This window comes from Bacillus cereus group sp. MYBK245-2 (genome assembly GCF_051916145.1).
Lineage (GTDB): Bacteria > Bacillota > Bacilli > Bacillales > Bacillaceae_G > Bacillus_A > Bacillus_A pacificus.
Map to the genome: position 1 here is coordinate 57672 of NZ_JBQAGB010000011.1, position 55290 is coordinate 112961.

Genomic DNA, 55290 nt, shown 5'->3' on the forward strand with positions numbered 1-55290 from the left:
TCGATCCTAACTCTCAGCAAGAATTAGAACATATTTTACTCTCATTAAAACAACAAGGTATATCCGTGTTATTTACATGTCACGAAAAACAACTATTAGAAAACTTCGCTGATAGAATTGTGACGTTAGCAAATCATACAATCACAGAAAATATCTCTGCACAAAAAGGAGCAGAACAAGTCTATATTGAAGCAATTGTTCACGAAACATTTTCAGCGATAGAACTACAAAAACAATCCGGTTTTATACACGTTGCACACAATTCAAATCAAAACCTTATTCAATTACAAATCGAAAAAGAATATACAAACGAAATGCTTCAGTTTTTATTGCATAAAAAAGCATCTATCACACTGCTACAACCTAACTTTTAAATCGAAAGAAGGTTTATTATGTTTGCTCTTATTCGTTATCACTTTCTCGACTACACAAAATCGTATAAGTACGTCCCTCCTATTGCGATGTACTTCATGAGCTTACTTTTTGTATATGCATATAAACCGACTCCTATTGTACCGACATATTTAGAAACAGCTCTCGCGCTTTATTTATTATCTGCCTGGATTACAGTCACAATTTTCCATACGGAAGACCCTGTACAAGAGCAAATCACTATTTCACATACAAATAACATTTCCGCATTATACGTTGGTAAATATATTACGGCTCTTCTCATTTGTACTGTATTATCTTTTATATCCGTAATCTATCCCATTATTTTGCAAATGTTTAATGAAAAAATGACAGTTTCTTTATTTTTAGTCGGATTTCTCGCTCATATGTCTTTCTCTATACTAGGAATTTCAATCGCAACATTATTTACTAGAAATACGATTCAAAAAGCAGGCACTGCTTGGCTTAGCCTTACATTTATATTGCTTATAACGATTGCATCTATCCGGTTTAAAAAAGAGTTACTATGGTTTTTACCACCTGTCGAAAGCTTTCTCATGCTTGGACAATACAAATATAATATACTGACTCACACGCTATGGCTCACAGCTTGGGCTATCGTATATTCATTTTTATTATTTACCTTATTTCTGTTTATCGTTCGCAAAAAACGTTTTTAATTACATATTAAAGGAGACAAAACAATGATCGGAATACTAGCAGGAATGGGACCAAAATCAACTGGGCCATTCGTCGATACAGTTGTAGCAAAGTGCCAAACAATATACGGAGCAAAGCATGATATGGACTTTCCTCATATGATGATTTACTCGTGCCCAACCCCGTTTTACATGGATCGCCCTATTGATCACGAAGCGATGAAAAAAGCGATTATTAAAGGCGCACAAAAACTTGAAAGTACTGGCGTAGACTTTATCACTATGCCGTGTAATACAGCGCATCTTTATTTTGAAGAATTACAGCGATCTCTTTCTATTCCTATTTTGAATATAGTTGATGAAACGTTACAAGCAATTCCTAAAAACGTAAAAAGAGTCGCTCTTCTTGCAACAGAAGCAACTGTTCAAGCTGGGATTTACCAAGATGGGATTACAAAACGCGATATAGAGTACATTCATCATGAAACATGGCAGGAAATGATTAATCAAATCATTACTTATATTAAATCTGGAGAGGTTGAAGAAGCTCGCGAATTGTGGAATGCGCTCGTTTTACAATTGAGAGAGGAAGTTGATACGGCAATTATCGCATGTACCGATTTGAATGTGGTGGCGAGTGAGGATTTTGTTGATTCTTCTCAATGTCTTGCGAAAGCGGTTGTTAGGATGTATGTAGGAAATTGTTCGAACCCAAACCCTTAACCTAAATGAAAAAAACAATGCAAAAAAGGCGGTTTCCTTATAAATTAAAATTTATTGAAGACAAAACTTTTTGAGATACCCGTCTCATTTTGATACAAATCTAATATTTTGTCTATCGATTTCCTATATTCATTATGATAAATTGAAAAGCATGCGATAGTATAATTACGCTTCTCTCAATACGCTCTCAAAAATATTGAGATATTATACTTCGGCTCCCAGGAAACTGGGAGTTTTTTATATTCATACGTTTCATTGAAACCCTTCCACTACTCCATATTCAAATTTAAAGTCCTCTTCAATTAACTTTTTCACTCTCTTTTGTCTAATGTTATATTACTGTTATAGGATTTCTTTTATTGAATACTTAATATGTGACTGAACACATAGATTCCTATACTCTAATTACATTGCATGAAGTTATCAGTTCTATACACCATATTTTAAATCTTTATGCAGGAAAAAGAATTCTAAATCTTGATTTATTAAGACATACTAAAAAAATAAGAATTAGCCAATTAAAACCAGTATAATTTAAAGCGGTACTACGCTTCAAATATAAGGAGGATAAATCACTTGGGTAATCTCACTAGCTCACGTACACAAGTTTTAATAAAAAATACATTCATGGATTTATTAAGAGAAAAACCATTCTCATCCATTACAATAAATAACATTTGCGAAAAGGCAATGATTCACAGAAGTACCTTCTATCGTTATTATGATGACAAGTATGAACTGTTTAGTGATGCAGCAAATACTATCGCAAGAAACCTCTTTGAACAAACAAAGCAAGGTTTAGAGTTAGAACACACATTATTTGAGGAAGTAATCAAATATATAGATGTTAATCGTGCTTTATTTTTTAACGTTACGATTAAAAATAATAGCCGTGAATTATACGACAACTTAATTCAACTTGGCTCGGAAATTTTATATGAAAATTCAATAAAATATAATGACCTACTTTCCATGCAAATTCGAAACTCTGTTTACCCAAAAATAATATGTGATTTCTACTGTAGTGGATTTTTTGAAATTATAAAAAAATGGGTAAATAATGAATATCCATTTTCAAAAGAAGAACTAATTTATATAATTAATAATTTTCTGATAAATGAACCAAAATAAGATAAACGTCTTATTTTAAGACACATATTCATTTTTGTTCATCGATTTCCTCCAAAACCAATGCTAGATTAAGGAACATAGCAAAGGAGGAACTAAAACATGAATAAGATTTTTGATAAGATTGGACATTTTATTATCAAGTACGCAAAGATTAATATTGCATTTATATTATGTCTAACAATCTTTTTCTCATTTGGTATAACAAAACTTGAGATGAAGATGGGAAACGATGTATTTATAAGTAATACATCAGATGTTTATAAAGATACTACGACGTACCAAAAACATTTTGGTGGAGATGGTATATATGTGGTGCTTAGTGGAGATAGCGATAAATTACTTTCACAAGAAACAAACAAAGCAGTTGTAGAATTTACAAACAAAGCAGAAGGTATTAACGATATTACGGGATCCACTCACTATGTCGGTTTATTAAATGAAATGTTATCTTCTCCTTCACTTTCAGCATTCAATACAGGAGAAACAAATACAAAATTAGAAACATCTTTGAAAAATTCTATTTCAAGCGAAAAAATGAATGAAATTAATAATAGCGTAAAAAGTAGCCTAACTGATGAGCAACGTGAAAAAATGGGTGCATTCATTCAACAGCAACTTACTCCTGAACAAATGCAAGAAATACAAAAACAAATGCTTGCGTTTGGTCATACTCCTACAGGTGACGAACAAGAGCAAATCACGCAAGCTGTTTTAACTGAAAAACAAAACGATGAAGTCAAAAAGTATATACAAGGCATCTTAACACAGCAACAAAAAGACAATATGCAAAGAGATATTATTAAGGCTCTACCAAATGTTCAGAATATGAATAATGAATTACTTCATGAAATTATTTTTTCTGATAAAGGCAAAGTACCAGAACAATTCAAACAACTTATCCCTGAAAATGGGAAATATGTTATCATTCAGCTTCGTACATCCGATAATACAGAAATGACTACCTATGTACGTATAAATAAAGAGCTAAATGAACTGATCGAGAAGACAAATTTCGGTTCGGGTGTAACAGTCAAAGTAGCTGGAATGCCAGCTATCCTTGGTGATATACAAGAAGAAGTTATCACGACTTTAGGGATTATGCTTGGTTTAGCAATTATATTAATGATTGTTGTATTATTCTTTGTCTTCCCTGTTAGACGACGTATTATTTCATTAGGCTTCGTATTAATTGGGCTAATATGGACATTTGGTTTCATGGGATGGGCTGGAATCCCAATTACACTCGCAACCATGGCAACATTACCAATTATTATTGGTCTCGGTACTGACTTTGGTGTTCAATTCCATAATAGATACGAAGAGGAATTTGGAGATAGTCAATTTCAAGCGAAACTTGCAACACTAAATGCAGTCCGCCACATTGGACCTGGTGTTGGGATTGCGGTTGTTATCATGGCCTTAAGTTTTTTAACAATGTTCTTATCTAAAGCGCCAATGATGCAACAATTTGGATTAACTCTAGCTATTGGTGTTTTATTCTGTTATGTTGTTGAATTAGTATTGATGTTCTCAACATTCTACTTATTAGATCGTAAAAAAGCAGCACCTAAACTTAAAAGCAATACAGATAAAAGCACAATGTTATCACGCTTCTTAAATAAATATGCTAATCTGGCAATGAAACTGGCAATTCCTATTTTAATTGTTTCAGTTATCTTATCTGGCCTTGGGTTTATGGCAGAAAAGTCTATACCGACGGAAACAGATTTAACCAAAATGATTCCACAGAACATGGAAACTTTAAAAAATACAAAGCATTTACAAAAGATAGTTGGATCTACAACGTATATTACGTATTTAGTAGAAGCGAAGGATGTCACGGAACCGAACGTGATGACTTGGGTGCAAGAGGAAAGTAAAAAGGTTGAAAATAAATATAAAGATGTGAGTGACGTTATCTCGCTTCCTAGTGTTATTTTACAAATCAATGGGAAAGATACATTACCAGATTCGCCTTCGCAAGTAAAAAATGAACTTGAAAACGTACCAAGTTCATTAAAAGAAACTGTTATGAGTGAGAATAAAAAATATGCAACCATTCAATTTCAAGTGAATCCAGACCTTTCTTCTGCTGAGCAATTGAAATTGATGCATAACATATCGAAAGATATGAAAGCGATAGATGGTGTGAAAATCAAGCCTGCGGGTGCACAAGTTATGATGCTTTATGGTATTGATAATATCGGTGCCAATAAGGAGCTTATGATAGGTGCGGGACTTTCAATTATTTTTCTATCTTTATTAATTGTGTATCGTCGCGTAAAGCATGCGTTATATCCGTTGATACCAATTATTTTAGTATTAGGTTTCTCACCTGGCGCTTTAAAATTACTCGATATTTCATATAATCCACTTACAACTGCTCTTAGCTGTCTTGTACTTGGAATTGGAACGGAGTTTACTATTCTTATTATGGAAAGATTCCATGAAGAAGAAGAAAAAGGGTTACCTGCTCAAGAAGCAATTCGTGTTTCTCTTTCAAAGGTGGGGCAAGCTATTACTGCTTCTGGATTGACAGTAATTGTTGGATTTTCAACACTAATTTTTGTTAACTTCCCAGTTTTACGTGAATTTGGTATTACAACCGTTATAGACACAACACTTTCTTTATTCTGTGCCTTAACAATATTACCAGCTTTAATTGTTTTATTTAGAAAGCGTAAATAGGTTCCATTTATAATCTAAAAAAAGAAAAGAGATATCATTCTTAATATTACAAGAAAGATATCTCTTTTCTTTTTTTTATAATAAAAATTAGATATAGAGTAAATTCCCACTTAAACAGGTTCATATCTTCTAACGATTATACAAGTTAATACAAATTTAGAACTTCCCTGATTTAAATATAGAATATAACAACCAAAGAAACATCAAGATTGCTACTCCAAATCCAATTTCAATGGCTGGTAGGTTCCAAAGAAGTGTGGATTTCCTACTCAATGACGAACCAATAATAAGCCCAACCATGATGATGCTAAAAGAAAGTAATACAATACTAAATGAAAGCCGATTACTGATACGATCTAATTTAGTTAAAAACAGGTTCAATTCTGGGATCGTTATGGCTATACGCATATTCCCCTTTTGCATAACGGCAGTTAATTCTTTGAGTTGTTTTGGTAGTTGAATCAAAATTTCTCCATTTTCTATTACATAGTCTAGTACATCCTCTGTAACTTTCCTTGGATGATAACGTTCCTTTAATAATTGACGACCAAAAGGTTCAGCTACTTTAAGGATACTAAGTTCGGGATCTAACTTTTCCACCAGCCCCTCAATAGTAAGTAGAGTTTTTCCTAATAAAGTTATATCCGACGGAATTTGAATATGATGTTTATATGCAATATTAAACAGTTCCTGAACAGCTTTACCAAGACTAAGTTGGCTTAAAGGGACATCATAATAGTTTTGCTTTAGATACTCCACATCCGCTGTCAGTTGTTTCATATTTACATCATCAGGTACCAAACCCATCTGTGTAATTGCTTTGATAACCCCTCTTGTATTTTGGCGCATCATAGAAATAACTAACGACGCTAAATGCTGTTTTAATTCAGGACTAAGACTTCCAACCATACCAAAGTCCATAAAAACAATAACTTCACCCGGTAAAAAAATGATATTACCAGGGTGGGGATCACCATGAAAAAAGCCTTCAATTAGAATTTGGTGAAGGATAGATTGAACTACCCGTTCAGCTAGTACCTTGCGATTTAGTCCTTGGTTATCCATTTTTTTTAATTCATTTAATTTTATTCCTTCTATGTATTCCATAGTCAGTACTTTTGAAGTTGTATAATCCCAATATACTTTCGGAACACAAATATTAGGATTATACTTAAATTGGTGAGCTACCTTTTCTGCATTTTGCCCCTCTATTGTGTAGTTTAATTCAGCTCGAAGGGATTTAGAGAGTTCTTCAATTATATCGCGTAGCTGATATCTAGCAGCCCACTCTAATCGAATTTCAGCTAGTTCCGCTAAATGCTGTAAAATTTCTAAATCGGTTTCAATGATTTTTTCAATATTAGGACGTTGAATTTTAATTGCTACTCGTTCACCAGATTTCAATAGCCCATAATGGACTTGTCCGATAGAAGCTGCAGCTAAAGGATTTTCTTGAAATTCTTCAAATATATCTTCTATCGCACAATCTAATTCCTCTTCAATAATCTGTTTTACTTCCTGGTAAGAAAAAGAAGATACTTTATCTTGAAGTTGCTCTAACTCATGAATGATATTGGCCGGAATTAAATCCGGTCGAGTGCTAGCAATTTGTCCTATTTTTATAAAGGTGGGACCCAATTCCTCCAAGAACGATCGAATTCGCTCAGCTTTTGTTTTCAAATGAATTTCTTGTTGTTCTACCTTATTAAATCGTTTAGGAAATGAAAGTAAGTCTTGAAGTCCCAATTCCTTAACAATCAACCCAAATCCATTACGAGAAAAGGCCATGGCAATATCACGATAACGTTGAATGTGTCGTATTCTTATTTTCAAGAATCATACATCCTCCTCATAACACACTTACTCCAATTTATTTTTCTGATTCTCTATGTTTGCAATACGCTGTTCTAATCGTTGAATATCTTCTTTAGTTGCTAGATTTAATTCCCCTAATACTTCTTTTGTTTTTGTATTGATTAGCTGTTCCAGCTCTAATTTGGTTTCTTTTCCTTTTTCGTACATCTCTTTAACAAACTCTTTAGATTCCTCTTGACTTAGTTCTCCTCGTTTCACCAATTCATCCGCTATTTTTTTAGCTTGTTCCTGTGTAGTAGCTATCATTCCTAACCCTAATGCCAATCCTTTTTTTATTATGTTTGTCATTAAAGCCAACTCCTCATCATCTATTTCGATTTTACTTATTCAGTAATGAAACTACTTCCATGATTTTTCGTTCAGCCTCTTGTTCTCCAGCTTCTATACACTCTTTAATCTTTGTAATATCAAATGCTTGAAATTGCCCTACTCTTGGACGAAGAATTACATCTGCAAACTGAAGGTTTTTCCTTCTCATTTCAACCATCATAAGAGATAAGGAGCGATTTAATACATCAATTATACTTCTTGGCTCTCTTTCCTCATGCTCCCTCTCCACATCTACAGCAAGTACAATTTCTACTCCTGCTTTTCGCGGGATATCCGTTGGCAAATTATTAAGTATCCCTCCGTCCACTAATACTTTCTCTTCGTGCTTTACAGGTATAAAAAGTCCCGGAACGGATGTCGTTGCTCGAATAGCTAAACTTAAATTTCCTTGTTCAAAAATGAAAGCTTTTCCCTTTTTTAAATCTACGGAAACTACACGAAATGGAATAGGCAGTTGCTCAATTTGAATATTAGCTAATCCCTTTTGCTCTAAAAATTGAAGTAGCATTCCATATAATTTATTTCCTGCCACGAGTCCCCTTTTTCCAATCCCAAAATCAACCATGCGATACGATGGTGTAGTAGTAAGAATAAAATCTTCAATTTCTTCGACATCAATGCCAGCAGCAATTAATCCACCAATGGCTCCTCCCATACTTGTTCCTGCAATAAAATCAATTGGAATGTTATGCTTTTTTAATACTTTTAATACACCAATATGTGCTAACCCCCGTACAGCGCCACCGCCTAAGGCTAAACCTAGTTTCATTATTTTTCCCTTTCCTAAATCTACTCTTTTTATCAATGAGAAGATCTCAAAAACAAAATAATTGTTTTTACAATATCCGTAAAGGATTCCGCTACAATCTATAGAATGTATTTTTATTTATTGGTTTCACTTAATTTATTTTTCCCTCTAAAAAATATAAAATACATAATAGATTTAATAAATAGAACAAAAAAAGCAGTTATTAAGGTCGTCTGAAAGCAAACATTACTTATTATATGTCTCATCAATAAAATCCCTAAAAACTTTTAACTTTCTTCACAATTCTTTCAAAGTAATCACACTTAATCTCGCTATATTAAATAAGTAGTTATTCATATAGGGAAGGTTAGGGGAACTGAAAGTATGAAAGTAAATCGTTCGCTTCATTACATTTTTTGGCGTTGGCATTTTTATGCTGGGCTTTTTATTACACCGCTTCTTATTACGTTGTCACTGAGCGGAATTGGGTATTTATTTCGGGAAGAGGTTGAGGATTTCATCTATAAAGATTTATATTTTGGGAAGAGTGCTCAAACAGAATCTATTTCGATGGCTGATTCTATTTCCTTAACAGAGAAAAAATATCCACATTATAGTGTGACGAAAATTAGTGAGTTTAATGGGGATTATAATACGAGACTTACGATTGCAAATGAATATACGGGACAACAAAAGTATGTGTATTTAGATAGCAATAATCAAATTGTTGGGGATCAAAATGCAAGTGAAACGTTTGCGAATATAATGCGTGAATTACATAGTTCTCTTTTAGTTGGTGGCACTGTCGTCAACTATACTGTAGAACTTGCGGCATGTTGGACAATCTTCTTAATTGCTACTGGGCTCTATATGAGTATACGCCAATTCAAAAACACACTGGCATCCAATAAGCGAGAAAAAGCAAAACGACGTCATTCTATTATCGGTATTATATTTACAATTCCTCTCGTTCTGCTAGTCGCATCTGGATTGCCATGGTCAGGATTTATGGGCAACCAAATTTATAAAATCGCATCGTCGAATGAATCGATCGGATATCCAAAGTTGTATATGGCACCGCCTGAATCAAAGGTAAAAGAATTGCCGTGGGCAACTAGAAAAGAAGCTCCTCCTGAATCGAATTCGAATGAGCCAAAAGCAATTTCAGTTGATACATTACAAAAAGGAATTGAAATAAAGAAGCCATACGTTATTTCACTACCAACTGATCCGAAAGGTGTATTCACCGTTTCGAAATCAAGCGGTTCTGGTATTACGGGCATGGATGTGGCACCAAATGAAGAAATAACAGCTTACTTTGATCAATATAGCGGAAAACTCATTTCAAAAACGGACTATCGTGATTATGGCTTATTTGCACAATGGTTCACTTATGGTATCCCGCTTCATGAAGGTCATTTATTCGGATGGCCAAATAAAATATTATGCTTACTAACGACATTATCTTTATTACTTCTCATTTATTACGGAATAAAAATGTGGTTAGCAAGAAAACCGAAAGGAAAATTAGCAGCACCGCCAAAGCAAAGAGATAAGAAAAGCATAATCGTTTTCTTTATCATGATGGTTATACTAGGCGCTGTCATGCCTTTATTTGGACTATCTGTGTTAGTTATTTTTGCGATTGAACTTCTTATATATGTATTTTCAAAAATACGCTCATAGTGAAAAAGCATTTGTACTACCGTGTACAAATGCTTTTTATTTACTATTTTCTTTTTTTCTACCACTTATTAAAAAGACAATATCTACTATAATAATTGTGCCAATTATTACTTGTGGCACATAATCCATCATAGTAGGACCACTTGGCCTATTCATCATCATATACATTCCAGTTACAAATGAAACGGAAAGTAGCACGAGTAACGTTATTTCAATATGGTCATATAGCTTTTGAAATAATTGCTTCATTTCGCCACCACCTTTACCATATTATAACAAAAAACCACTCTACATGAGTGGTTTTCTTCATCACTGCGCTGTTTTCTTTCGGTACATCTTCCCGTTCCAATAGAAGAATCGTGAAGTGAGACCCCCGTATTTTACAATGCGCCGTGCCATTTTGTGCATATTCTTTTGTGCTGATACTTTTTGATCTGATAAATAAATACCAAGTAATCCTCGGCTTATAAGGCGATGAAACTTCGCATGAGGCAAGTCACCAATGCTCTTCTCTGCTTCTTCTACAAAATGTTTCATACGATCTAATATCACTTGCTCGTTTTCGTAATAACTACAGAAATTTAAATCTCCACCTATACGGTCTTCTTCTTGATCAATGAAATAATCAAGTAAAATATGAAGTCCTTGTACGTAAGGGAAGTACCCTTGTCTAATTTTCGCAATATCTTCATCATGTAATTCATCATGGAAGGCATATGCGACAAGACAGAAGATTCCAAGTGTAGAACCAGCACATGCTGAAAATTCAAACCAACTCATCTCCGGTAAGTTTTCTTTATGCGCTTCAAACCATGTTTGTAATCGTGGTTCTCTTTCTTCTAATTTTACATGTTTATGAATTTGCAAATCACAATAATAACAAGCAAGTTCATGAAGAATAGGAGCAATTTTGTCATAGTGCTTCGTTTTCTTTAAAACATCTTGGCATGTTTCAACAAGTTCGTCTAAATAACCACCATCATCTTGATCATCACGATAGCGATAATAATTACCGCCACCTTCTACTTCAGGTGATAATGCCATTAACATAGATTCATGCAACGCGGCAAAATCATTTGGATCAAGTGATGTACTGCGATCACATAAATTATCTAAATAGTCGCTGATCGTTTGATACGCTACGATAAAACGAATACATTCCTCTCGGTGTTCATTTGCTAATAGCGCTAAAATACCACCGCCTTCGCAATGAAACGTTTTATGCTCAATACTTGCGATTGCCTGACTATGAAGCTCATCATTCGGAATATGGTAGGCACGCTCTTTCCACATCGCTAGCTCATGGTGTACAACCGGAAACACATCACGGTATACTTTCGCCATGAGCGTTATGGGATTACTCGGTACGTTCACTTCTTCCTTCATCTCCTCTATTCAATGTACAAATAATTTACTTATTTGTTTCTATTATGTTATTGATGCGTATTTCAGTAAATGCCTGAATATAATTCAAAATTTCATCACGCTCATACTCATTTAATAACTCATGATAACAATTCGGCCATTCTTTAAAAGCCTTATCACTTATTTTAACATTATCAAACCAAGTGCGGACACGTGTTTTATCTACAAGTTTATCCTCACATGCTTGCATTAGCAAGAGTGGAACGTCTGGAAAATCATCTATTTTCTTATGAGCAATTTCGATAGACTTAATCAATTCACTATACCAACGTACTGATACTTTGCGCAAGAACAATGAATCATTCTCCATCGCGTCTCTCACTTCATGATTACGAGTTGACATTTCCACTGTAAGATTCGTTGCGAATTGCAATTTTGGAGCGATAATATTTAATATTTTTGAGGCAGCTTGCAGCGGTGCAGAAGGTCCAGCTAATACGCCTAAACATGGCGAACTTAAAATAATACCGTCTACATCTTCTCTCTTCGTTTCTTGCATCATACGAATGACGATAAGACCACCCATACTATGACCGAATATAAAAATAGGTAACCTATACTTTCTTGCCTCTTTCACCCATAATTTAACTTCCTCTATGTATTCATCAAATGAATCAATATGTCCTCTATTTCTTGAAGTCGTTCCATGTGACGGAAGGTCTCCCATCACGACGTGGTAGCCGTTATGATTCCACATTTCCGCAACGGCTTCATAACGTCCGTGATATTCCATCGCGCCGTGCACAATAACGATTACAGCCTTTGCTTCCTCCGCTTCGTAATTCCACATACGAACCTCCTCCATTTCACTCTTTTTCATAATTTGATACACTGAAACTAGTCTCTAGGAAAGGAAGGCTTTACATGATATATCCTTATAAAGAAAAAAATCCGAAAATTGCGAGTAGTGCTTTTATCGCTGACTACGTTACCATTACAGGTGATGTTTCCGTTGGCGAAGAATCAAGTATTTGGTTTAATACAGTCATACGCGGCGATGTTTCACCAACAATCATCGGAGACCGGGTAAATGTACAAGATCAATGTACACTCCACCAAAGCCCACAGTATCCTCTTATTTTAGAAGATGACGTTACAGTTGGGCATCAAGTTATTTTACATAGCTGTCATATTAAAAAAGATGCTTTAATTGGAATGGGATCTATTATATTAGATGGTGCTGAAATTGGCGAAGGAGCCTTTATCGGTGCTGGCAGCCTCGTTTCACAAGGAAAGAAAATCCCGCCAAACACGTTAGCTTTCGGTCGTCCAGCGAAAGTCATTCGTGAATTAACAGAGGAAGACCGTAAAGACATGGAGCGAATTCGCACGCAATACGTTGAAAAAGGTCAATATTATAAATCACTACAAAAATGATTTTACTGCTGCCATAACACTGGCAGCTTTTTTATATAAAATCTAACTTTTTCTTTACAAAACATTATTACTCCCTCAACAAAATCTTATTAAAATAAAAGCTAATATCTCCATATATATGTAAACGAGGGAGGAGAATTTTCATGAAGGTCAGTGGACTGTATAAAATAGAATGTTACATTTTCAAAGGAATTAACCGATACTTTGATCAAAAAACGTTAAACGTCTTTTTCAGCAATATTACTCATATCGGTGGCGCGACTTTCTCCATCGCACTCACACTGTTCTTTTTAATTTTCGCAGATGGAACTTTGCACCAAGCTGCAATTGCAACTGCTATTTCGTTAGCAATTAGCCATGTCCCTGTGCAAATATTAAAAAGATGGTATCCACGAAAACGTCCTTATTTAACAATTCAAGATGCAAAATATCCAGTCCATCCATTACAAGACCACTCTTTCCCGTCTGGTCACACAACAGCTGTTTTCTCTGTCTTTATTCCATTTATTTGCTATGATCCAAGCTTACTTATTTTCCTATTACCGTTAGCATTATGCGTTGGTATTTCGCGCATTTATTTAGGGCTTCACTATCCGTCTGATGTATTCGTCGGTATGTGCCTCGGCACTTGCTCTGGCATCATCTCTTTTTATCAATTCATCCCACTTTTCACATAAAGGAGTGATATGATGAGAGTCGCCATTTTTACCGATACTTTTACCCCACAAGTGAACGGGGTTGCGAAAACGTTAGAGCGGTTAACACGATATTTTCAGAAAGAAAAAATCGCCTATTCTGTTTTCGCTCCTCAGCATACAGCTGAAGATAATTTCGTAGCGAATGTGAACAAGATGAGAAGTATCCCGTTAACAATATTATATCCAGAATGTCGCTTTTCTTTTCCTACTCCGCGCATTAAACGAGAACTTCTTTCCTTTAAACCTGACATGATTCACATTGCTACACCTTTCAACATGGGACTTTGTGGATTGTATTATGCAAAAAAGTTAAACATACCAGTTGTCGGTTCTTATCATACTGATTTCGATGCTTATTTACGCTATTACAAAATCGAATTTCTCTCCAATATGCTTTGGAACTATTTAAAATGGTTTCATAGTCATATGCAAAAAAATTTCGTTCCATCCCCTGAAACATTACATCAATTAAAACATAAAGGCTTTCAGGCCCTCTCCATATGGGGACGTGGTGTGGATTGCAATCTTTTTCATCCAGCTTATAATACAGACCTATTCCGAAAAAAATATAATATTACAGCGAAGTACGTCCTTTCCTATATTGGACGGATTGCTCCTGAGAAAGATATTGATACGTTGCAAAATCTTATCGTTAAATCAACGCATGCTCGAAACGATATTCATTGGCTCATCGCAGGAGACGGTCCTCTAGCAACAAGTCTTCGTGAAGATGTTTCGAAAACAAATGTCACTTTTACTGGCTATTTACAAGGCGTGGATTTAGCTGAAGCATATGCTTGTTCTAACTTGATGGTATTTCCATCAACTACTGAAACATTTGGAAATGTCGTACTTGAATCGCTTGCATGCGGCACACCTGTCATCGGTGCAAATAGTGGTGGAGTTAAAAATATTATTACAGATGGAAAAACGGGAGTTCTTTGTCCGCCCAAAAATGAGGACGCATTTCTATCATCCATTTATTCTTTATTACAAAGTGAAGAAAAACTGGAGCAGATGGGAATAGCAGCTTCATCTTATGCGAAATCAAAAAGCTGGGATGAGATCTTTCGTGGCTTGCTTAACCAATATGAAGAAGTCCTTCAACATAACGCATCAGAGTTACTTGCTTAAATAGAAAAACTCCCTTCAAAAAACGAAGGGAGTTTATTACACAGTTGTAAACTTTACTTAAATAAAGTGAAACTTTAATCAGTGGGGGTTTTCTTCATCCCCCACTGATTATTAGTTGAACCAATCGGACTTTTATGGGCAGTTGATCCCCCACCTAACTTCTTTGCTTTTCCTGAATTTTGAGGTGGGGGTCTTACTGCCCATTAAAGTCGGATAAATAATACACAAGGTGAAATATCACTTTATTCCTATATTCATTATAACAAAAATAAACATAACTAAATAGACTTGTAATAAAAACCCATAAAAATTAAAATATGGTTATATAGTATTTTAACTGTATAGTGATTTTAAGAAATTCCCCTTAAAATCAACTTACTCACATACCTTTATACAGTAATTGTTCCCCAATTTCTGTATACCAAAAAACCTTTCATTCATTTGAAAGGTCTTTTTGAGCCTGCACATATTCTTCTTTCGTATTCACATTTATAAACCAATCCGCATTTGCTTGTACATCTTCACCAGCAATATATTTCACATTACATTGTGATAAAAGCTGGTCCATACTTCTTTTTTCTTCCTGAAGCAAAGCATAAATCTTTTCTTTCACGCGGTTATGATACGCCGCAAGTAACGGTTGTTTCCTTCCATTAATAATAGGTACAACCGCATCGTATTCCTTGCTCGTTTGCTCGAGCAAAATGGTAAACCATTCTTGCGAAACATTTGGCGCATCGCAAGGCATAATAGCGTACCAATCTGCTTCTATATATTCCATTCCTGATACAATTCCAGCAAGTGGTCCGTCCCCTTTATAATGCGGAATATCTTCGATAACAGGAACTTGTACGAATTCCTCTACTCGCTCTTTTATATGAGAATGACTAATGACTACAACTTCTTGGAGCGCACTTGTCATCACTTTCAAAATATGCTCAATAAACGTACTCCCTTGCCAGCTTGCTAATGCTTTCGGCTCACCGAATCTACTCGACATACCGCCCGCTAATACAATTCCAGCCCACTTACTCATTGGCGATGCAACTCAAATGTAATATGACCTAATTCTGGTAAAATTAATTTATTCATCGCAAGACGAACTGCGCCGCTAGATCCTGGCATCGAGAAGACTACTTTGTGCCCAATTGTACCACCAATCGCTCTACTTAACATTGCGCTGCTTCCGATATCTTCTAAATAACTAATCATGCGGAACAACTCACCAAATCCAACAATTTCTTTATGTAATAACGCTGATACTGCTTCAATCGTCACATCGCGTTTCGTAATGCCAGTACCGCCATTTGTTAATACAACATCTACATCTTCTCTATGATAACCATCTAAAACTGCTTGCTGAATACTTTCTTTATCATCTTTTACAATTTCATAAGATGTCACTGTATGGCCTGCTTCTTTTAACAATTCATGTAATAGTTGTCCGCTCTTATCTGTCTCTTCTGTACGTGTATCGGAAATCGTCACGATCTTACAACGCACTTCTTTTGGCGCTTGTTTTTTATGTTCGGTTACGCTCATTTTTTATCTTTCCTTTCATTTCATTGTAAAATTATGTATGAATCAAAGAATTCAACATGATACAATATAAGTATATTTATCCATATAAAGGAACTTTTCATGATTCAAAATATAAAACGATACGTACCCATTATACCATTCTTAACTATATTATCCCTTTTTCAATGCATCGCTTACGGGTTCGATATTAACTTTTTAAAATTGTATGCTATTATGCCTGATGGTGGTATTACTCACTCTACAGGAATAGTTTCCACATATGTATCAGATAGATGACACTATATACTTCTTAAAAAGGAGATTCATTATGGAACTATACAAAAAATTAACAACAACATTCATCCTCTTATTCATCGCTTCCATCACTGTCGGCTTTTCCTTAAAAGGAGCAATCCCATACGCGACATTGGTGAGCATTATATTTGCAACACTATTTTTACTAAGCAGTGCTTTTTGCGCGGGCAAAGCACGTCAAATGAAAGGCTGATTATATATAATCCTTTGTAAATCATGCGGGAAAGAAATACAAACGTATGAAAAAGCGTGGATTCATATGCCATTTCCGCCAAGTGGTATGACTAATATAAGAAAGTATATTGAACTAGAAGGACACATTTATTGTAGCTCGTGTATTGAAATAATGAACAAAAACTAGTAAATACAAAAGGTGGGCTTATATTGTTTGAATCAAACCGTATCCAGTTACGAAAGTTTTCCGAAGATGATATTCTAACGTATTATAAATGGCATAATGATATAGACGTTATGAGTTCAACTACACTTAACCTTGATAAATATTCCTTTCAAGATACAGAAAAACTTTGCCAGCAATTTATTCATTCTCCAAACGCTAAGAGCTATATCATTGAAGAAAAAGCTACGAACCTTCCAATTGGCATTACTTCTTTAATTCATATTGATTCGTATAATCGAAACGCTGAATGCATTATTGATATTGGTAAAAAGGATTACTGGGGGCAAGGTTATGGGAAGGAAGCTTTCACCTTATTATTGAATTATGCATTTTTAGAATTAAATTTACATCGCCTTTCTTTACGAGTATTTTCTTTTAACGATAGAGCAATTAAATTATATAAATCACTCGGTTTTCAACATGAAGGAACTTGTAAAGAAGCTATATTCCGCAACGGCACTTGGCATGACATTGAACTCTTCGCTTTATTCCAACGTAATTATAAATAAAAAAAGCTTTGCGCTCACCGCGCAAAGCTTTTTTTCATATATTATAGACCAGCTTGCTCTTTTAAAGCTGCAGCTTTGTCTGTACGTTCCCATGATAGATCTACATCAGTACGTCCGAAGTGGCCGTAAGCTGCTGTTTGTTTGTAAATTGGGCGACGTAAGTCTAGCATTTTAATAATACCAGCTGGGCGAAGATCGAAGTTGTTACGAACTAGTTCTACTAGTACGTCTTCAGATACTTTACCAGTGCCGAATGTATCAACTGAAATTGATACTGGTTGCGCTACACCGATTGCGTATGCAAGTTGTACTTCTGCTTTTTCAGCAAGACCAGCTGCTACGATGTTTTTCGCAACATAACGAGCTGCATATGCTGCAGAACGGTCAACTTTTGTTGCATCTTTACCAGAGAATGCACCGCCACCGTGGCGAGCGTATCCACCGTAAGTATCAACGATGATTTTACGTCCTGTTAAACCAGCATCACCTTGTGGTCCACCAATTACGAAGCGGCCAGTTGGGTTAATGAAGAATTTTGTTTCTCCATCGATTAATTCTGCTGGTACTACAGCTTTAATTACGTGCTCTTTTAAGTCGCGATCGATTTCTTCCCATGTAACATCTGGGTGATGTTGTGTAGAAATTACGATAGTATCAACACGTACTGGTTTACCATTTTCATCATACTCAACTGTAACTTGCGTTTTTCCATCCGGACGTAGGTATGATAATGTATCATCTTTACGTACTTCAGTTAAACGGCGAGCTAATTTGTGAGCAAGCGAGATTGGAAGTGGCATTAACTCTTGTGTTTCATTACATGCGAAACCAAACATTAAACCTTGGTCTCCTGCACCAATTGCCTCAATCTCAGCGTCAGTCATTTGACCTTCGCGTGCTTCTAGCGCTTGGTCAACACCCATAGCGATGTCAGCAGATTGCTCATCGATAGATGTTAAAACTGCACAAGTTTCTGCATCGAATCCGTATTTTGCGCGTGTGTAACCAATGCCTTGAATTGTTTCACGAACGATTTTTGGAATATCTACGTAAGTAGAAGTCGTAATTTCCCCCGCTACCAATACTAAACCAGTTGTTACAGTTGTTTCACAAGCTACACGTGCATTTGCGTCTTTTGATAAGATCGCATCTAAAATTGAATCAGAAATTTGGTCACAAATTTTATCTGGATGTCCTTCAGTTACAGACTCAGATGTGAACAGATGACGTTTTTTTGTCATGTGGTAAACCTCCCTACAGTAATTGTATATATTGTACGGAACTCATCCTTAATTTGCCACAGATTGCGACATACATTTATTCTCCCACACAAGCATACAGAAAAACCTTTCCTACATAATAGAGAGGAAAGGTTTAATTTGCTACTTGCATACTGCTTTTTGCCCTTCGCTCTTATCGTTCGAGACCTGTAGCCTCGCACAGGTTTTAGCACCTATTCACTTGTGTTTACCAATACAAGTGAGGTTGCTGGGCTTCATCGGGCCTGTCCCTCCGCCAGCTCGGGATAAGAGAGTATCCGTCCCAACCTATACTAAAGAAATGATATTCATTTGTCAATTAATATTCACATTTTCCTGAAAGTTTTTCTCAGTGCGCCTGAAATGAAATATTAATAAGGAAATAATGCATTCACACAAACAAAAAGAAATAAATAGTATACATTATTTATATAATTGTGTTATACTCTTGTTGGGGATTACGAGAAATATTTCATTAAATGAAAAGGATGGTATATAAATATGAGTACTGTGAATGTCCAAATTGGTTTACACGAATTATTGAACGGAAGCAATGCACAGATTCAACTAAGTGTTCCGCAATTAGTGGAAAAAGTATTAATGCGAAATGAAGGGAAATTAACTTCGACTGGTGCCGTTTCTGCTTCAACTGGAAAATATACAGGACGTTCTCCTAAAGATAAATTTATTGTGAAAGAAGCATCGGTTGCTGACAAAATTGCTTGGGGAGCAGTGAACCAACCGATTTCTGAAGAACATTTTAATAAATTATATACGAAAGTTTTAGAATACTTAAAAGAGAAAGAAGAGTTATTCGTCTTCAAAGGATTTGCAGGCGCTGACCGTAATTACCGCCTACCAATTCAAGTTATTAATGAATATGCATGGCACAATCTATTTGTACATCAATTATTCATTCGTCCAACTGAAGAAGAATTAACAACTCATGAATCAGAGTTCACAATTGTTTCTGCACCGAATTTCAAGGCTGATCCAGCTGTTGACGGCACAAACTCTGAAGCATTTATTATGGTTTCATTCGAAAAACGTATCGTACTAATTGGTGGTACAGAATACGCTGGAGAAATGAAAAAATCAATCTTCTCTATTATGAACTTCTTATTACCTGAACAAGATATTCTTTCTATGCATTGCTCTGCAAACGTAGGTGAAGAAGGCGATGTAGCACTATTCTTCGGTTTATCTGGAACAGGTAAAACAACATTATCTGCTGATCCAAACCGTAAATTAATCGGTGATGATGAGCACGGTTGGTCCGATAACGGTGTATTCAATATTGAAGGCGGTTGCTACGCGAAATGTGTAAACCTTTCTCACGAGAAAGAACCACAAATTTTCGATGCAATCACATTTGGATCTGTTTTAGAAAACGTTATCATTAATGAACAAACGCGTATCGCAGACTATAACGATACTACTTTAACAGAAAATACTCGTGCTGCATACCCTATGCATGCGATCGACAATATCGTACTGCCAAGTGTTGCAGGACACCCAAATACAATTATCTTCTTAACTGCTGATGCATCTGGCGTATTGCCTCCAATCAGTAAGTTATCAAAAGAACAAGCTATGTACCACTTCTTAAGTGGTTACACTAGTAAACTAGCAGGAACAGAGCGCGGTGTTACATCTCCGCAAGCAACATTCTCAACTTGCTTCGGTTCACCATTCTTACCACTTGATGCATCTCGCTATGCTGAAATGCTTGGTGAAAAAATCGAGAAACACGATGCGAAAGTATTCTTAGTAAACACTGGCTGGACTGGTGGCGAATACGGCGTTGGTAAACGTATGAACTTAGGTTACACTCGTGCAATGATTCAAGCAGCATTAAACGGTGAACTTGCGAAAACTGAAACAGCTAAACATGACATCTTCGGTCTTGAAGTTCCACTTCACGTACCAGGTGTACCTGACGAAGTGTTAATGCCTGAACAAACTTGGGCTGATAAAGCTGCTTACAAAGCAAAAGCAATCGAACTTGCAAATGAATTCAAAGCTAACTTCAAAAAGTTCGACAGCGTATCTGAAGACATTATTAACTTAGGCGGCCCAATCGCTTAAGTGCAAACTTTCTGTTGGAATCACCCTTTACTCATATGAATAAGTGTCGTGTAATCGTAAAGTTTCGCGTACTCACCGACAAAACCCAATGCGGCTTAACGGTTACACACACTTACATAAAAAAGAAGCTTACGTTTTTTACGTAAGCTTCTTTCTATATCTTATATAGTGACTTAGCTCATAAATCACTTACCGTCACCTATAAAATTACAGAAAATTCATTTTATAATCATTCATTTTTAGTTTCCTATGCTATAATTTACATATACAGGAAAGGGTGAAGCTTATGAAAAATTTTTCTCGTACAGGAAAAATTTTATTCAGTTACGGAGCGATTCAAATGTTTTGGGGACTTGTAATGCTTAACGTTAATGTATTTGAGCATACAAGCGAAACAATAAAATATATTATTCTAATTATCGGAATAGTTTTTTGTATTATATCCAACTTTTTTAAAGAACATAAAAGTCATACTATTACGTGATTTTATGTTAACTTATTGGAAGGAGAAACCTGTATTTTATGAAAAGTTTCGCTTCCTATTGTACTATTCATCGCCGTATCCCTTATTCCAGGGTAAATTCATTTTTACACATATAACTTACTGATATATCCCTCGCTAGATCCTCTATTCCATCTAAAAAGAGGCTTTTTATCTTTTGGTTAGTTCCTTTTCATCTTTCATACTATAATAACCTAAGTTAACGACGATTAAAAAATAACCGCCCATAATCCCTACTGCAAATGCCCACATAACCATATGGTGCTCAATTTCGTACATAATAATAGCGCCCAAAATAGCAGCCGCAAAACGATTAAACATACCGAGCGTCGGTGCTTTCGTTTTCTTTACGATACTATCTCCAAGCTTCTCAATTCGTCTCCCTAAAAGCCACACGCAATACATACTTACAATAAGTCCAATTCCTGCACCTAAAAAATGTGCTGAAAACGGTGTTACCATCCAGCCTAGCAAAAGAAAACCTAGTATATAATACGATTGAATTTTAAACGACCTTAACGACATACTAATCATGCTGTTCTCCTCTTCTTCAGTAATTTTTATCTATCCAACAAAAGACTTCTTTCAAGTTCATACTACTTAAACCCATTTCACTCAAATTAAAAAACAACATAAACACAATGTTTATGTTGTTTAAATGTTTTTAGAAAATAATATTATACAAGATTTCCAACATCATATTTTCATAATTTGTGACGTTTTTTCAAACATTTTTCGTCCATTTATGAAAAAATTGATATCAATCTATGAACATACGGATATGATGTAATAAGTACACAAATAAAGGGGGCGTCTAATGATTTATTTTTTAATGGCTCTCATTCACCTCATTATCCCTGCACTTATTGGACTTTCATTGTATTGGTACACGAAAAACCATAGTATTTTCTACGCTGTCCTCGGTGTCCTTCTTCCAGGTATTATTCTTATCACACTCTTCCGTATTCCATTTTTAAACTTAATTCCTCTTGTTACTGCTATCTTATTTCTCATATTCTTACCAAAAATAAAAAAATAGGAAAGCAGATCATAGGTGATCTGTTTTCCTATTTTGCTATAGGTTCCCCCGCAGTAGAATGCACTTTTACTTTCTCCGATTTCACAAACCATAAACCGAAGAAAATAATAATTCCACCGATTATTTGTTGAAACGATACATATTCATTTGCCCATACAGCTGCAAATAAAACAGCTACAAGTGGCGTTATATACATATATACCATCGTATGTGACGCTCCAATTTTTTGAACACCAACATACCACATCACTAAACCGAACACTGTTACAAAGAAAATAGAATATAGTAAAGCGAATAGTGTTATTCCATGTGTAATGTGAAATGGCATTATAAATACGTATGGTCCACTTAAAAGCAAGAGTGGAATCGCGCCAACTAGTGCTGACCATGCGGTAACACGTAGCGCTGAATATTTTTTAATTAATGGGCTTGCTAAAACAGGATAAAGCCCCCAGCATATTGATGTAATGAGTCCAATCCCATTTCCATAAAAAGAACTAGCAAGTGAATTCCCAGCTACTAAAACTAAGGCTGCACCACAAAAGGCAATGATTGAACCGATAAGCTTTCGAGAAGAAAACTTTTCTTGTTTTAAGATAATCGCAAATACAGTTGTAAAAATAGGTGAAATAGAAATGAGTAAAGAGGCATTTGTAGCGGATGTATATTTTACAGTTTCCATAAATAACGTTTGATACAGTACAATACCTACAACGCTAACGATAATTAATCTAGGTATATCCTTGCGCTCCATATAAACCGACTTTTCAATAAAAAATGTAAGGAGTAACATAAGCGGTGCCGCTGATATCATCCGAAGTGCAGTAAATTCAATTGCTGTAAATTCTAAAAGTCCATATTTCGCAATCGTAAAATTAATCCCCCAAATAATAACGACTGCTAAAATTAATAATTCAATTCCCCATCTTCTCATGCGTATCCCCTCCGCAAATATGATTATACAGAAAATTCAATCATATGTACATTTCATTATGTGAAAAAACCTTTGTATTGTATGAAACGTTTTGGTACATGAAATTATATCGGCGATTTTCTGAATATATCAGCGTAACTCCGATTATATCGGCGATTTTTCGAATATATCAGCGCAACTCGAATTATATCAGCGATTTTTTAAATATATCGACTTATCAACAAAAAACGACAAAAATAGCAGCTTATTCAATAAAAAAAGTGGTTCCAAAATACATTTTGGAACCACCTTTCCTTTACTACACTCGAACATGTAACTTCATATTTGGATTATAAAATTGGCTCGGGCTCTTCAGTTGAAAAGTCCCTCCACCTTCATGCCAATCAACTGTTAACTTATCATCCATAAATACAAGCTTTGTGCGATCTGCGATAAAGCTAAACTTGCTTGATTCAATATCCACATCGCGCTCATCTTTTTCTGCTACAGCTACTAAATCGATAATTCCGCTCATTACACAACCGCAACCTTCATTATCGTAAAATAACTTTATATATTTCGCTTCATTTGGAATCGTATCCACAATCTTTTTATATGCTGCTTCTGTTACAGTAACGTACATACTCTAATCTTCATCCTCTCTTCTCGTATCCTTCATATATTGTACCATCATTTTTTTTAAAAGATATATACAGAAAATTATGAACAATATACAATGTATGTAGTAAAGGAGGTTGTATCACTCATGCTCAAATTACTACGATACCCCATCTTCCTAGGTCTACTCGGTAGCTTTTTTATTTCTAGCGGTATAGTATTACACCATATATTTCCCTATACTCCTTCTATTGGTTGGATTTTAGGTTTTATTTGTTTTCTATCCGCTTCTTATTTTGCTATGAAAAACAAAAACATCTAATTAATTCAAGGAGGATAACATGCCAACTTTAAAAGAAATAGAACAATCACTCAATCATTTATTCGAAATAGAAAAATACGGAAAAGACAGTGCCTTTAGTCGATTTATCCCGGCCGTATATGATCCTATCCCATTTCCATGGCAAAATTTTTTTGAAGCCAATTTTATTGAGCTATTTAACGGTCTTATGATACGAGGAGCTGAAACTGTAAATAAAGTATTTTTAGCTGTTTTTCCTACAAATGACGTTCTTGAAACATTCATTTCACAATCCACATCTGGTGATTTACTTTTTATGCACCACCCACTTGTAATGGAATGCGGTGATCCGCTTGGAAAATCAGGTCGTGGTTTTATTCCAATACCTGAAAAATATTTGCAAGCGATAAAAGAAAAACAACTTTCTATATATACATGTCACGGACCAATGGATATTCATCAAACGCATGGAACGAGCATTTCAATTGCAAAAGTCTTACATGCTCACGTAGTTGACGGCTTTGCATATGAAGGCCCAGAACAAGAGCCAGTTGGCCTTATTTGTGAAATAGATGAAACATCCACAGAAGCACTCCAAAAGCGTCTAAAAAATCTCTTCCATATTCCTTATACAGACTTCGAAGGTAAACAACATGATTCTATCAAAAAAGTTGCAATTATTGCGGGATGTGGCGATGTCGTTTCTCTCATGAAACAAGCAGAAGCAAAAGGTGCTGAAGCATATATTACTGGGGAAATCCATTGCCATATCGACAATAATTACGGTAAACAGAAATACTCGCTCATTATGGATTACGTAAAAGAAACGAATATGTCACTCATCGGTGTATCACACTCTGCCTCTGAATATTTAGTGAAAGAAACATTGATGTATGATTGGTTTAAAGAGAATTTTGAAGTAGATGTTACTTTGGTTCCACAGGAAAAATGGTGGTTATAAATTTTTAAAGAGATAGCTAATTTAGCTATCTCTTTTTACTAAACTTAAAATAGAAAAAATTCGATATACAATACACTTTCACCCTACTGTTAAAATCTAAACACACAATACAATCAACCACACAAAAATATAGAATTCCTAATATACATATAGTAGTTCTATTTTAAAAACTAGATTTTCAAAATATAGAAAGGAGAACATACATGTACCCACGTAATTGTTTTAGTTGCGATGGCAGACGCCCCAGTGGTTCTAACGGGAATACTGGACCCACTGGACCCACTGGCATCACCGGATCCACTGGAAGCACTGGACCCACTGGAGCTACCGGCATCACTGGACCCACTGGAAGCACTGGTAACACCGGCATCACCGGATCCACTGGAAGCACTGGACCTGCTGGTATCACCGGACCCACTGGCATCACCGGACCTACCGGCATCACTGGACCCACTGGAGCTACCGGCGCTACTGGGGGTACAGGAGCTGGCTTACAAAGTACTACCGCCTTTAGTCTTGCAGCCGCTCCCAACTATAAAGCCGGACAAGTTGTTACTTATACGAGCAGCGGCTATGTTGTAAAAAAGGATGCACCTCAAGGATTTCCTAATGTATCTCCAGATTATATCGTATTAGTAGAAAGTGGGCCTACTGGACCCACTGGTATTACTGGATCTACCGGGAATACTGGGCCTGCCGGGAATACTGGATCTACTGGAAGCACCGGATCTACCGGAAGCACCGGACCCACTGGAAGCACCGGACCTTCTGGCATCACCGGATCCACTGGAAGCACTGGACCCACTGGAGCTACCGGCATCACTGGACCCACTGGAAGCACTGGTAACACCGGCATCACCGGATCCACTGGAAGCACTGGACCTGCTGGTATCACCGGACCCACTGGAAGCACCGGACCTACCGGCATCACTGGACCCACTGGAGCTACCGGCGCTACTGGGGGTACAGGAGCTGGCTTACAAAGTACTACCGCCTTTAGTCTTGCAGCCGCTCCCAACTATAAAGCCGGACAAGTTGTTACTTATACGAGCAGCGGCTATGTTGTAAAAAAGGATGCACCTCAAGGATTTCCTAATGTATCTCCAGATTATATCGTATTAGTAGAAAGTGGGCCTACTGGACCCACTGGTATTACTGGATCTACCGGGAATACTGGGCCTGCCGGGAATACTGGATCTACCGGAAGCACTGGACCCACTGGAAGCACCGGATCTACCGGAAGCACCGGACCCACTGGAAGCACCGGACCTTCTGGCATCACTGGGTCCACTGGAAGCACCGGACCCACTGGCATCACCGGATCCACTGGCATCACTGGACCCACCGGCATCACTGGATCCACCGGCATCACTGGACCCACTGGCATCACTGGACCTACCGGCATCACTGGACCCACTGGAAGCACCGGATCCACTGGTATCACTGGACCTTCCGGCAGCACCGGACCCACAGGTAACACCGGATCTACCGGAAGCACCGGACCCACTGGAAGCACCGGATCTACTGGCATCACCGGACCTGCTGGTAACACCGGATCTACTGGCATCACTGGACCCACTGGAAGCACCGGACCCACTGGAAGCACCGGATCTACCGGCATCACTGGACCCACCGGCATCACTGGATCCACCGGCATCACTGGACCCACTGGCATCACTGGGCCCACTGGCATCACTGGACCTGCCGGGAGCACCGGACCTGCTGGTAACACCGGATCTACTGGCATCACTGGACCCACTGGCATCACTGGGCCCACTGGCATCACTGGACCCACTGGCATCACTGGGCCCACTGGCATCACTGGGCCCACTGGCTCCGCTGGTAGTGCTTCAGCAAAAAGTATTGTGTTTCAAGGAACAAATGCTGGTTTTCAACGTATAGCGGGATCTCCTGGAATTGACTCCAATGTTATTCCGTATGTCACTGCTGGATCTGGTAGTATAGTTGGTTTTACGGCGTCTATAAATGTAAATAACTTACCTGCTGCTGTTTATACAATTGATATTTGCAGGAATGTCCCTACAAACCTCACCGCTCCTACTTCCAGTTACATTCTAACTACTATTACTTTAACTACCACAGACAAAATTACCGGAACTATAGTATTTTCCATTAAACCGACGGATACTGGTTCCGGACAAATTCAAGTATTTAATCCTACTCCCGCAGTAGGTCCGGCTACTGTAACTTGGACTAGTATTACAACTGGAAACCTTGTTTCGAGAGGAGATGCTATATCCCTTTATATTAACCCTGGAATTACTGCGAGTGCTGTATATTCTATTTTCCTAATCACTGATCTATAAACTCACACTTAAAACCATTTATTCCACAAAAAAGACCCGAGATTCGGGTTAACAAATAACAGACAAGTTCATTATATACTTTCACTGCAAAATAACCATATTTCGGATTTTATTTTCCATATACTGCACTAATAGTGTGAACAATTTTGAATTTTTATTCAAAAAAAGGGGAGTTCACTCTCAAATAAGTGATCTCCCTTTTTAAAATAACTTTTCATGATATCGGCAATACAACCTTCACCGTCGTTCCAACCCCAACTTCACTTTCAAAACTTATTTTACCGTTGTGATCTTTAATAATTTTTTCTGTAACTACTAAGCCTAAACCTGTTCCCGTTTCTTTTGTTGTGTAAAAGGCTTCATTTAGCTTCGGGATTTTGTCTTTTGGAATGCCGCAACCTTCATCCTTAACTTGAACAATGATTGCATCTTCTACAGTCACTTTAATCGTAATCGTTCCGCCAACTGACATTGCTTCAATCGCATTTTTAATTAGATTAAAAAACACTTGTTTTAATCGTTTTTCATCGCATGTAATCGATGGTATGTCTTTACTATAAATACCTTGTATGTGCACACCTTGATTTAAAGCAGGCTTCCCCATAACTCGAATAACATAAGCGATAATTTCTTCTATATTATGAACTTCTGATTCTATTGATTTAGATTTCTCAAATCCACTAAGTTCTGTAGCGATTGTATGAATTCGTTCTACTTCTTGTTTCATAATATCACTATATATTTTATCCTCTGGATATTTAACCGCTTGCTTATTTACAAATTTATCTAAATTAGCTAAAGGTCTTTTAATTTTGGAACCAATAACTGTAGCCATTTTCCCAACAGTTGCTAACTTTTCTGTTTGTTGTATTTCTTTATTCATCATCTCAAGCGTACGAACGTAAGATTGGAACCTTAAAAACATAATCCAACATATGATAGTAAATACGCTATATAATGCCATCGGGATTAAAACGAGTGATGAGTGAATCATGATTCCTATAAGAGCATATTTTCCAACAAGTATGCTCGGAACTAACCAAAAATATCTTTTATTCACAAAAAGTGGGGCAAATAAAATAAAAAATCCTTCTACTATATTCCCACCATCAAACTCAGCATCACTACCGTAGTAAATCATAATATTATGGATAAAATCTAATAGATTATATCCAATTAGAATAATATACTTTACTGCAAATGGATTTTTCCATTTCATAAAGTATATTCCAATGCAAAATAAAACCACCATCAGAAAATAAAGCCATAACCCTAAACCATCTTCAAATTGTCCTACTCCTTCTTGCTCTCCTCCTATTAAAGGTACAATAAATTCGTAGGCAAGATCGTATACAAAAAATATAATGAAAAATAAACTTAAATATATTTTCAGCGCCTTCATTTCTTCATTTTTAAATATACCGTCTTTATTCATATGGTAACTCCTAGCTTTTCTCCCACTTGTATTTCATTATTTCCACACTTTTTTGGAAGAATAATATCTATTCTCGTTCCCTTATCTCTTTCACTTGAAATATGTAACGTACCAAGGTGTTCGTTGACAATTCGATCTGCTACCGTAAGTCCCAAACCAATTTTATCTTGTTTTGTTGTATAAAAAGCTTCTGTAACACGAGCCACATTTTCTTTCTTAATACCGTAACCATTATCGATTACACTTAACATTACATAATCTTGTCCTTTATTTTCTAATCGTAACTCTAATGTGCCACCTTGCTCCATTGCCTCCAGAGCATTTTTTATGACATATAGAAAGACCCCTCTTATTTTTCGCTCATCACATTCAACTTCTATTATCTTTTCTTCGATATTAGACATAAGCTGGACAGTAGATTCATTCATTTTTTCTCGAAGAATTGCTACTGCTTGTAATGCAATTTCACCTATATTATGTTTTTTATAAATAGAGGGTTTACATGTAGCAACTTCCATCAATTCACTTATCATATTATTCATATTTTCTATTTCAAAAATCATCTGTTTATAAATAGGGTCCTCTTCATGCTTCTCTCGTTGTAATTGCGTAAACCCTTTTAATGAAGCAAGTGGATTTTTAATTTCATGTCCCACTGTCGCTGCCATCTTTCCGATTACTGCTAATTTTTGTGATTCACTAGCAATCTTAATACTTTCCTTTACCGCTGAAAGGTATTGTATAAATCGATTTAAAATGATGTATACCGCTATTAATATGAGTGTATACATAATGAGGTACATAAATCCTTTTACTTCCTTTAATACAAATAAGTAAATTACATATTTCCCTACAATAGTTGAAAGTACAAACACAAAATATTTTTTATTTAAAAATATAGGTACAAAGAAGATGAGAATAATTTCTATTATATTTACCCCATCAAATGCCGCCTTATTATAAAGCATATACGAAAGTATGTTAGCAATTTCTATTCCTATGTATGCAAATACACATGCATATTTCACAAAATTCACTTTCTCTTTTTTTATTAAATATACATTTACACCGAGTATTGCAGTTCCGCAAATAACTTGCCATAGTATGCTATGTCCCTTATCCGTTAGTGATTTATTTTCTAATACGATTGCATAGAGAATTTGGTATGAAACAACAATGACGTATAGCACCCACAAAAAGATTTTGGCATTCCTTTCTTCTTCTTTATATGATAGAAAACTTTCTTTCACTTCAACACCCCTTCAACATAATATCTCGAAGAATACCATTTATTATAATAAATGATTTTCTTATACAAACAAAGATAAATCGAACATTTGAGGAAAATCATCCCAACGTTTTAATACTTTCAGACGATATGTAATCATAAAAATTATAAACAATAATACGTATATTATGTGGGAGAGATTTTATATAAATGGTAAAAAATGAAGGAAAGTTTGGTGTCTTAATAGAACGAAAACCTACGCTCCTGGCGTATGAATAGGAGGCTCATTCATGTTTGTTACCGTCGAGAAAGATGTGCATATTTTTGTGCAAGATGTTAATCCCGGTCCCGGTAGTAAAACCGTGTTCTTCGTTCACGGTTGGCCTTTAAATCATCAAATGTACCAATATCAGCTCAACGTATTACCACAGCACGGTTTCCGCTGCATCGCTATGGATATACGCGGAAATGGGCAATCCGATAAACCATGGACTGGTTACACATACGATCGTTTAGCAGACGATATCGCCATTGTCCTAGAAGCACTTCAAGTCGAAAATGCTACATTAGTCGGTTTCTCAGTAGGCGGTGCTCTTTCCATTCGGTACATGTCTCGCTATAATGGTCAACGTATTTCTAAACTTGTATTAATCGATGCCGTTTCCCCCTCTTTCGTTAAAAATCAAGAATCTCCCTATGGTGTCCCAAAAGAACAAGCAGATACTCTCATTAATCAAATGTATGCTAATCTACCTAAATTTTTAAATGATGTGTCTTTATCATTTTTTAATAGAAACTTAGGATCCGCTACGTTAGAATGGTTTTCTTATCTCGGTATGCAGTCTGCTTCCTATGCTCTCATCAAAATATTGCAAGCAGCCGCAAATGAAGATGTAACGAAAGATTTAAGTAAAATTAACGTGCCAACAAAAATATTCCACGGTATTCACGATCAACTTATCCCATACAAAAGCGCTGAACTTACGCAAAAGCGGATTAAAAATTCTCAGTTACATCCTCTCACCAATAGTGGTCACGGCTCCCCAATCGATCAAGCGGATGAATTAAACGAAGAACTTATAAAGTTTTTGCATTCATAAAAACCTATGCCAAATCGTATCGATAGGAACGTAGTTTTCAAAAACGTTAAAATTCACACATTTCTCACAAATCAATTGATAAAACGATTACATTTTCATTTATACTAAATGTACAAGTAATACTCCCTAAACCCAGCTTGTCTGGTTACCCCGTTAAATACTATAAAAAAGAACTTGTATCGTTATACAAGTTCTTTTTGTTTCTTTTATCCCGCTTTAACGGGCACTAAGACCCCCACCTCAAAATTCAGTAAAGCAAAGAAGTTAGGTGGGGGTCGGGCTACCCATAAAAGTCCAATTGGTGAGGGCTGATAATCAGTGGGGGATGAAGACCCCCACCACTGATTAAAGTTTCACTTTATTTAAAGAGGATATCTTTACTATATTGATTTCCGACGAGTAAATCATATTGGAGCATTTTATATTGCTCTAACATTTCTTTTTGTTTCTTTGTTAAATCATTGATTACTTCTCCATTTTTATCAACTTTTAATTCATCTCTAAGCACCGGTATTTCCTTGTAAAATCCCGATAAAAATTGATAGAATAAAGATTTATTTAATCCTGCATAATCAAAAATAAGATTAGAAAAATAAATTGGACTTACTAAACCTAAATTATCATTTGGCATATCAAAGTTTGCGTACATTAATAGCGGCGTTTGGGCCATCGCTAAACGTTCGCTCGGTGTTTTTTCATTCGTTATATACCCATTCTCTTTATAAAAAGATTTATTTTTTCCTAATGATGGAAGATGATCCCCAAAAAACACTAATAATGTAGGTCTATCTAAATTATCTAGTTGCTCTATTAAATATTGAAGAGCCTCATCTGAACGTCTTAACCCTTCTGTATACGTTTCTAATTCTCCCTTTGATTCTTCATTATCTAGACCGCTAATTTCTATTAGGTTTTCACCAAATCGGCCTTCTGTAAATGGAAAATGATTTTGCATCGTAACTGCATGAATAAATGTAGGTTGTTTTTGTTTCTCTAACTCAGCAATTATCTCTTTACTCATCGCTAAATCACTAATATAATCTCCATCAATATCGACATTTTCCATCGTATCAGCTGCATTAAACTTATCAAACCCTAACACCCTGTATACGTCATCGCGTTTGAAAAATGAGCGACCAAATGAATGAATTGCACTTGTGTAATACCCTTCTTTTTTCAACGCCGTAGGGATTGATGGAATTTCTTTCTTATTTGTAATAACCTGCTGATATGGTATAGAACCTGGCTTTAACAAACTCATTGAATAACTCGTTAATGCCTCAAATTCAACGTTCGCCGTATTTCCACCAAATGTAGGAGAAATAGTTTGTCCACCAGGAAAGTTTTCTATATAATGATGCAAATTTGGTACAGGATCTTCACTAAAAGAAAGGTTAGTTACTTTCGTCGGATCCCAAAACGATTCACTCATTACAAAAATAATATTCGGTTTCTCTTTTTTCTTTTGGCTCTCTATATTTCCACTATATTGTTTTTTTATATCGTTTGCTATTTGAAGCATATTTTCTTTAGAATAATTTTTTGGTTTTTCCATAACTGTTGTATCTAAATTGCTAATAAACCCAAGTACAAAACCATTTGAAGCATAGTTCTCATTTTGATCCCACAAAACAAAATCTACACCTGATTTTTGAAATACTTTATTCATAAATGTGTTCGCAAAATTACCATACGCATATAGAACAAAAATAGATCCTACTACTAATAAAGCTCTTATTCCTAGATGAGTCTTTACATTTTGAATATATCTTCTCATATATATCCCTGCTACAATACAAGCCACGATACTTAAGATAATGACAAAAATATAACTCCAGCTAAAATAGTCCATCACCATCGGTATAACAGATTGCATATGCATAATTTGTGTGAAATCAGAAGGATACAGCGGATCACCTCTAAAAATAAGCTTTAAATAATTCACAATACCTAAAATGACTAACGTACAGCTCGTTAAAATCATACTTAGAAAAACCTTGCCTATTAAATTATAAACAAGAATGTATATTGCATAAATTGCTACAAAACTTAATATAAACTGCATGTTATAAAAGTAAATCCAATTCATTGCCTCTATGAAACTCATATTAACTTGCATGACAATATAAAATAACGCTACTGTATGAGCTAGTAAAAATAATATAAAATGCACTCGTAGGGATGCCCTAAGTATAGACATCTCTTTTTTATTAAAATGTGAAATATAAAATGTTATGCCCCATATGAAAATCATCATAACAATTAAAACAAGATTTTGATTTAAATGAGCTTTCATTATGTCTAAATTAAAAACCTTTAAAATCATAAACAGCATAGTTATTACTAATAAAGTCACCATACTACTTATAATGCTAGAAATTAATATATTTCTTTTTGGAAGATCAAAAAGTGTAGAACCATACTTCAATTCATTCCCTCGTTTCTATGTCTTAATTTCCCCCGCATCGAAAGAACTACTTCTATAAAAATAACATATATGACATATTTCGTCTGCATACTTGCTTCTATCATAAATGTATTGTCTTAATATTACCTTAATCACCAGTTAAATTGTGGTATACAAATTACTCATTCTTGAAAAACTTAATTTCAGCATTCCACTTTATGATATAATAACTATGTTTTGGAAATCCTTAATACTATTAAAGATTTCACATGAAAATACGAAAGAATTAATAAAAAAGGAGTTGCTCATTTTTGCTTACTAAGTTTAAGAGTTTGCCTAAAGCGGTATATGCAATTTTGGCGCTTTCTTTCCTGTTGCACGTTTTTTGTTTAGTAAAACAGCCAGGATTAGATGGAGAGTTAGTCAAAGTAACATATGGTGCAAATGATGCCTTTAACTATTCGTTAACAGCTGAACAACTATTAAAACATGGTGTATTTGGTTATGTGTATTTAGAACCTAGTGAAGTTCCAGGGAAAAATGCATATATTACACCAGGTCAGCCATTACTATTAGCTGGCGCTATGATTATTTCTGATATTACATCAATTCCTTACTATTACGTAGCAACTGTTATTAACATGATTATGAACCTATGCACAGTGCTATTAGTATTCTTAATAGGAAAAGAATTGTTCGAAAAAAACATTTATGGAATTGTTGCAAGTATTTTATATGCTATTTATCCAAGTAACTATACATACTTCCGTACATTGCTAACAGAAGTTCCATCCATATTCTTATTAGCGTTATGTGTATATGTATTTGTTCTCGCATGGAAATACAATAAAGTGAAATTCCATATATGGTTTGGAATTGTCGTTTCAATTTTACTTATGTTCCGTCCAAATCCAGCTCCAATGATGCTCATTCCTGTTCTTGTTGTGTTATTTACATATGGATTTAAAGACTCCATTCGAATCGGATTGTTATGGTTTATCGGACCTTTCTTTATTATTGGTGCATGGGTTGTTCGTAACTATTTAGCACTCAACCAATTTATTTTATTCTCAACCCAAGGTGCTGACCCACTAATTGCGGGTGCTGATCCATTTAATAAAATTGGATATGAAAATATAGTAAATGAAATGAGAGCCAAAGGCTTAGATGACAAAGGGGCATACGCAAAAGAATTAATCAAGAACGGCTTTAAGACGGACTTCACTTATTGGTTCTCTTGGTTCACTGTCGGTAAAACAATTGAATTATTCAAAACAGCTCCTGCTGTAGACCAATACCGTATTCATAACTTTATGCAACTATGCCATAGAGTGTTTATTATCGGCACATTCTTGAGCAGCTTCTGCTTCATGCTAAATTCATTTAAACATAAACGCGTTATGATGCTAGTAGCAAGTTCTATTATTTACATTATCTTCTCAAACTTATTCTTAGCAATTAATCGCTATGGATTTTTCATTAATCCCCTTATGTGCTTAATTCTTGCATACGGATTAATTCACATTGTGCAGAAGCTTCCATTCTTCCGCACTAACCAAGCATAATAAGAAAGAGGTCGTCCAACGGTGGACGACCTCTTTCTTATTACCCCACACTTTTGCACACAGCCAATTTGTCCATTCTGTAATCACACTTTAATTCCGTATGTATGTGTTTCTGTATTTGTCAAAATATCTTTCACAACACTACTCACTATTTTACTTATAACTTCAAGTTTTTTACAACTATTACTATAACAAAAGAACCCGCCCCCACCTAACTTCTTTGCTTTCGCTCAATTTTGAGGTGCGGGGCGGGCTGCCCGTTAATGCGGGATAAAGTATTATATAAAAGGAAACAGCCATATTTTCCATACGATACATACGAGTACAATAACTACAAAATCAAAAAAATCTAATCTCGGTCCTTTTTTCATATTCATCTCTAGCCATAAATGAAGCCATTTTATTTTTGTGTATTTTTGGATGTTTTTCTTTGCAAATCGGTAAATGAGCACTTGCATAATAAAAAACCCGACTACAAAAATAAACAAGAAAATAAGAAAATCGACCACAAAATTCCTCCTTATTTTTGCAGCGATTTTTCTACGATATGATTTTTCAAAACCCACTCTTCAAATTGAGCACTTCCAAATTCCCAACTAAGATCACGAGCATGTACAGAAAAAACGTAATAACCAGCATATTCGTCCATAAATTTCCCCGTCTCAATCCCATCTTTCTGAAGACCATATGCTCCAAAATTAAAATATACATCCCACACGTCTTCATTCTTCCGTTTATAAGCAATCGATTCCATATCGCATTCTGTTCCGAAATAATCAAGATGTAAATGTACGCTATCATCATATTCGTACTCCATTTTATCACCCCTTATATTTGTACTTCTTTATCCCCAAAAAAATTCCTGCTATCTACACTCACATATGGGCACTTACCTACATATCATGCTTGTAGAGTGACTTCTAGGAGGTGTTATATAGTGAAAAAATTAATAGCTGTTTTTTGTATCATGTTACTAGCTGTCTTCACATTTGCTGCTTGCAGTAGTAAAAAAGAAGATACGAAAGAACAAACTCAAAATGTTCGCGTCGGCGAAGTTACCCATTCTCTCTTCTATGCCCCGTTATATGTCGGGATTGAAAAAGGATTTTTTAAAGATGAAGGATTGCATGTTGACCTCCAAACAACAGCTGGTGGAGATAAAACGATGACCGCCCTATTATCTGGCGGGATTGATATTGCTCTCGTCGGTTCTGAAACATCTATTTACGTTCATCAACAAGGCGCAAAGGACCCAGTCATTAACTTCGCACAACTTACACAAACAGATGGAACATTTTTAGTTTCGCGTAAAAAATTAGACTCTTTTAATTGGAATGACGTAAAAGGTGTTACGTTTTTAGGACAGCGTAAAGGCGGCATGCCACAAATGGTTGGAGAATACGTTTTAAAGAAAAATGGCATTGATCCTCACAAAGATACAAATTTAATCCAAAACATCGAATTCGCTAACATTGCAAATGCCTTTGCATCTGGTACCGGAGAATTTGTACAGCTCTTTGAACCGACTGCAAGTATATTTGAAAAAGAAGGTAAAGGTTATATCGTCGCTTCGTTCGGAAATGAATCTGGTACTGTTCCGTATACAACGTTCATGGCAAAAGAAAGTTTCTTAAAGAAAGATAAAGCTGCTGCTGAAAAATTCACACGGGCGCTCTATAAAGCACAACAATGGGTTGATACTCATAGCCCAGAAGAAATTGCTAATGCCGTTTCTCCGTTATTTAAAGACACTTCAAAAGACATTACAGTAAAAGTAATTGAACGGTATAAAAAGCAACATTCTTATGCGACAAATCCACTATTAGATGCTGAAGAATGGAAACAGCTCCAAACGATTATGAAAGACGCTGGCGAATTACAAAAAGAAGTTCCACATGAAGCGCTCGTCAATACGAAAATTGCCGAAAGCGTTATTAAGAAATAGAGGCGAAGTGTATGAGTTTTTTACAAATACGTAACGTTTCTCACTGCTTTTTCGCAAAAGAGAATGCCAAATTGATTCTCGAAGATATGAGCTTACAAGTGGAAGAAGGCGAATTCATTTCGATACTCGGCCCAAGTGGTTGTGGCAAAACGACACTCCTCTCCATTATTGCCGGGCTTCTTGATCCAATTGAAGGTATCGTCTTTTTAGATGGTGAGCCCATTACAACGAAAACTTCATCTATGGGATATATGTTACAGCAAGACTACTTGTTTCCTTGGAAGACAATTGAAGAAAACATTATGCTTGGACTTCATATACGAAAAATTTACGATGAACAGACGAAAGAACATACTTTACAGCTTTTAAATCAAGTCGGTCTACATGATGTAGAGCAGCAATATCCTCGTGAACTATCCGGTGGTATGCGTCAACGTGCCGCCCTCGTTCGAACGTTAGCGACCGACCCCAAAATTTTATTGCTAGATGAACCTTTTTCAGCGCTCGATTATCAAACGAAATTGAAGCTAGAAGATCTCGTTTTCAGCTTACTACACAAATATAAGAAAACGTCACTACTCGTGACACATGATATTGAAGAAGCCATTGCGATGAGTGATCGTATTTATTTACTGCAAGCGAATCCTGGAAAAATTGCAAAAACATTTATCGTCCCAGAAAGCATCCGTTCCTTATCACCGTTAGAATCACGCCACCACCATGACTTCCCATCCCTCTTCCAAAATATATGGAAGGAGCTGGAGCGTCTTGGATAATATAAAACAACTACATGAACAGTTTCGGAAAAAAGAACGCAGGCGCGCATGGTTAGCACGCTCTTTACAACTTTTACTGCTCATTCTTTTCTTTGCACTATGGGAGATAGCTAGCAAAAAAGAATGGATTGATCCTTTACTCTTTAGCTCTCCTTCAAGCATTTGGGAGCTCTTCCTTAGTAAATGGATGGACGGTTCGCTTTTGGTTCACATATGGACGACATTACTTGAAACGGGATTAGGCTTCATTCTTGGAACAGTGCTCGGCGCTATTATCGCTACTTTCCTTTGGTGGCTACCACTTCTCGCCCGCGTACTCGATCCATATCTCGTCGTCCTAAACGCCATGCCAAAAGTAGCACTTGGTCCGATTATCATTGTAATCTTCGGTCCAAATATTTCTTCGTCAATTGCAATGGGAGTAATCATTTCCATCATCATTACCATTCTCGTTATTTACAGCGCATTTCAAGAAGTCGATTCTAACTATATAAAAGTGATGGACACATTTGGCGCAAATAAATGGCAATGCTATAAACAAGGCGTTCTCCCTGCATCTTTCCCAGCCATTATTTCAACGTTAAAAGTGAACGTTGGATTATCATGGGTCGGTGTTATATTCGGCGAACTTCTCGTCTCTAAACAAGGCCTTGGCTACTTAATTAGCTACGGATTCCAAGTATTTAATTTCACACTTGTTTTACTGAGCGTACTACTCACGTGCGTCCTCGCAACACTTATGTATGTGTTTGTTGAGGCATTTGAAAAACTTCTAATTGGGAAACGAAAAAGAAGCTGACTTAGAGCGATAGACTATAGTCAGCTTCTTTCTTTTACTTTTTATCACACATCTTTGTTTCATTTTTAACATTTCCATCCGCAACCGTAACTGTATGGAAACAATCTTTCACACGTACTGTAACGACATTATCTTTTCGATCTATCACATGATAATCATTAAACTTTTTATCCAATGCACTACGAATTTGCTCCCCTTCAAAAATCGGAAAACCGTGAGACATTACCCAAATGAGACCAGCGACAGCAAGAATCGTTTTCATACGTTTCATTACCTCCTCGAGAGTAAACTTATAGTCCCTATAACACGCGCATTATAATTGTGTCTAAATTGTGACATTTTTATACTAATTCTATTTTATAGTTATAGTTCCTTCTTCTTTTTGATAAAAATACAGAATTTTCAATTTTATCAACATAAAAAACGTAAAGAACTACAATTCTTTACGTTTTCTTAGCTAACATATATAACTCGCATTAGTTACCACTTTGTTGTTCTATCTTTAAACGTTTCCGTTCTATTTTTTCAAAATAAGGATCTACAATTTCATCACCATCAATATAATAAGAAGCTAAAAAGAAGTAATTTTCATTATCATCTTCTTTTTTCCGCTCTGCCTTTTTCATATCTGCACTTTCATGCTCTTCTATTTCATAATCTTCTACTGCTTCAAGCTCAGATAATCCATCTATTTTTTCATATACTTTTTGAAGTTTCTTATCTCCTATTTCCACGCATTCTTTTTCTGTTTTACACACTTCTTTTTCTTTCACACTCTTCATAGAACTCTCGCACCCTGCTAACGATAACCCCTACTAACTTGCATACAGTCTCTTCATGCATTCCTCCATCAATACATTCTACAAAAATATCATAATCATTTTTTAACGAATATGCGATAATAAATCACAAAAATTGTAAGGAGGTTTCCTATGATTCGGGCAGTCTTCCAGAAAGTTTATCAGCGACTTTTCGGATATATCGACCGTAACTTGAAATATATCGACTTACCGACAAAAATTGACAAACAAAAAAGAAGCCGTTTGTTCAAAAACGCCTCCTCTTCCTTTATGACTCATATACAGTAAACTGCGGTTTACTTGGATGATCTATCACTAGCGCATCGTCTGGAAACTTTGAAACTTTTTGATATAAGGCAATGTCACCCATGCAACCTGCTGTTAGTAGAATTCCTAAAAATGAGAGTGGCTCCAGATTCATAGCTAATCCCAATACAATTGGCAAAATTCCAGTCGGTAAAAACGGTAACATTAACACTTTCTTCATTTGCTTTACTGTAATTTCTTTTTTAGAATGCGCATATGCAACACCTAATTTCCAATTGACACCCCATTTTAGTTCACTCCACGGCACGCCTCCGATATAACGAAATCCTATTAGATGTATCGCTTCATGAATACAAACGAGAACAATCATTCCAATAATCAAAAGAAACATAGCGGGCAATGTAAAGTCAAATTGAACCTCGCCTGAAAGAAATATATGCAAATAACCAATTCCAAACGCCAACGCAAATATTGTAAGTAATGAATAGATATTTAACTTAACCATCGAAACAGTAACAGTCGTTTCTTTCCTTTTATCCATCTTCTCCCTCCTAAAATGTAAATATATCTTTACAAAAATTGTATAATATATCCAAATAAATGTAAAGATATATTTACATTTATTCTTACACACAAAAAAAGAAACCGGCTACTTTACTTCGTAAAACAGCCGATTTCTTCTATATGTTTCATCGTACGCGCCAATACATCGTCGCGCATTATAAAGCTAAATTTTCTATCTGTTTTAATGTTGTCAGGAATGTCTGTTAATAAAACAGATCCTTTCGTTTCTTCGTAATGCGTATGTTGTTCTACCGCACTAATTGTTGCAAAATAAATGTTTTTAATGATTATTTTGTCTTTTCCAGATACTTTATATTGTCCTAAGTAAGTTAAATCAGAAACTATGCCGCCGGTTTCTTCATGAACTTCTCGAACTGCCGCTTCTTCCGGTGTTTCCCCTAGTTCTACTTTTCCACCTGGAAATTCAAGACCGCGACGTAAATGATGCGTTAATAACCATTGATCCCCGTACCGGCATACAACCCAAACATGCTTTGGCTCAGGAGAAAATGGATAACGTTCAAACGATAATTGTACAGTGTTGTGGTAATAATCTTTAAATTTGTACATGCCATTACTCCCCTATTGATGGTTACAAGTTTTTCCTACCACAAATTGTAGCATATTCTCGCTTTTCTGCATAATATTATCCAATTATAATCCATTGATTATTCCCATTTGCGCGACTAATTCTTTCGTCTCATGATTTCCTAAATCGTAAATCATTTTATATGCTTTTTGTAGTTGTTCATCATATCGGTCATTATTTGAATCATGATGATACTCAACAAATGGAACGTGGGAGCGTACAAATGAACCTAAATCCTCTACATACGCTTGATCAAAGTACTCTCTTAACTCCGTAATTTCCTCATCATTTGCGGAAATCTCAAAATTATACGTATCCGCTGTCTTCACTTGTGAAATTTGACCGTTTCCTATTGATATATAATATGTTTTTTTCTGCTCCATGTAACACCCTTCTTTCATCCTTTTTATTTCTATTGTTTTCATCAATTACAAAATTATGTAAAATAAAGAAAAGGAGGGATTCCATGTTTAAAATATTAATTATCGGTATTATCATCGTCCTAGTCATACTAGTACTCTCCATCATGACGATTAATAAAGGCTACGCTTATAAACATTCCGTCGATAAACTAGAAGATAATCCTTATACAAAAAATAATAAGGAGAATTCATAATATGTTTCGTATACTTCGCATTGGAATCGCGCTCACTGTAATTATTATTTCAGCAATCGGACTCTATACGGGGCAAAATACCTTTCTCCCCCTTTCACAATTTCTATTAGGAGCTTTAATGTTTCTCATTGCTATTGAACAAATAAAGAAAAAGGATTCCGGAACAGGATTTATTTGTATTGGTGCTGGAGTTTTCACCTGGATCGTTCTCATCATTAGCCATATAAAATAGTAGGGGGAATATACATGTTAAAAGGATTACGGATTACTTTTGCACTCATTGCATTATGTATAGTAATTTACGGATATTTTACTGGTAATAGAGAAATAATGCCTTACATGTTCATTTTCTTAGGGTTAATGGCTTTCACTATAGGACTAGGGGAAATAAAACAAGACAGAAAATCTAGTGGTATATTTGCTTTTCTCGCTGGATCTGGTGCTTTATTTCTTAGCTTCTCAGAACTATTTCGGTAAATAATCTATTTAAGGGGACATTACATGCTAATTGGATTACGGATTGCTTTAGGACTTTTCACGCTTCTCATACTCTTTCTTTGCACTTATATCCAGATTACCAATCTGTTTCTCACTTCTCCCATACGTACAATTTATTCTCAGTTGTTTCTTTATTCTTGTTGGAATTAACGAATTTATATCCGGACGAAAATCAATGAGCATTCCGTTTTTTTTCGTTTCTATTCTTACACTCTTCGTTCTCATATCAAACTACCTTCGCTACGTATAGAATGAAATCTTGAGCAATTTCGCATTTACAAGCACGTAATAAAATAGGGATGATTTTTTGTCAACTTTTGTCGGTAAGTCGATATCCAGTGTCGAAACGTCGATATATTAAAAAAATCGTTGATATATTTCAAGTTACGGTCGATATATTCGAAAAATCGTTGATATAATTTCATTTATTATCATGCCACAAAAAAACTGCCCTTTTACAGGCAGTTTTTCTTCTTATCCAAATACTTTCTCAAGTTCATCTTTATCTTGGCTTAACCAGAAGTTCATTAAGCGTTTTGCTCCTTCTAAATCGTGAAGCTTCGCTTGACCACATTGTGTTTCATTTGCAGCTGGAATTTCTGTAATTTGAACCGCATCTTTTAATGTTAATTCTAATAAATCAATGATTTCTCGAACTGTCGGTGTTCCGCTTACTACAAGGTAATACCCTGTTTGGCAGCCCATTGGTGAAATATCGATAATATCAAAATGCGGATAACGATCAATATATTTACGTAAATTAAATGCTAATAAATGTTCTAACGTATGAATAACATCTGGTTTCATTGCTTGTTTATTCGGTTGGCAAAAACGAATATCAAATTTATTTACAATACCGTCACTACCTACATTGTGAACTCCGCAATGTCTTACATAAGGTGCCTTTACAATCGTATGATCTAATTCAAAGCTTTCTACTGATGGCATACAACATCTCTCCCGCTTTTAATTTAATTCCGTTATATCCAATATGATATAACGGAAATGCACATTAGTAAAGTATTATGTACAGTCGTGCTATAATACTTTAAGAATATGCTGAAAAGGAGATCGTTATGAAACAGATTTTTATTGGGATTATACGCTTTTATCAAAAGTTCATTTCTCCGATGACACCACCCACTTGCCGCTTTTATCCAACTTGTTCTCATTACGGATTAGAGGCGTTTCAAAAGCATGGTGCACTCAAAGGCTTTTGGCTTACTTGTAAGCGTATATTAAAATGTCACCCTTTCCATCCAGGAGGATTTGATCCTGTCCCAGATAAAAAGGATGACAAAGTACATTCTTAATTGTCGTAACCATTCACAACTAAATCTAATTTTCCTGTATCAGGATCGATAACAAGACCGTGAACAGGTACTTCTTCCGGAAGTAATGGGTGGTTGCGAAGTACTGATACGCTATGTTCTACACTTTCTTCCACACTAGAGAAGCCGCGCAAGAATTGTTCTAAATCGATTCCAGAATAACGAAGCATATCTAATTTCTCTTCTGTTACACCGCGTTCTTTCATTTTCTCAATCGTACTGCTTGCTTGAATTTTTGCCATACCACAATCGTGGTGACCAACTACACATACTTCATCAGCGCCAAGTTCATATACAGCGACTAAAATACTACGCATAATACTTCCAAATGGATGTGAAATAACAGCGCCTGCTACTTTAATAATTTTCACATCGCCGTTACGCATATTCATCGCTTTCGGTAATAGTTCAACAAGTCTTGTATCCATACAAGAAATAATTACCATCTTTTTGTTTGGAAATTTCCCCGCTACAAACTCTTCATACTTTTTCTCTTCCACAAATTTCTCATTGTATTGCAAAATCTCTTCTAATGACTTCATAGTAAAAGGCCCTCTTTTCTCTCGTTTACACTACATAAATAGTGTACCAAAATATGAAAAACTCAAAAAGGATATCGCTTTATAGTAAAAATAAGATTTTTTCAGATAATCGACATAATTCTTTCAAAATATACACACAGCTTTGTAACAAGTCTCACATACTTTAAACGCATTTTCACTATAAACTGATTGTAGATAATGTAAAAAAGGAGTGAATATTTATTATGTCCGACGTTCTGTTACTGAGTCGTTTTCAATTTGCAATTACTGTTTTTTATCATTTTTTATTTGTACCTTTGACAATCGGACTTGTTATTTTAGTAGCGTGTATGGAGACTCAATACGCCCGCACATTGAATCCAACATACCGCAAAATGGCAAATTTCTGGGGTAAATTATTTACAATTAACTTCGTAATGGGGATTATAACCGGGATTACGATGGAATTCCAATTTGGAACAAACTGGTCTGAGTACTCCAAATATATGGGAGATATTTTCGGATCACCTCTCGCAATTGAAGCACTCGTTGCCTTTTTCTTAGAATCTACTTTCATGGGAATATGGTTATTCGGTAAAGACAAAATTTCACCAAAGTTCCGTGCCTTCTGTATGTGGATGGTTGCACTTGGAACAAATATTTCCGCCCTTTGGATTATTACAGCAAATGGCTTTATGCAAAACCCTGTTGGCTACGTCGTACGTAACGGCCGCGCTGAATTAAATGATTTCTGGGCACTCGTTACGAATCCATACGCTTGGAATATGTTCTTCCATACTGTAGTTGGTTGTTATATTGTTGGTGCTTTCTTCGTCATGGCAATTAGTGCCTATCACTTATTACGTAAAAATGAAGTTGAATTCTTCAAAAAATCATTTAAGTTTGGCTTAATGTTAGGCTTATTTGCCGCAACAATTACACCGTTTATGGGACATCAATCTGGTGTATCCGCAGCTAAATATCAACCTGCTAAAGGTGCTGCAATGGAAGCTGTTTGGGAAACTGGAAAAGGACAAGGCTTCTCGATTGTTCAAATTCCTGATGTAAAAAACGAAAAGAACTTTGAATTCCTAACGATTCCAAAGTTAGGAAGCTTCTTCTATACAAATTCATTTGATGGCGAAATTGTTGGTTTAAAAGATATTCCGAAAGAAGATCGTCCAAATGTTAACCTCGTGTACTATAGCTTCCGCTTAATGGTTGCACTTGGTATGTTCTTTATGGCATTAACTTGGTACGGTTTCTACTTAAACCGAAAAGGAAAACTAGAAAACTCAAAACGTTACTTAAAAATTACAATATGGTCTGTTTTACTACCATATATAGCAATTAATGCTGGTTGGATTGTTGCCGAAGTAGGTCGTCAACCATGGACAGTATATAAACTCATGCGTACCGCAGAATCTGTATCACCTATATCTGTCCCACAAATTTGGTTCTCATTAATTAGTTTAATCTTGTTCTACACTTTACTTTTAATCGCAGACGTATACTTAATGCTGAAGTTCGCAAAAAAAGGACCAGCAGCATTAGAGGAACCTGCTACTGAGGGAGGTGCAGCTCATGTCTCATGATATGCTTGCGATTATCTGGTTTGGTTTATGGGGCGTGATTTGGACAGTTTACTTTATTCTTGATGGATATGCACTTGGTAACGGAATGATTTTTCCTTTCGTTACGAAAGACCGACAAGAACGAAATCAATTACAAGAAGCAATTGGCCCGTTCTGGGGCGGTAATGAAGTGTGGTTAATTACAGCTGGTGGCGCAACATTTGCTGCCTTCCCAGTCACATATGCAAATATGTTTAGTTATTTATATACACCGTTATTCTTAGTATTACTTGCACTATTTGCTCGTGCTGCTGGACTGGAATTCATGCATAAAGATGATTCACCAATTTGGCAAAAAACTTGTAAATGGGCATTTGCAATTGGTAGTTTCTTAATTGCTTTCCTATTCGGTGTTACATTTGCTAATCTTTATTACGGGCTACAAATCGGAAAAAATGGCTATGAAGGAAATTTACTTAGCTTACTAAATCATTACGGTATTTTAGGAGGTCTGTTCTTCACTGCTATATTTGTCGTATCCGGTGCCCTTTGGGTCATGATTAAAACGACTGGTGAAGTATCTGATCGTGCTTATAAAATCGCAAGACCGTTTTCAATGGCAGCTGCTATCATTTTAGCTATTTTCTATGTAGCAACTGCTAATCGGACAAACTTATTCCAAAACTTTACGGAATATCCGGTACTATTCATTCTTCCAGTACTTGCAATGCTAATGAGTGTACTCGCACTTATTATGGTGTACAAACATAAAATTGGCCTTGCATTCACATTCGTTTGCTTAACAATCGCAATGTTTATGACAACTGGCTTTGCAGGTATGTTCCCAAGAATGTTACCATCTCGTATTAACGATGCATACAGTACAACGTTATACAACGCAGCTGGTAGTCAATTAAACTTAAAAATTATGTTCTTCGTTGCAATGGTTATGGTACCAATTGTTATTGGCTATCAACTTTGGAGCTATAGTATCTTTAAAAATAAAATTCATAAAGACTCTGCTAAAGGGTATCACTAAAATGAAAAAAGACACTTCGTTTGAAGTGTCTTTTTTATACGTATGATTTTCGATAAGATGTTATATTTCTAATCTAACAACTATAATACAGAAGAATCATTAACAGCTCACAGCTAAAGTGTAACATACAACAAACATGTTACTTTATGCAATTTTGCATATAAAAATTATAACGTAGATTGGATTACTTGATCATATACATCGCTATCCCCTACATCTGATGTACTAATCCCGCTAAATGTTTGTACTTTAATCCCTGTATTCGATGATCCCGATCCATTATAAGCTTTCGTTTTTTCAATCGGCTGCACGTTATATTTATCTCCTAAATTAATCGTTCCATTGCAGTTTTCAATAATAACGCCTTCCACAACTGACGGCATTTTGTCACCTACTTTCATTTCCTTACTTTCATTTTATGAAAAGTGCCTAAAAAAATAGCATGTCTCCATAAGAAAAAGCACTCAAATTGAGTGCTTTTTCTTATTTACCTTTTTTCTTTTTCTCACAAGCAATTCCATCGCCATCACGGTCTAAATGCTTACCGTAATATGGACTATCTCTTGTAATGTCATAATATCCCGCATCGTTTGCCTCTTTACAGTTAGCAAACCGTTTTGGATCTGGCTTTACTTCTGGTTTCGGTTCTGGTTTCGGCTGTGGTTGTTTTGCTCCTGGTCTTTCTTCAAGTGGTAACGTTGCATTATATAAGAACTGAACATATTGCTCACGACTTACATGCATTTTAGGTGCGAATGTACCGTCACCAGTTCCAGCTGTAATATAATTTGATTTAATTGCAGTAATCGCAGGATTCGCCCATCCATTTCTATCTACATCCGGGAAATTATGATCCCCTCTAATTTGCAATTGGAATCCTCTTGTCAAAATTTGTGCCATTTCTTCACGAGTTAACGCATCTTTCGGTCTGAATTTCCCAGTGTTATCTCCAACGAATACGCCCATCTCTGTTAAAGCAAGAATCTCTTTTTTAAACATAGTTGAACGATCCGTAACATCTTTATATGGATTGTTATACTGTTCTTTTACTGTCGGTTTTAAGTGGCGGAACATAAGAGCTGCAACTTGCTCACGCGTTACATCATCACCAAATCCAAAAATCCCATTTCCGTATCCAGCAACAACGTTTTTATTTGCTAAATCCATAATTGCTTTATAAGACCAATGATTGTTTGGAACATCTTTAAAATCTGCGCTTGCCTCCGCTGTTCCAATTGAAGTAAATGCTGTAGTTGCAACAAGTGCACCTGTTAAAATTAATTTTTTAAATCTCATACTTAAGTCTCCTTCTCTTTCCATAATAACCATTTAACAATATAACAAATTATTCAAATGTATTTTGTCATATTCTGTCGAACACAAAAAAGAATCCTGCAGGATTCTTTTTTGCTAAGCATGAATGGCAATTTTGGAGACAGTTGACTTCTTCAAAAATTTATTAGGGGTAATATTTTGAAAAAGAAAGCCTTTCATATGTAGGTTAACACTACTGGAATATATAGTAAATTGATAATATTTATACGGAAGATTGCCAATGTTTAGTATAGATAGTTTCCACTATATCAACAGTGAAAAGTATCTACATGAAACAACAAAAAAGGCGCCTTCAAAGAAGACGCCTTTCATAAACAGACACTATAAAACAGAATTATGTATTGTTATACGATTGTTAGATACAAAAAGTAGAGGGAAATGTTTGTATTAAATTCTGTTTTATAAAGTATGTCTACCACTTATATTTTAATCCTCTTCACTTGAAAATAAATATAATATGCATAATTACATACGAAAAAGAAAAGACACTCCATAGAGTGCCTCTTCAACCATTTTACTTTTAATATATCGCTTTACATACATTGTAACATATGTATCCATATATTTTATTGAGAAAATTCAAAATCCTTTTTCTTTCATTTTCAATTATAAAATCATGTAATATAAAAGGTATGTCAAATTCTTATACAAGTCGAGGTGTACTATATTTATGCTGTATTTCGGAATTATCCCTCTTATACTGTTTATTATTTTTCTTATCTCCTATTTAAAAGATCCACGAAAAATAATAAACGGCTTTTTATTTAATACCTTTATCTGTTTTTTCCTTCTTTTTTGTGTAATTATATCTGTGAATTCAAGTAGTGATATCTTACGCTATATTATCATTTTACCTATTTTAGCACTTCTCATTATGCTACCTTTCGGTATTATTGCCTTAATGTTTGGGCTGTTTCTGAATGCTAGAATTTTAATGAAGCGAGAAGGACGACGTTTCACTAACTGTTTAACACTCCTTGCTGCTTTTGGGATATTATTCTTTATGCTATTGCCTATTATAAGTCCAGCAAGTTTGTTCTCATCACATTTCCAGCCTATTTTCGCTGGTATTTCTCTTATAACAGTATATTTCTTTATACACTTATCTAACTTCTTAAGCGCGTATTTTTTATACCAATTCAACAGACCAAGACGTAATCAAGATTTCATTATCGTTCTTGGTAGCGGCTTAATTAATGATAAAGTACCGCCTTTACTTGCAAGTCGTATTCATAAAGCAATCGACTTTTACTGGAAACAAGCCGCTGTAAATACGCCACCAACAATTATTTTCTCTGGTGGACAAGGTCCAGATGAAGGTCTTCCTGAAGCAGAAGCGATGCAAAAGTACGCTGTTGAAAAAGGAATTCCGCTTGAACATACAGTGCAAGAAAATCGCTCTGTAAACACATATCAAAATATGTTGTTCTCTAAAGAAATTATGGATTCTTTAAAGCCTGAAGGTAAGTATAATAGTATCTTTACAACGAACAACTTCCACCTATTCCGCGCTGGTATATATGCAAGACAAGCAGGTCTTAATAGCCAAGGAATCGGATCAAAAACTGCATTTTATTACTGGCCTAATGCAATGATTCGTGAGTATGTTGCGATTGTCGTGATGGGACGTAAACGCCATATGAAAATATGTGGAACTATTTTAGGCTTCGCTTTATTCCTAACCGTGCTTAGTTTTATCATTTCTTAATAGCATCCCATCCTTTGAAAGGATGGGATTTCTTATACTCATTTCAAAAATATTTTAAAGTTAATATGGTCATAATATTCCCTGCATACATCCATTAAAGGAGAATTTTTTCAAATTAAATGTTAAAATAAAATTTAGGTGTGAATGATGTAACAAACAAGAAACTAGTTTGAAACGAGGAAATTACATGGAGAAAATTATCAAAAACAAGCCCAATAAGCTAAGAATTGCTTCTAAAGCTTTGATGATTATTATTGGGGCATTTATCACAGCGTACGGATTAGAAGCAGTATTAATTCCAAATAACGTATCAGACGGTGGTGTAACTGGTTTAAGTATCGTTAGTTCAACATTATTTGGATTGCCATTAGGAGCTCTAATCGCAATTATTAACATTCCTTTCGTTTGGTTAGGATATAAGCAAATCGGTAAAAGCTTTGCGATTTATTCCATTATCGGGATTGCTTCATTAGCAATAGGTACCGTTGTCATGCACGGAATACCAGCTATTATTGAAGGCGATACATTATTAGTTACAGTTGTTGGTGGTATTATCATCGGTTTCGGTATGGGACTAGCATTGCGTAATGGCGGGGCATTAGATGGAATCGATATGCTAGCTGTATTGCTTTCTCGTAAGTTACCATTTGGAACGAGTGACCTTATTCTATTCTTAAACATGTTCGTATTTATTTTCGTATCAACAGTATTCGGTCTTCAAGGAGCTATCCTTTCAGCAATTGCTTACTTTATTGCTTCGAAAGTGATTCATATCGTTGAAGTTGGTTTAAGTGGTTCGAAAGCATTTAAAATCATTACGAAAGAGCCTGAATTGATGGTAGAAACCATTCGCGATCGCTTAGGCCGAAGTGCAACATATAACGAAGTATACGGTGGTTATTCTAAAGAGAAATTCAAAGAAATCTCTTGTGTAATTAACCGTTTAGAAGAAAGTAAAATGAAAGAACTTATTAATGAAATCGATCCACACGCCTTTATTACAGTTTATGACGTAGCAGAAGTAAAAGGCGGTAACTTTAAGAAACGTGATATTCATTAATCATTATGAAAGAAGAGGGTGTGCCAATATGTTGGCACACCCTCTTCTTTTATTGTTGTCAGTTTTTGTCGATTAGTCGATATATTTCAATAATCGCTGATATATTTGGAGTTGCGGTCGATATATTTCAATAATCGCTGATATATTTGGAGGGGTGGTCGATATATTTCGATAATCGCTGATATATTTTTACTCCCCCCATCTTCCCCCGCTCTTAATCCATGCCACGTATTTTTGAAAGGCTGGCACTTCTTGTTGGAAACGAAGCGGAACATACAGAAAAAGAGTACATGTACATAGTATCCATAGAATACCTACTACAAAGTGAAATTGCATCGTTGTGCTAATGAATAAACTTAAGAATAAGACGAGGAACATAATTACACTAAATCTTTTATACATAGTCATAATAATCTCCTCCTTATAACTTCATTGTACCAGCTACAAGGAATTAATTCCCATAAAAAAAGACCGAAAAGCAAATTCCACTTTCCGGTCTCTACACTATCTTCTCTTCGTAATCTTTCCTGAACCACCGACCCTCGTTTTCGGAGGAGAGGTATTCCTTGGTGGCGTTTTAATAGATGATTTCGGCTTCACATCTGATCCGCTCGAACCACCTGGTGTTTTCGTTATTTTCCCTTTGCTTCCAGTAGAAGGCGGAGGCGTGCTACTTCCTTTTTTCGTAATACTTCCTGTATCTCCTACAGAAGATTTCGAATCTACATTATCGCCACGCTTAATGATAGACCCTTTCCCTTCCTTCGTAATTGGAGGCGGGGTTTTCTTTTCTTCTTTCGTAGGCGGTCTCTCTGGAATAACTGGTTTATGATTTTGTCTGTCATTATATCCGCGATAATCACCGTACGATGATTTTCGTGAACCGAATATATCATTTAATATACTACCCATAATATATCCTTGCAGGAAGGACGGTTGGTAATTTTGACGGACAAACTCTTTATTACTTATTTCAATTAACGTATCAGATGGCTTCTCTTTATCCTTTTGCAGATTATAAATCTTATCAGAATAAACGAGGAACATTTGATTTTCGTCTTCTTTAGATGCTTGCTTCGGTTCTCTTTCATTAATGAGTTCCTTCGCGACTTCAGGAACTGACCGATTGGCGGCCCTATACACGTAAGATTCTTGTTTACCTTCTTTTGCGACAGATTCAAGTGGATAACGGTCTTGAATCGACTTTGTCTGTCCGCCTTGACAACCTGATAAGGCATATCCAGCAACAACAAGTAATGTAACGATAGCAAGTATAGGGATCACGAACGATTTAATCATGGTAAACAATCGGTTTGACATGATTACGCCCCCTTACGTTGCTCTTATAATTTGTACATCAGCAGGAATAATTGCTTCTCCCTCATACATCATTGTGCGACCATTTTGCCATTCAATACGTAATAATTTTCGATTATCCGATTGGAACTCCCATACATACTGTTCTTCTGAAGCTGAGAATGGTGTTTTCCCCATCACAACAACACGTCCGTTATATTGCTCTTCCATATGGTACTCTGTATCATCCATCTCAATTGTCGTCGGAATTTCATCAATCGAATCTAAACGACCATCAATTGGTGTATATAATTTGTAATACGTATTCTCACGGTCTTCAATTTTTAAATAACGAATATCTTTCCCGTCTTGCAGCGTTAAAACAATTTCTTTACGAGAATGCATACTCGTTTTCCCAATTAATTCATACATGACTAATGAAACTTCAACCATATCGCCAGGAGCTAACGTTAACAAACTTTTCTCTGGTTTCGGTGGTTCTGGGCTTTTCATTATATTTTTAATTCGTTTAAATAAACTCATGAGCTACCCCTCCTTCTCTCTTTATAAACAAGCACCTAAAATAAGTGCACCAACAATATGTAATGATCCGGCCAACATCGCGTGCGCAACACTGCCTTCTTTCGTACCTTCTTCTAAATCTAAACCAGCCATTTTCTTTAACACAAATTCGATAAACATTTCTACCACTAATAAAATAACGAAAGAAACTGCTGATGCAAGTAGCGCTTGCCATAAGTCATTTGCTTTCGTTATCGATTGAGATAAAATGTACCCTTGTGCGAATAATTTCATAACGAAACGAGTTGTTACAGCTGTATTCCCATTTTTTATTTCTTTTAAATCATTGTATTTTGTAAAAATTGAATCAACCCACATAATTGCAAATAAAAGTACTGCACTCGCTCCAGTCCATACAAGCATGGCTAATACATTTGTCCATGTCATTGCAAAACCTCCTCAAAAAAATAATAGAAAACCGACATGAATTTATTTAGACATGTCGGTTCATTTGTCTCTATTCTATATTATTTCTCATACTGCTTCATAATACGAGCTAATTCATCGTCAACAGCAGAATTTTTGTTTAAGCTTGCGAATTCATCATCTAATGATTTCTCTTTTTTGTACACTTCACCGCTTGCTTCTGCTTCAGCCTCTAATTGAAGAGCTTTCTCTTCCATACGGCTTAAACCAGCTTTTGCTGAGTTTGAATCAAATCCAGACATCGCCTGATTAATATTCTTTTGTGCTTTCGCCGCATTTACACGTGCTACAAGTGTTTCACGTTTATTTTTCAGCTCTGTTAATTGCTTACGCATTTCTTCTAGCTTCAGGCGAAGATTATCAGCAGCAACTTTATTTTGCTCATAGCTTGCTTTATACTCATTCATCTTTTGCTCTGCATTTTGTTTTTCTTCTAATGCACGGCGCGCAAGATCTAAGTTGTTAGCTTGAACAGCCATATGAGCTTGCTCTTCACGTTTTTTCACAAGTGCTTCTTGCTCTTCAAATAATATTTTGAATTTCTTCTCAAGCGCAATTTGAGCTGCTACACTTTTCTCAGCTTCTTGTACATCCGCTTGCATATCGCGTAAATATTGATCCGTCATCTTAACTGGATCTTCCGCTTTTTCAATTAATGAATATACATTCGACATTGTTAAATCTCTTAATCGTTTAAATACAGACATCTAAATTCCTCCTATGATATACCTCATATTTCAAATTCACTACTTGGAAAACTTAAGAATCTCCCTTTACAGTAAAGAATATTCATTTTTACAGCCTATGTGTTTATTATAACAAAACTAATATGTCCTTACATGTTATTTCCAAAATACAGCCAATATAATATGACATTCCAGATAAAACATTGTATTCCTAATATATTCTCATTAATCCTCTTCAAAATTGCCTTATTTTTATGCAATTTCACCAAATTACATTATTGTAATGTTACTGTAAGCTAACTCGATAGTTACGTCTCCCTATTTCTTATACACTAATACCAGAAGCGACAAACAAGCTTCTCATCATTTCAAAACGAATACAAAAATTGTATTGACTATAAAACAGATAAAAGGAGAAATCATCATGAAAAAATTAGTAGGAATCGGATTAGCAGCAGCAATTTCACTTGGAGCATTATCAGGTTGTTCTTTATTAGGAGAGAAAGCAAACGGCTTTGTACTATACGGATCAGAAGAACAAGTTCAGCAAATTACGGATAAAAATAAAAAAGAAGTGAAAGAAAAAAACTTCTATAAAATGAAAATGACAACATTAGATGGTAAAAAAGTTCTTGTTATGGATAAGAAAACTGGTGAAGAACTAGTGAAAAAAGAGTTACTTAGCAAAGTTGATGAAAAAGACGACACGAAACCACTTGATAAATTACCGGCTGTAACAGCAGAGCAAGGTGTATTATTTGCTAAAGAAAAAGTAGAAAATGCTACACTTGATGGGGCAAAATTAAAATATGAAGGCAACACAATTATCGGAAGTGGCCGTGCATATACAGATATGTATGCAATTGTTGATGACGCAACTTACAGCAATGTAAAAGGTGATGAAAAATCTGTTGGGGTATTAAAATTCGATAAAGATCCAAGTAAAGAATTTCCTGGTTACAAAGGCGTAGAAGCTTCTCAACTTGTAAAAATTAAAAAGTAAAACAAAAAAGCTTCGCGAAATTGAAATGCACCCCAATTGTTAGACACATAATTAACAATTGGGGTGCATTTTTCCCTAAGGATTGGAATAGAGTCCAGGTAGTTGATTCTATTAAAGAAGCATATACCAATCGTGTTCAAATCGCTCCAAATAAATACGTAGGGCAAACTTCTTCTGGATTTAAAGTTGAGATGATTATTGAAAATGGAGAAATTACCACCGCTTATCCAAAATATACGAGAAGATAGTGAGGTTGTATTAATGAATTATTCACATGAATTTTGGCGTGACCCATTTGGTGGACTAAGAATTCGTTTACCAAAAGAAATTGCTATTGTATCTGACTTTATAGAAAACCTAGATGAAGATGAAGCGGATGAATATATAGAAGTTTTAGACCATGTCGTAGAGGGAAAGTACCCTAGTTATGAACTAGAATACAATGCTGCTGCTGTATTTATTGAACCTAAATATACAAGCGCGATTAATTATTACATTAGCCCACCAAATAATCAATGTA

65 protein-coding genes, 2 pseudogenes and 1 riboswitch (2 of these 68 running past the window's edge) are annotated in these 55290 nt (G+C 35.6%); of the genes and pseudogenes, 33 read left to right on the top strand and 34 right to left on the bottom strand.

What is annotated here, in order from left to right:
* From ACTFRN_RS18255 to ACTFRN_RS18275, 5 genes are all read left to right on the top strand, one after another.
* Positions 1–374: the 3' end of an ABC transporter ATP-binding protein gene (locus ACTFRN_RS18255; protein WP_000959731.1), read on the top strand. 460 nt of this gene lie to the left of the window's left edge; 374 of the gene's 834 nt are visible here — the last part of the coding sequence; the start codon falls outside the window, past its left edge; its stop codon occupies positions 372–374.
* 18 nt (positions 375–392) lie between these two features.
* Positions 393–1073: a hypothetical protein gene (locus tag ACTFRN_RS18260; protein ID WP_000457756.1), complete on the top strand. Its 681-nt coding sequence runs from the start codon at positions 393–395 to the stop codon at positions 1071–1073.
* Positions 1074–1097: 24 nt separating this feature from the next.
* Positions 1098–1775, top strand: a complete 678-nt coding sequence (locus ACTFRN_RS18265) for an aspartate/glutamate racemase family protein (RefSeq protein WP_088106349.1) — start codon at positions 1098–1100, stop codon at positions 1773–1775.
* 627 nt (positions 1776–2402) lie between these two features.
* A complete protein-coding gene (locus ACTFRN_RS18270; protein ID WP_088300237.1) occupies positions 2403–2906 on the top strand; it encodes a TetR/AcrR family transcriptional regulator C-terminal domain-containing protein in 504 nt (167 codons plus the stop codon).
* Positions 2907–3005: 99 nt separating this feature from the next.
* Positions 3006–5594 carry a hydrophobe/amphiphile efflux-3 (HAE3) family transporter gene (locus ACTFRN_RS18275; RefSeq protein WP_014893465.1) on the top strand — a complete coding sequence of 863 codons (2589 nt, stop codon included), beginning with the start codon at positions 3006–3008 and terminating at the stop codon, positions 5592–5594.
* Between the two features lie 156 nt (positions 5595–5750).
* Here ACTFRN_RS18275 and ACTFRN_RS18280 read toward each other — a convergent pair whose 3' ends face one another.
* The 3 genes from ACTFRN_RS18280 to ACTFRN_RS18290 all read right to left on the bottom strand — a co-directional run bounded on the left by ACTFRN_RS18280 (position 5751) and on the right by ACTFRN_RS18290 (position 8568).
* Positions 5751–7382 (bottom strand): ABC1 kinase family protein, encoded by a 1632-nt coding sequence (locus tag ACTFRN_RS18280; protein WP_088106360.1) that lies wholly within the window; start codon positions 7380–7382, stop codon positions 5751–5753.
* A 72-nt stretch (positions 7383–7454) separates the two neighbouring features.
* Positions 7455–7757, bottom strand: a complete 303-nt coding sequence (locus ACTFRN_RS18285; protein WP_000181752.1) for a phasin family protein — start codon at positions 7755–7757, stop codon at positions 7455–7457.
* Positions 7758–7788: 31 nt separating this feature from the next.
* Positions 7789–8568: a patatin-like phospholipase family protein gene (locus ACTFRN_RS18290; RefSeq protein ID WP_000765974.1), complete on the bottom strand. Its 780-nt coding sequence runs from the start codon at positions 8566–8568 to the stop codon at positions 7789–7791.
* A 363-nt stretch (positions 8569–8931) separates the two neighbouring features.
* On the opposite strand from ACTFRN_RS18290, the gene ACTFRN_RS18295 reads away from it, so the two are divergent.
* Complete coding sequence (locus ACTFRN_RS18295) at positions 8932–10233, top strand: PepSY-associated TM helix domain-containing protein (RefSeq protein ID WP_000867814.1); 1302 nt, start codon at positions 8932–8934, stop codon at positions 10231–10233.
* A gap of 36 nt (positions 10234–10269) precedes the next feature.
* On the opposite strand, the gene ACTFRN_RS18300 is transcribed toward ACTFRN_RS18295, so the two are convergent.
* The 3 genes from ACTFRN_RS18300 to ACTFRN_RS18310 are packed head-to-tail and all read right to left on the bottom strand — an operon-like array spanning position 10270 to position 12448.
* Positions 10270–10482 (bottom strand): hypothetical protein, encoded by a 213-nt coding sequence (locus tag ACTFRN_RS18300; protein ID WP_000811313.1) that lies wholly within the window; start codon positions 10480–10482, stop codon positions 10270–10272.
* 60 nt (positions 10483–10542) lie between these two features.
* Positions 10543–11607 (bottom strand): tetraprenyl-beta-curcumene synthase family protein, encoded by a 1065-nt coding sequence (locus tag ACTFRN_RS18305; RefSeq protein WP_001102457.1) that lies wholly within the window; start codon positions 11605–11607, stop codon positions 10543–10545.
* 37 nt (positions 11608–11644) lie between these two features.
* Positions 11645–12448: an alpha/beta hydrolase gene (locus tag ACTFRN_RS18310; RefSeq protein WP_049110713.1), complete on the bottom strand. Its 804-nt coding sequence runs from the start codon at positions 12446–12448 to the stop codon at positions 11645–11647.
* Positions 12449–12522: 74 nt separating this feature from the next.
* Here ACTFRN_RS18310 and ACTFRN_RS18315 point away from each other — a divergent pair, with 74 nt between their 5' ends.
* The 3 genes from ACTFRN_RS18315 to ACTFRN_RS18325 all read left to right on the top strand — a co-directional run bounded on the left by ACTFRN_RS18315 (position 12523) and on the right by ACTFRN_RS18325 (position 14867).
* On the top strand, positions 12523–13035 hold the full coding sequence (locus ACTFRN_RS18315; RefSeq protein WP_000640208.1) for a gamma carbonic anhydrase: 513 nt from the start codon (positions 12523–12525) through the stop codon (positions 13033–13035).
* Between the two features lie 143 nt (positions 13036–13178).
* A complete protein-coding gene (locus tag ACTFRN_RS18320) occupies positions 13179–13712 on the top strand; it encodes a phosphatase PAP2 family protein (RefSeq protein WP_000868590.1) in 534 nt (177 codons plus the stop codon).
* A 12-nt stretch (positions 13713–13724) separates the two neighbouring features.
* Positions 13725–14867, top strand: coding sequence for a glycosyltransferase family 4 protein (locus ACTFRN_RS18325; RefSeq protein ID WP_088106350.1), 1143 nt, complete (start codon positions 13725–13727; stop codon positions 14865–14867).
* A 433-nt stretch (positions 14868–15300) separates the two neighbouring features.
* On the opposite strand, the gene ACTFRN_RS18330 is transcribed toward ACTFRN_RS18325, so the two are convergent.
* A complete protein-coding gene (locus tag ACTFRN_RS18330) occupies positions 15301–15903 on the bottom strand; it encodes a molybdenum cofactor guanylyltransferase (RefSeq protein WP_000049470.1) in 603 nt (200 codons plus the stop codon).
* Positions 15900–16409, bottom strand: coding sequence for a MogA/MoaB family molybdenum cofactor biosynthesis protein (locus tag ACTFRN_RS18335; protein WP_000117137.1), 510 nt, complete (start codon positions 16407–16409; stop codon positions 15900–15902). Before ACTFRN_RS18335 ends, ACTFRN_RS18330 begins: the two co-directional genes overlap by 4 nt.
* A 307-nt stretch (positions 16410–16716) precedes the next feature.
* Between ACTFRN_RS18335 and ACTFRN_RS18340 the strand changes: the two genes are divergently transcribed.
* Entirely contained in the window at positions 16717–16896 is a 180-nt protein-coding gene (locus ACTFRN_RS18340) for a hypothetical protein (RefSeq protein ID WP_000424797.1), read from the top strand.
* Between the two features lie 191 nt (positions 16897–17087).
* Positions 17088–17612: a GNAT family N-acetyltransferase gene (locus ACTFRN_RS18345; RefSeq protein WP_000464115.1), complete on the top strand. Its 525-nt coding sequence runs from the start codon at positions 17088–17090 to the stop codon at positions 17610–17612.
* A 41-nt stretch (positions 17613–17653) separates the two neighbouring features.
* On the opposite strand, the gene metK is transcribed toward ACTFRN_RS18345, so the two are convergent.
* Entirely contained in the window at positions 17654–18853 is a 1200-nt protein-coding gene (gene metK, locus ACTFRN_RS18350; protein WP_000163115.1) for a methionine adenosyltransferase, read from the bottom strand.
* Between the two features lie 169 nt (positions 18854–19022).
* A riboswitch (SAM riboswitch) is annotated at positions 19023–19144 on the bottom strand.
* A gap of 228 nt (positions 19145–19372) precedes the next feature.
* On the opposite strand from metK, the gene pckA reads away from it, so the two are divergent.
* On the top strand, positions 19373–20959 hold the full coding sequence (gene pckA, locus ACTFRN_RS18355) for a phosphoenolpyruvate carboxykinase (ATP) (protein ID WP_048551204.1): 1587 nt from the start codon (positions 19373–19375) through the stop codon (positions 20957–20959).
* A 286-nt stretch (positions 20960–21245) separates the two neighbouring features.
* Complete coding sequence (locus ACTFRN_RS18360; protein ID WP_014893464.1) at positions 21246–21443, top strand: hypothetical protein; 198 nt, start codon at positions 21246–21248, stop codon at positions 21441–21443.
* 168 nt (positions 21444–21611) lie between these two features.
* Here ACTFRN_RS18360 and ACTFRN_RS18365 read toward each other — a convergent pair whose 3' ends face one another.
* On the bottom strand, positions 21612–21995 hold the full coding sequence (locus ACTFRN_RS18365; protein ID WP_000624920.1) for an ATP synthase subunit I: 384 nt from the start codon (positions 21993–21995) through the stop codon (positions 21612–21614).
* A gap of 283 nt (positions 21996–22278) precedes the next feature.
* Between ACTFRN_RS18365 and ACTFRN_RS18370 the strand changes: the two genes are divergently transcribed.
* Complete coding sequence (locus tag ACTFRN_RS18370) at positions 22279–22500, top strand: hypothetical protein (protein ID WP_000639044.1); 222 nt, start codon at positions 22279–22281, stop codon at positions 22498–22500.
* Positions 22501–22528: 28 nt separating this feature from the next.
* Here ACTFRN_RS18370 and ACTFRN_RS18375 read toward each other — a convergent pair whose 3' ends face one another.
* Both ACTFRN_RS18375 and ACTFRN_RS18380 read right to left on the bottom strand, forming a co-directional pair.
* Positions 22529–23434, bottom strand: coding sequence for a DMT family transporter (locus ACTFRN_RS18375; protein WP_074567777.1), 906 nt, complete (start codon positions 23432–23434; stop codon positions 22529–22531).
* 298 nt (positions 23435–23732) lie between these two features.
* The gene (locus ACTFRN_RS18380) at positions 23733–24056 is read right to left on the bottom strand and encodes an iron-sulfur cluster biosynthesis family protein (protein ID WP_000289576.1); all 324 of its coding nucleotides are present in this window, start codon (positions 24054–24056) and stop codon (positions 23733–23735) included.
* A 93-nt stretch (positions 24057–24149) separates the two neighbouring features.
* Here ACTFRN_RS18380 and ACTFRN_RS18385 point away from each other — a divergent pair, with 93 nt between their 5' ends.
* Together ACTFRN_RS18385 and ACTFRN_RS18390 are read left to right on the top strand one after the other, a co-directional pair.
* Complete coding sequence (locus tag ACTFRN_RS18385; protein WP_074567776.1) at positions 24150–24353, top strand: hypothetical protein; 204 nt, start codon at positions 24150–24152, stop codon at positions 24351–24353.
* Positions 24354–24372: 19 nt separating this feature from the next.
* Complete coding sequence (locus tag ACTFRN_RS18390; RefSeq protein ID WP_049112595.1) at positions 24373–25293, top strand: Nif3-like dinuclear metal center hexameric protein; 921 nt, start codon at positions 24373–24375, stop codon at positions 25291–25293.
* A gap of 178 nt (positions 25294–25471) precedes the next feature.
* Here ACTFRN_RS18390 and ACTFRN_RS18395 read toward each other — a convergent pair whose 3' ends face one another.
* Positions 25472–25735 carry a histidine kinase gene (locus ACTFRN_RS18395; protein ID WP_324740698.1) on the bottom strand — a complete coding sequence of 88 codons (264 nt, stop codon included), beginning with the start codon at positions 25733–25735 and terminating at the stop codon, positions 25472–25474.
* Here ACTFRN_RS18395 and ACTFRN_RS18400 point away from each other — a divergent pair.
* A complete protein-coding gene (locus ACTFRN_RS18400) occupies positions 25734–27620 on the top strand; it encodes a collagen-like protein (RefSeq protein WP_440038393.1) in 1887 nt (628 codons plus the stop codon). The genes ACTFRN_RS18395 and ACTFRN_RS18400 overlap by 2 nt on opposite strands.
* 214 nt (positions 27621–27834) lie before the next feature.
* Here ACTFRN_RS18400 and ACTFRN_RS18405 read toward each other — a convergent pair whose 3' ends face one another.
* Both ACTFRN_RS18405 and ACTFRN_RS18410 read right to left on the bottom strand, forming a co-directional pair.
* Positions 27835–29055, bottom strand: coding sequence for an ATP-binding protein (locus ACTFRN_RS18405; RefSeq protein ID WP_001030617.1), 1221 nt, complete (start codon positions 29053–29055; stop codon positions 27835–27837).
* Entirely contained in the window at positions 29052–30305 is a 1254-nt protein-coding gene (locus tag ACTFRN_RS18410) for an ATP-binding protein (RefSeq protein ID WP_000664877.1), read from the bottom strand. Before ACTFRN_RS18410 ends, ACTFRN_RS18405 begins: the two co-directional genes overlap by 4 nt.
* 268 nt (positions 30306–30573) lie before the next feature.
* Between ACTFRN_RS18410 and ACTFRN_RS18415 the strand changes: the two genes are divergently transcribed.
* Complete coding sequence (locus ACTFRN_RS18415; RefSeq protein ID WP_014893460.1) at positions 30574–31383, top strand: alpha/beta fold hydrolase; 810 nt, start codon at positions 30574–30576, stop codon at positions 31381–31383.
* 358 nt (positions 31384–31741) lie between these two features.
* Here the strand turns inward: ACTFRN_RS18415 and ACTFRN_RS18420 are convergent, their stop codons facing one another.
* Positions 31742–33811 (bottom strand): LTA synthase family protein, encoded by a 2070-nt coding sequence (locus tag ACTFRN_RS18420; protein WP_000873608.1) that lies wholly within the window; start codon positions 33809–33811, stop codon positions 31742–31744.
* A 290-nt stretch (positions 33812–34101) separates the two neighbouring features.
* Between ACTFRN_RS18420 and ACTFRN_RS18425 the strand changes: the two genes are divergently transcribed.
* Positions 34102–35355, top strand: a complete 1254-nt coding sequence (locus tag ACTFRN_RS18425; protein ID WP_000956217.1) for a glycosyltransferase family 39 protein — start codon at positions 34102–34104, stop codon at positions 35353–35355.
* Between the two features lie 83 nt (positions 35356–35438).
* Here the strand turns inward: ACTFRN_RS18425 and ACTFRN_RS18430 are convergent.
* From ACTFRN_RS18430 to ACTFRN_RS18440, 3 genes and pseudogenes are all read right to left on the bottom strand, one after another.
* Positions 35439–35513 (bottom strand): annotated as a pseudogene (locus ACTFRN_RS18430) (DUF2196 domain-containing protein); the annotation flags it as partial.
* Positions 35514–35633: 120 nt separating this feature from the next.
* Positions 35634–35864 (bottom strand): hypothetical protein, encoded by a 231-nt coding sequence (locus ACTFRN_RS18435; RefSeq protein ID WP_000227423.1) that lies wholly within the window; start codon positions 35862–35864, stop codon positions 35634–35636.
* Positions 35865–35875: 11 nt separating this feature from the next.
* On the bottom strand, positions 35876–36172 hold the full coding sequence (locus ACTFRN_RS18440) for a DUF3986 family protein (RefSeq protein WP_000455572.1): 297 nt from the start codon (positions 36170–36172) through the stop codon (positions 35876–35878).
* A gap of 120 nt (positions 36173–36292) precedes the next feature.
* Here ACTFRN_RS18440 and ACTFRN_RS18445 point away from each other — a divergent pair, with 120 nt between their 5' ends.
* The 3 genes from ACTFRN_RS18445 to ACTFRN_RS18455 are packed head-to-tail and all read left to right on the top strand — an operon-like array spanning position 36293 to position 38875.
* Complete coding sequence (locus ACTFRN_RS18445; RefSeq protein ID WP_000733206.1) at positions 36293–37300, top strand: ABC transporter substrate-binding protein; 1008 nt, start codon at positions 36293–36295, stop codon at positions 37298–37300.
* Positions 37301–37311: 11 nt separating this feature from the next.
* A complete protein-coding gene (locus ACTFRN_RS18450) occupies positions 37312–38076 on the top strand; it encodes an ABC transporter ATP-binding protein (protein ID WP_000009046.1) in 765 nt (254 codons plus the stop codon).
* Positions 38069–38875: an ABC transporter permease gene (locus tag ACTFRN_RS18455; RefSeq protein WP_088106352.1), complete on the top strand. Its 807-nt coding sequence runs from the start codon at positions 38069–38071 to the stop codon at positions 38873–38875. Before ACTFRN_RS18450 ends, ACTFRN_RS18455 begins: the two co-directional genes overlap by 8 nt.
* A gap of 34 nt (positions 38876–38909) precedes the next feature.
* Here the strand turns inward: ACTFRN_RS18455 and ACTFRN_RS18460 are convergent, their stop codons facing one another.
* The 5 genes and pseudogenes from ACTFRN_RS18460 to ACTFRN_RS18480 all read right to left on the bottom strand — a co-directional run bounded on the left by ACTFRN_RS18460 (position 38910) and on the right by ACTFRN_RS18480 (position 41478).
* Complete coding sequence (locus tag ACTFRN_RS18460) at positions 38910–39137, bottom strand: hypothetical protein (RefSeq protein WP_000849109.1); 228 nt, start codon at positions 39135–39137, stop codon at positions 38910–38912.
* A gap of 241 nt (positions 39138–39378) precedes the next feature.
* Positions 39379–39726, bottom strand: a pseudogene (locus tag ACTFRN_RS18465) (recombinase family protein); the annotation flags it as partial.
* A gap of 217 nt (positions 39727–39943) precedes the next feature.
* On the bottom strand, positions 39944–40483 hold the full coding sequence (locus ACTFRN_RS18470; RefSeq protein WP_000361302.1) for a DUF3267 domain-containing protein: 540 nt from the start codon (positions 40481–40483) through the stop codon (positions 39944–39946).
* 113 nt (positions 40484–40596) lie between these two features.
* Positions 40597–41076, bottom strand: coding sequence for an antimutator 8-oxo-(dGTP/GTP)ase (gene mutTA, locus ACTFRN_RS18475; protein ID WP_000276389.1), 480 nt, complete (start codon positions 41074–41076; stop codon positions 40597–40599).
* A gap of 84 nt (positions 41077–41160) precedes the next feature.
* A complete protein-coding gene (locus ACTFRN_RS18480) occupies positions 41161–41478 on the bottom strand; it encodes a hypothetical protein (protein ID WP_000435820.1) in 318 nt (105 codons plus the stop codon).
* Positions 41479–41561: 83 nt separating this feature from the next.
* Here ACTFRN_RS18480 and ytzI point away from each other — a divergent pair, with 83 nt between their 5' ends.
* From ytzI to ACTFRN_RS18495, 3 genes are read left to right on the top strand one after another with little or no spacing between them, the layout of a single operon-like run.
* Positions 41562–41711, top strand: a complete 150-nt coding sequence (gene ytzI / locus ACTFRN_RS18485; RefSeq protein ID WP_014893459.1) for a YtzI protein — start codon at positions 41562–41564, stop codon at positions 41709–41711.
* A gap of 1 nt (position 41712) precedes the next feature.
* Entirely contained in the window at positions 41713–41943 is a 231-nt protein-coding gene (locus tag ACTFRN_RS18490) for a DUF3953 domain-containing protein (protein ID WP_014893458.1), read from the top strand.
* A 14-nt stretch (positions 41944–41957) separates the two neighbouring features.
* Positions 41958–42188: a YczI family protein gene (locus ACTFRN_RS18495; protein WP_014893457.1), complete on the top strand. Its 231-nt coding sequence runs from the start codon at positions 41958–41960 to the stop codon at positions 42186–42188.
* Between the two features lie 48 nt (positions 42189–42236).
* Here ACTFRN_RS18495 and ACTFRN_RS18500 read toward each other — a convergent pair whose 3' ends face one another.
* Entirely contained in the window at positions 42237–42434 is a 198-nt protein-coding gene (locus tag ACTFRN_RS18500; RefSeq protein WP_001259377.1) for a hypothetical protein, read from the bottom strand.
* 249 nt (positions 42435–42683) lie between these two features.
* A complete protein-coding gene (gene luxS / locus ACTFRN_RS18505; protein WP_001141369.1) occupies positions 42684–43157 on the bottom strand; it encodes an S-ribosylhomocysteine lyase LuxS in 474 nt (157 codons plus the stop codon).
* A 128-nt stretch (positions 43158–43285) separates the two neighbouring features.
* Here luxS and yidD point away from each other — a divergent pair, with 128 nt between their 5' ends.
* A complete protein-coding gene (gene yidD, locus ACTFRN_RS18510) occupies positions 43286–43522 on the top strand; it encodes a membrane protein insertion efficiency factor YidD (protein WP_000809333.1) in 237 nt (78 codons plus the stop codon).
* On the opposite strand, the gene ACTFRN_RS18515 is transcribed toward yidD, so the two are convergent.
* The gene (locus ACTFRN_RS18515; protein WP_000838163.1) at positions 43519–44082 is read right to left on the bottom strand and encodes a beta-class carbonic anhydrase; all 564 of its coding nucleotides are present in this window, start codon (positions 44080–44082) and stop codon (positions 43519–43521) included. The genes yidD and ACTFRN_RS18515 overlap by 4 nt on opposite strands.
* Before the next feature lie 224 nt (positions 44083–44306).
* Between ACTFRN_RS18515 and cydA the strand changes: the two genes are divergently transcribed.
* A complete protein-coding gene (cydA, locus tag ACTFRN_RS18520; RefSeq protein ID WP_001286198.1) occupies positions 44307–45656 on the top strand; it encodes a cytochrome ubiquinol oxidase subunit I in 1350 nt (449 codons plus the stop codon).
* A complete protein-coding gene (gene cydB, locus ACTFRN_RS18525) occupies positions 45646–46674 on the top strand; it encodes a cytochrome d ubiquinol oxidase subunit II (protein WP_000017662.1) in 1029 nt (342 codons plus the stop codon). Before cydA ends, cydB begins: the two co-directional genes overlap by 11 nt.
* Positions 46675–46841: 167 nt before the next feature.
* Here cydB and ACTFRN_RS18530 read toward each other — a convergent pair whose 3' ends face one another.
* Positions 46842–47075 (bottom strand): spore germination protein, encoded by a 234-nt coding sequence (locus ACTFRN_RS18530; RefSeq protein WP_041184487.1) that lies wholly within the window; start codon positions 47073–47075, stop codon positions 46842–46844.
* An 82-nt stretch (positions 47076–47157) separates the two neighbouring features.
* Complete coding sequence (locus ACTFRN_RS18535) at positions 47158–47970, bottom strand: S-layer homology domain-containing protein (RefSeq protein ID WP_001211240.1); 813 nt, start codon at positions 47968–47970, stop codon at positions 47158–47160.
* A 709-nt stretch (positions 47971–48679) separates the two neighbouring features.
* Here ACTFRN_RS18535 and ACTFRN_RS18540 point away from each other — a divergent pair.
* Positions 48680–49717, top strand: a complete 1038-nt coding sequence (locus ACTFRN_RS18540; protein ID WP_000965220.1) for a YdcF family protein — start codon at positions 48680–48682, stop codon at positions 49715–49717.
* A 187-nt stretch (positions 49718–49904) separates the two neighbouring features.
* Positions 49905–50777 carry a YitT family protein gene (locus ACTFRN_RS18545; RefSeq protein ID WP_000411248.1) on the top strand — a complete coding sequence of 291 codons (873 nt, stop codon included), beginning with the start codon at positions 49905–49907 and terminating at the stop codon, positions 50775–50777.
* A 189-nt stretch (positions 50778–50966) separates the two neighbouring features.
* On the opposite strand, the gene ACTFRN_RS18550 is transcribed toward ACTFRN_RS18545, so the two are convergent.
* The 5 genes from ACTFRN_RS18550 to ACTFRN_RS18570 all read right to left on the bottom strand — a co-directional run bounded on the left by ACTFRN_RS18550 (position 50967) and on the right by ACTFRN_RS18570 (position 53788).
* A complete protein-coding gene (locus tag ACTFRN_RS18550; protein WP_000180105.1) occupies positions 50967–51185 on the bottom strand; it encodes a hypothetical protein in 219 nt (72 codons plus the stop codon).
* 96 nt (positions 51186–51281) lie between these two features.
* Positions 51282–52097, bottom strand: a complete 816-nt coding sequence (locus ACTFRN_RS18555; RefSeq protein WP_000071207.1) for a DUF4247 domain-containing protein — start codon at positions 52095–52097, stop codon at positions 51282–51284.
* A gap of 12 nt (positions 52098–52109) precedes the next feature.
* Positions 52110–52616: a DUF4178 domain-containing protein gene (locus tag ACTFRN_RS18560; protein ID WP_000051759.1), complete on the bottom strand. Its 507-nt coding sequence runs from the start codon at positions 52614–52616 to the stop codon at positions 52110–52112.
* Between the two features lie 21 nt (positions 52617–52637).
* Positions 52638–53042 (bottom strand): DUF350 domain-containing protein, encoded by a 405-nt coding sequence (locus ACTFRN_RS18565; protein ID WP_000220322.1) that lies wholly within the window; start codon positions 53040–53042, stop codon positions 52638–52640.
* 80 nt (positions 53043–53122) lie between these two features.
* Complete coding sequence (locus ACTFRN_RS18570) at positions 53123–53788, bottom strand: PspA/IM30 family protein (protein ID WP_000110282.1); 666 nt, start codon at positions 53786–53788, stop codon at positions 53123–53125.
* Positions 53789–54191: 403 nt separating this feature from the next.
* On the opposite strand from ACTFRN_RS18570, the gene ACTFRN_RS18575 reads away from it, so the two are divergent.
* The 3 genes in view from ACTFRN_RS18575 to ACTFRN_RS18585 are tightly spaced (at most 20 nt apart) and all read left to right on the top strand, a layout consistent with a single transcriptional unit that may run on beyond the window.
* Positions 54192–54770, top strand: coding sequence for a lipoprotein BA_5634 family protein (locus ACTFRN_RS18575; protein WP_049113366.1), 579 nt, complete (start codon positions 54192–54194; stop codon positions 54768–54770).
* A gap of 20 nt (positions 54771–54790) precedes the next feature.
* A complete protein-coding gene (locus ACTFRN_RS18580; RefSeq protein WP_014893455.1) occupies positions 54791–55018 on the top strand; it encodes an EndoU domain-containing protein in 228 nt (75 codons plus the stop codon).
* On the top strand, positions 54975–55290 hold the 5' portion of the coding sequence (locus tag ACTFRN_RS18585; protein ID WP_014893454.1) for a hypothetical protein. The gene runs 86 nt beyond the window's last position; 316 of the gene's 402 nt are visible here — the first part of the coding sequence; its start codon is at positions 54975–54977; the stop codon falls past the right edge of the window. The genes ACTFRN_RS18580 and ACTFRN_RS18585 overlap by 44 nt, the downstream gene beginning before the upstream one ends.

What these genes read in the sequence shown, in the direction of transcription:
- ACTFRN_RS18535 (WP_001211240.1), bottom strand. Translation starts at nt 47,970, where the DNA reads ATGAGATTTAAAAAATTAATTTTAACAGGTGCACTTGTTGCAACTACA.
- ACTFRN_RS18385 (WP_074567776.1), top strand. Translation starts at nt 24,150, where the DNA reads ATGTATGTAGTAAAGGAGGTTGTATCACTCATGCTCAAATTACTACGA.
- cydA (WP_001286198.1), top strand. Translation starts at nt 44,307, where the DNA reads ATGTCCGACGTTCTGTTACTGAGTCGTTTTCAATTTGCAATTACTGTT.
- ACTFRN_RS18280 (WP_088106360.1), bottom strand. Translation starts at nt 7,382, where the DNA reads ATGGCCTTTTCTCGTAATGGATTTGGGTTGATTGTTAAGGAATTGGGA.
- ACTFRN_RS18495 (WP_014893457.1), top strand. Translation starts at nt 41,958, where the DNA reads ATGTTAAAAGGATTACGGATTACTTTTGCACTCATTGCATTATGTATA.
- ACTFRN_RS18555 (WP_000071207.1), bottom strand. Translation starts at nt 52,097, where the DNA reads ATGTCAAACCGATTGTTTACCATGATTAAATCGTTCGTGATCCCTATA.
- ACTFRN_RS18275 (WP_014893465.1), top strand. Translation starts at nt 3,006, where the DNA reads ATGAATAAGATTTTTGATAAGATTGGACATTTTATTATCAAGTACGCA.
- ACTFRN_RS18460 (WP_000849109.1), bottom strand. Translation starts at nt 39,137, where the DNA reads ATGAAAACGATTCTTGCTGTCGCTGGTCTCATTTGGGTAATGTCTCAC.
- ACTFRN_RS18565 (WP_000220322.1), bottom strand. Translation starts at nt 53,042, where the DNA reads ATGACATGGACAAATGTATTAGCCATGCTTGTATGGACTGGAGCGAGT.
- ACTFRN_RS18365 (WP_000624920.1), bottom strand. Translation starts at nt 21,995, where the DNA reads ATGATTAGTATGTCGTTAAGGTCGTTTAAAATTCAATCGTATTATATA.
- ACTFRN_RS18575 (WP_049113366.1), top strand. Translation starts at nt 54,192, where the DNA reads ATGAAAAAATTAGTAGGAATCGGATTAGCAGCAGCAATTTCACTTGGA.
- mutTA (WP_000276389.1), bottom strand. Translation starts at nt 41,076, where the DNA reads ATGTACAAATTTAAAGATTATTACCACAACACTGTACAATTATCGTTT.
- metK (WP_000163115.1), bottom strand. Translation starts at nt 18,853, where the DNA reads ATGACAAAAAAACGTCATCTGTTCACATCTGAGTCTGTAACTGAAGGA.
- ACTFRN_RS18415 (WP_014893460.1), top strand. Translation starts at nt 30,574, where the DNA reads ATGTTTGTTACCGTCGAGAAAGATGTGCATATTTTTGTGCAAGATGTT.
- ACTFRN_RS18470 (WP_000361302.1), bottom strand. Translation starts at nt 40,483, where the DNA reads ATGGATAAAAGGAAAGAAACGACTGTTACTGTTTCGATGGTTAAGTTA.
- ACTFRN_RS18570 (WP_000110282.1), bottom strand. Translation starts at nt 53,788, where the DNA reads ATGTCTGTATTTAAACGATTAAGAGATTTAACAATGTCGAATGTATAT.
- ACTFRN_RS18340 (WP_000424797.1), top strand. Translation starts at nt 16,717, where the DNA reads ATGGAACTATACAAAAAATTAACAACAACATTCATCCTCTTATTCATC.
- ACTFRN_RS18260 (WP_000457756.1), top strand. Translation starts at nt 393, where the DNA reads ATGTTTGCTCTTATTCGTTATCACTTTCTCGACTACACAAAATCGTAT.
- ACTFRN_RS18315 (WP_000640208.1), top strand. Translation starts at nt 12,523, where the DNA reads ATGATATATCCTTATAAAGAAAAAAATCCGAAAATTGCGAGTAGTGCT.
- ACTFRN_RS18290 (WP_000765974.1), bottom strand. Translation starts at nt 8,568, where the DNA reads ATGAAACTAGGTTTAGCCTTAGGCGGTGGCGCTGTACGGGGGTTAGCA.
- ACTFRN_RS18530 (WP_041184487.1), bottom strand. Translation starts at nt 47,075, where the DNA reads ATGAAAGTAGGTGACAAAATGCCGTCAGTTGTGGAAGGCGTTATTATT.
- ACTFRN_RS18375 (WP_074567777.1), bottom strand. Translation starts at nt 23,434, where the DNA reads ATGAGAAGATGGGGAATTGAATTATTAATTTTAGCAGTCGTTATTATT.
- ACTFRN_RS18310 (WP_049110713.1), bottom strand. Translation starts at nt 12,448, where the DNA reads ATGTGGAATTACGAAGCGGAGGAAGCAAAGGCTGTAATCGTTATTGTG.
- luxS (WP_001141369.1), bottom strand. Translation starts at nt 43,157, where the DNA reads ATGCCATCAGTAGAAAGCTTTGAATTAGATCATACGATTGTAAAGGCA.
- ACTFRN_RS18560 (WP_000051759.1), bottom strand. Translation starts at nt 52,616, where the DNA reads ATGAGTTTATTTAAACGAATTAAAAATATAATGAAAAGCCCAGAACCA.
- ACTFRN_RS18325 (WP_088106350.1), top strand. Translation starts at nt 13,725, where the DNA reads ATGAGAGTCGCCATTTTTACCGATACTTTTACCCCACAAGTGAACGGG.
- ACTFRN_RS18395 (WP_324740698.1), bottom strand. Translation starts at nt 25,735, where the DNA reads ATGCCGGTAGGTCCGGTGATGCCAGTGGGTCCGGTGATACCAGCAGGT.
- ACTFRN_RS18440 (WP_000455572.1), bottom strand. Translation starts at nt 36,172, where the DNA reads ATGGAGTACGAATATGATGATAGCGTACATTTACATCTTGATTATTTC.
- ACTFRN_RS18300 (WP_000811313.1), bottom strand. Translation starts at nt 10,482, where the DNA reads ATGAAGCAATTATTTCAAAAGCTATATGACCATATTGAAATAACGTTA.
- ACTFRN_RS18405 (WP_001030617.1), bottom strand. Translation starts at nt 29,055, where the DNA reads ATGAATAAAGACGGTATATTTAAAAATGAAGAAATGAAGGCGCTGAAA.
- ACTFRN_RS18380 (WP_000289576.1), bottom strand. Translation starts at nt 24,056, where the DNA reads ATGTACGTTACTGTAACAGAAGCAGCATATAAAAAGATTGTGGATACG.
- ACTFRN_RS18490 (WP_014893458.1), top strand. Translation starts at nt 41,713, where the DNA reads ATGTTTCGTATACTTCGCATTGGAATCGCGCTCACTGTAATTATTATT.
- ACTFRN_RS18320 (WP_000868590.1), top strand. Translation starts at nt 13,179, where the DNA reads ATGAAGGTCAGTGGACTGTATAAAATAGAATGTTACATTTTCAAAGGA.
- ytzI (WP_014893459.1), top strand. Translation starts at nt 41,562, where the DNA reads ATGTTTAAAATATTAATTATCGGTATTATCATCGTCCTAGTCATACTA.
- ACTFRN_RS18545 (WP_000411248.1), top strand. Translation starts at nt 49,905, where the DNA reads ATGGAGAAAATTATCAAAAACAAGCCCAATAAGCTAAGAATTGCTTCT.
- ACTFRN_RS18295 (WP_000867814.1), top strand. Translation starts at nt 8,932, where the DNA reads ATGAAAGTAAATCGTTCGCTTCATTACATTTTTTGGCGTTGGCATTTT.
- ACTFRN_RS18540 (WP_000965220.1), top strand. Translation starts at nt 48,680, where the DNA reads ATGCTGTATTTCGGAATTATCCCTCTTATACTGTTTATTATTTTTCTT.
- ACTFRN_RS18360 (WP_014893464.1), top strand. Translation starts at nt 21,246, where the DNA reads ATGAAAAATTTTTCTCGTACAGGAAAAATTTTATTCAGTTACGGAGCG.
- ACTFRN_RS18285 (WP_000181752.1), bottom strand. Translation starts at nt 7,757, where the DNA reads ATGACAAACATAATAAAAAAAGGATTGGCATTAGGGTTAGGAATGATA.
- ACTFRN_RS18450 (WP_000009046.1), top strand. Translation starts at nt 37,312, where the DNA reads ATGAGTTTTTTACAAATACGTAACGTTTCTCACTGCTTTTTCGCAAAA.
- ACTFRN_RS18480 (WP_000435820.1), bottom strand. Translation starts at nt 41,478, where the DNA reads ATGGAGCAGAAAAAAACATATTATATATCAATAGGAAACGGTCAAATT.
- ACTFRN_RS18335 (WP_000117137.1), bottom strand. Translation starts at nt 16,409, where the DNA reads ATGAGCGTAACCGAACATAAAAAACAAGCGCCAAAAGAAGTGCGTTGT.
- ACTFRN_RS18550 (WP_000180105.1), bottom strand. Translation starts at nt 51,185, where the DNA reads ATGACTATGTATAAAAGATTTAGTGTAATTATGTTCCTCGTCTTATTC.
- cydB (WP_000017662.1), top strand. Translation starts at nt 45,646, where the DNA reads ATGTCTCATGATATGCTTGCGATTATCTGGTTTGGTTTATGGGGCGTG.
- ACTFRN_RS18390 (WP_049112595.1), top strand. Translation starts at nt 24,373, where the DNA reads ATGCCAACTTTAAAAGAAATAGAACAATCACTCAATCATTTATTCGAA.
- ACTFRN_RS18265 (WP_088106349.1), top strand. Translation starts at nt 1,098, where the DNA reads ATGATCGGAATACTAGCAGGAATGGGACCAAAATCAACTGGGCCATTC.
- ACTFRN_RS18515 (WP_000838163.1), bottom strand. Translation starts at nt 44,082, where the DNA reads ATGAAGTCATTAGAAGAGATTTTGCAATACAATGAGAAATTTGTGGAA.
- ACTFRN_RS18330 (WP_000049470.1), bottom strand. Translation starts at nt 15,903, where the DNA reads ATGAGTAAGTGGGCTGGAATTGTATTAGCGGGCGGTATGTCGAGTAGA.
- ACTFRN_RS18270 (WP_088300237.1), top strand. Translation starts at nt 2,403, where the DNA reads ATGGATTTATTAAGAGAAAAACCATTCTCATCCATTACAATAAATAAC.
- yidD (WP_000809333.1), top strand. Translation starts at nt 43,286, where the DNA reads ATGAAACAGATTTTTATTGGGATTATACGCTTTTATCAAAAGTTCATT.
- pckA (WP_048551204.1), top strand. Translation starts at nt 19,373, where the DNA reads ATGAGTACTGTGAATGTCCAAATTGGTTTACACGAATTATTGAACGGA.
- ACTFRN_RS18500 (WP_001259377.1), bottom strand. Translation starts at nt 42,434, where the DNA reads ATGAGAACGAAGAGTGTAAGAATAGAAACGAAAAAAAACGGAATGCTC.
- ACTFRN_RS18370 (WP_000639044.1), top strand. Translation starts at nt 22,279, where the DNA reads ATGATTTATTTTTTAATGGCTCTCATTCACCTCATTATCCCTGCACTT.